The organism is Blautia sp. Marseille-P3201T, assembly GCF_900120295.1.
GTDB lineage: Bacteria > Bacillota > Clostridia > Lachnospirales > Lachnospiraceae > Blautia.
The window spans coordinates 1153432-1196008 of sequence record NZ_LT635470.1 but is presented as its reverse complement, the minus strand read 5'-3'; the positions used below and the strand labels follow the sequence as shown (position 1 = coordinate 1196008).

The 42577-nt window shown below is 37.7% G+C and carries 44 protein-coding genes, 7 tRNA genes and 1 rRNA gene (1 of these 52 cut by a window edge); 41 read left to right on the top strand and 11 right to left on the bottom strand.

Annotated features, from left to right (window positions below; all coding sequences use genetic code 11):
* From BQ7352_RS14220 to BQ7352_RS14180, 9 genes are all read left to right on the top strand, one after another.
* Window positions 1-125: ribosomal RNA gene (locus tag BQ7352_RS14220) — 23S ribosomal RNA — on the top strand; the annotation flags it as partial.
* 103 nt (window positions 126-228) lie between these two features.
* Window positions 229-302 (top strand) — tRNA-Asp (locus tag BQ7352_RS14215).
* Between the two features lie 33 nt (window positions 303-335).
* Window positions 336-408: transfer RNA gene (locus tag BQ7352_RS14210), tRNA-Val, on the top strand.
* A 20-nt stretch (window positions 409-428) separates the two neighbouring features.
* Window positions 429-510, top strand: a tRNA-Tyr gene (locus tag BQ7352_RS14205).
* A gap of 6 nt (window positions 511-516) precedes the next feature.
* Window positions 517-589 (top strand) — tRNA-Thr (locus BQ7352_RS14200).
* 44 nt (window positions 590-633) lie between these two features.
* Window positions 634-707 (top strand) — tRNA-Met (locus BQ7352_RS14195).
* Window positions 708-712: 5 nt separating this feature from the next.
* Window positions 713-785, top strand: a tRNA-Phe gene (locus tag BQ7352_RS14190).
* Window positions 786-793: 8 nt separating this feature from the next.
* Window positions 794-866, top strand: a tRNA-Lys gene (locus BQ7352_RS14185).
* 106 nt (window positions 867-972) lie between these two features.
* On the top strand, window positions 973-2016 hold the full coding sequence (locus tag BQ7352_RS14180; RefSeq protein WP_072449811.1) for a CAP domain-containing protein: 1044 nt from the start codon (window positions 973-975) through the stop codon (window positions 2014-2016).
* Window positions 2017-2607: 591 nt separating this feature from the next.
* On the opposite strand, the gene BQ7352_RS14175 is transcribed toward BQ7352_RS14180, so the two are convergent.
* Window positions 2608-3381: a DUF6062 family protein gene (locus BQ7352_RS14175; protein ID WP_072449810.1), complete on the bottom strand. Its 774-nt coding sequence runs from the start codon at window positions 3379-3381 to the stop codon at window positions 2608-2610.
* 204 nt (window positions 3382-3585) lie between these two features.
* Here BQ7352_RS14175 and BQ7352_RS14170 point away from each other — a divergent pair, with 204 nt between their 5' ends.
* The 8 genes from BQ7352_RS14170 (at window position 3586) to BQ7352_RS14135 (ending at window position 9745) form a co-directional block, all read left to right on the top strand.
* Entirely contained in the window at window positions 3586-4953 is a 1368-nt protein-coding gene (locus BQ7352_RS14170) for an MATE family efflux transporter (protein WP_072449809.1), read from the top strand.
* Window positions 4950-5261: a hypothetical protein gene (locus BQ7352_RS14165; RefSeq protein ID WP_072449808.1), complete on the top strand. Its 312-nt coding sequence runs from the start codon at window positions 4950-4952 to the stop codon at window positions 5259-5261. Before BQ7352_RS14170 ends, BQ7352_RS14165 begins: the two co-directional genes overlap by 4 nt.
* A gap of 13 nt (window positions 5262-5274) precedes the next feature.
* Window positions 5275-5637, top strand: a complete 363-nt coding sequence (locus BQ7352_RS14160; protein WP_072449807.1) for a fluoride efflux transporter FluC — start codon at window positions 5275-5277, stop codon at window positions 5635-5637.
* Window positions 5638-5664: 27 nt separating this feature from the next.
* Entirely contained in the window at window positions 5665-6954 is a 1290-nt protein-coding gene (locus BQ7352_RS14155; RefSeq protein WP_072449806.1) for an O-acetylhomoserine aminocarboxypropyltransferase/cysteine synthase family protein, read from the top strand.
* 2 nt (window positions 6955-6956) lie between these two features.
* Window positions 6957-7523 carry a tRNA 5-(aminomethyl)-2-thiouridylate-methyltransferase MnmM gene (locus BQ7352_RS14150; protein WP_072449805.1) on the top strand — a complete coding sequence of 189 codons (567 nt, stop codon included), beginning with the start codon at window positions 6957-6959 and terminating at the stop codon, window positions 7521-7523.
* Between the two features lie 53 nt (window positions 7524-7576).
* Entirely contained in the window at window positions 7577-8443 is an 867-nt protein-coding gene (locus tag BQ7352_RS14145; RefSeq protein ID WP_072449804.1) for a SpoIID/LytB domain-containing protein, read from the top strand.
* Window positions 8444-8530: 87 nt separating this feature from the next.
* Window positions 8531-9313: a M23 family metallopeptidase gene (locus tag BQ7352_RS14140; protein ID WP_072449877.1), complete on the top strand. Its 783-nt coding sequence runs from the start codon at window positions 8531-8533 to the stop codon at window positions 9311-9313.
* A gap of 186 nt (window positions 9314-9499) precedes the next feature.
* Entirely contained in the window at window positions 9500-9745 is a 246-nt protein-coding gene (locus tag BQ7352_RS14135) for a GIY-YIG nuclease family protein (protein ID WP_072449803.1), read from the top strand.
* Between the two features lie 74 nt (window positions 9746-9819).
* On the opposite strand, the gene BQ7352_RS14130 is transcribed toward BQ7352_RS14135, so the two are convergent.
* From BQ7352_RS14130 to BQ7352_RS14115, 4 genes are all read right to left on the bottom strand, one after another.
* On the bottom strand, window positions 9820-11538 hold the full coding sequence (locus tag BQ7352_RS14130; protein WP_072449802.1) for a vWA domain-containing protein: 1719 nt from the start codon (window positions 11536-11538) through the stop codon (window positions 9820-9822).
* Window positions 11538-12425, bottom strand: a complete 888-nt coding sequence (locus BQ7352_RS14125) for an AAA family ATPase (RefSeq protein WP_072449801.1) — start codon at window positions 12423-12425, stop codon at window positions 11538-11540. Before BQ7352_RS14125 ends, BQ7352_RS14130 begins: the two co-directional genes overlap by 1 nt.
* Before the next feature lie 21 nt (window positions 12426-12446).
* Window positions 12447-13550: an N-acetylglucosamine-6-phosphate deacetylase gene (gene nagA, locus BQ7352_RS14120; RefSeq protein ID WP_072449800.1), complete on the bottom strand. Its 1104-nt coding sequence runs from the start codon at window positions 13548-13550 to the stop codon at window positions 12447-12449.
* A gap of 76 nt (window positions 13551-13626) precedes the next feature.
* Window positions 13627-14658: a LacI family DNA-binding transcriptional regulator gene (locus BQ7352_RS14115; protein ID WP_072449799.1), complete on the bottom strand. Its 1032-nt coding sequence runs from the start codon at window positions 14656-14658 to the stop codon at window positions 13627-13629.
* Window positions 14659-14945: 287 nt separating this feature from the next.
* Between BQ7352_RS14115 and BQ7352_RS14110 the strand changes: the two genes are divergently transcribed.
* Genes BQ7352_RS14110 through BQ7352_RS14095 form a run of 4 tightly spaced genes read left to right on the top strand, consistent with a single transcriptional unit; the run spans window position 14946 to window position 19395 of the window.
* A complete protein-coding gene (locus BQ7352_RS14110; RefSeq protein ID WP_072449798.1) occupies window positions 14946-16322 on the top strand; it encodes an ABC transporter substrate-binding protein in 1377 nt (458 codons plus the stop codon).
* 17 nt (window positions 16323-16339) lie between these two features.
* Entirely contained in the window at window positions 16340-17212 is an 873-nt protein-coding gene (locus BQ7352_RS14105) for a carbohydrate ABC transporter permease (RefSeq protein WP_072449797.1), read from the top strand.
* On the top strand, window positions 17212-18048 hold the full coding sequence (locus tag BQ7352_RS14100; RefSeq protein ID WP_072449796.1) for a carbohydrate ABC transporter permease: 837 nt from the start codon (window positions 17212-17214) through the stop codon (window positions 18046-18048). Before BQ7352_RS14105 ends, BQ7352_RS14100 begins: the two co-directional genes overlap by 1 nt.
* Before the next feature lie 15 nt (window positions 18049-18063).
* Window positions 18064-19395, top strand: coding sequence for a glycoside hydrolase family 32 protein (locus BQ7352_RS14095; protein ID WP_072449795.1), 1332 nt, complete (start codon window positions 18064-18066; stop codon window positions 19393-19395).
* 104 nt (window positions 19396-19499) lie between these two features.
* Here the strand turns inward: BQ7352_RS14095 and BQ7352_RS14090 are convergent, their stop codons facing one another.
* The 3 genes from BQ7352_RS14090 to BQ7352_RS14080 form a co-directional block, all read right to left on the bottom strand.
* Window positions 19500-20042 (bottom strand): NADH peroxidase, encoded by a 543-nt coding sequence (locus BQ7352_RS14090; RefSeq protein WP_072449794.1) that lies wholly within the window; start codon window positions 20040-20042, stop codon window positions 19500-19502.
* 118 nt (window positions 20043-20160) lie between these two features.
* Window positions 20161-20568: a Fur family transcriptional regulator gene (locus tag BQ7352_RS14085; RefSeq protein ID WP_072449793.1), complete on the bottom strand. Its 408-nt coding sequence runs from the start codon at window positions 20566-20568 to the stop codon at window positions 20161-20163.
* 187 nt (window positions 20569-20755) lie between these two features.
* Window positions 20756-21298, bottom strand: a complete 543-nt coding sequence (locus BQ7352_RS14080) for an NADH peroxidase (protein WP_072449792.1) — start codon at window positions 21296-21298, stop codon at window positions 20756-20758.
* A 328-nt stretch (window positions 21299-21626) separates the two neighbouring features.
* Between BQ7352_RS14080 and trhA the strand changes: the two genes are divergently transcribed.
* The 5 genes from trhA to BQ7352_RS14060 all read left to right on the top strand — a co-directional run bounded on the left by trhA (window position 21627) and on the right by BQ7352_RS14060 (window position 25648).
* Entirely contained in the window at window positions 21627-22289 is a 663-nt protein-coding gene (gene trhA / locus BQ7352_RS14075; protein WP_072449791.1) for a PAQR family membrane homeostasis protein TrhA, read from the top strand.
* Between the two features lie 177 nt (window positions 22290-22466).
* On the top strand, window positions 22467-22622 hold the full coding sequence (locus tag BQ7352_RS14570) for a hypothetical protein (protein WP_159430651.1): 156 nt from the start codon (window positions 22467-22469) through the stop codon (window positions 22620-22622).
* Window positions 22606-23610, top strand: coding sequence for a hypothetical protein (locus tag BQ7352_RS14070; protein ID WP_072449790.1), 1005 nt, complete (start codon window positions 22606-22608; stop codon window positions 23608-23610). The genes BQ7352_RS14570 and BQ7352_RS14070 overlap by 17 nt, the downstream gene beginning before the upstream one ends.
* 20 nt (window positions 23611-23630) lie before the next feature.
* Window positions 23631-25463 carry a hypothetical protein gene (locus BQ7352_RS14065; RefSeq protein WP_072449789.1) on the top strand — a complete coding sequence of 611 codons (1833 nt, stop codon included), beginning with the start codon at window positions 23631-23633 and terminating at the stop codon, window positions 25461-25463.
* On the top strand, window positions 25436-25648 hold the full coding sequence (locus tag BQ7352_RS14060) for a hypothetical protein (RefSeq protein WP_072449788.1): 213 nt from the start codon (window positions 25436-25438) through the stop codon (window positions 25646-25648). The genes BQ7352_RS14065 and BQ7352_RS14060 overlap by 28 nt, the downstream gene beginning before the upstream one ends.
* Window positions 25649-25701: 53 nt before the next feature.
* On the opposite strand, the gene BQ7352_RS14055 is transcribed toward BQ7352_RS14060, so the two are convergent.
* Window positions 25702-26496, bottom strand: coding sequence for a Cof-type HAD-IIB family hydrolase (locus tag BQ7352_RS14055; protein WP_072449787.1), 795 nt, complete (start codon window positions 26494-26496; stop codon window positions 25702-25704).
* Between the two features lie 192 nt (window positions 26497-26688).
* Between BQ7352_RS14055 and spoVT the strand changes: the two genes are divergently transcribed.
* Complete coding sequence (gene spoVT, locus BQ7352_RS14050) at window positions 26689-27234, top strand: stage V sporulation protein T (protein WP_072449786.1); 546 nt, start codon at window positions 26689-26691, stop codon at window positions 27232-27234.
* Between the two features lie 135 nt (window positions 27235-27369).
* Here the strand turns inward: spoVT and BQ7352_RS14045 are convergent, their stop codons facing one another.
* Window positions 27370-28833 carry a nicotinate phosphoribosyltransferase gene (locus BQ7352_RS14045; protein WP_072449785.1) on the bottom strand — a complete coding sequence of 488 codons (1464 nt, stop codon included), beginning with the start codon at window positions 28831-28833 and terminating at the stop codon, window positions 27370-27372.
* 55 nt (window positions 28834-28888) lie between these two features.
* Entirely contained in the window at window positions 28889-29455 is a 567-nt protein-coding gene (locus tag BQ7352_RS14040) for a M15 family metallopeptidase (RefSeq protein ID WP_072449784.1), read from the bottom strand.
* 307 nt (window positions 29456-29762) lie between these two features.
* Here BQ7352_RS14040 and BQ7352_RS14035 point away from each other — a divergent pair, with 307 nt between their 5' ends.
* From BQ7352_RS14035 to rfbA, 14 genes are all read left to right on the top strand, one after another.
* The gene (locus BQ7352_RS14035) at window positions 29763-29912 is read left to right on the top strand and encodes a glutamyl-tRNA amidotransferase (RefSeq protein ID WP_072449783.1); all 150 of its coding nucleotides are present in this window, start codon (window positions 29763-29765) and stop codon (window positions 29910-29912) included.
* A 399-nt stretch (window positions 29913-30311) separates the two neighbouring features.
* On the top strand, window positions 30312-30662 hold the full coding sequence (locus BQ7352_RS14030; protein WP_072449782.1) for a hypothetical protein: 351 nt from the start codon (window positions 30312-30314) through the stop codon (window positions 30660-30662).
* 140 nt (window positions 30663-30802) lie between these two features.
* Complete coding sequence (locus BQ7352_RS14025; RefSeq protein ID WP_072449781.1) at window positions 30803-31954, top strand: ABC transporter ATP-binding protein; 1152 nt, start codon at window positions 30803-30805, stop codon at window positions 31952-31954.
* The gene (locus BQ7352_RS14020) at window positions 31947-32810 is read left to right on the top strand and encodes a carbohydrate ABC transporter permease (RefSeq protein ID WP_072449780.1); all 864 of its coding nucleotides are present in this window, start codon (window positions 31947-31949) and stop codon (window positions 32808-32810) included. Before BQ7352_RS14025 ends, BQ7352_RS14020 begins: the two co-directional genes overlap by 8 nt.
* Entirely contained in the window at window positions 32807-33649 is an 843-nt protein-coding gene (locus tag BQ7352_RS14015; protein WP_072449779.1) for a carbohydrate ABC transporter permease, read from the top strand. Before BQ7352_RS14020 ends, BQ7352_RS14015 begins: the two co-directional genes overlap by 4 nt.
* Before the next feature lie 18 nt (window positions 33650-33667).
* Complete coding sequence (locus BQ7352_RS14010) at window positions 33668-35074, top strand: ABC transporter substrate-binding protein (RefSeq protein ID WP_072449778.1); 1407 nt, start codon at window positions 33668-33670, stop codon at window positions 35072-35074.
* 15 nt (window positions 35075-35089) lie between these two features.
* Window positions 35090-35815 carry a glycerophosphodiester phosphodiesterase gene (locus BQ7352_RS14005; protein WP_072449777.1) on the top strand — a complete coding sequence of 242 codons (726 nt, stop codon included), beginning with the start codon at window positions 35090-35092 and terminating at the stop codon, window positions 35813-35815.
* Window positions 35816-36113: 298 nt separating this feature from the next.
* The gene (locus tag BQ7352_RS14000; protein ID WP_072449776.1) at window positions 36114-37166 is read left to right on the top strand and encodes a PTS sugar transporter subunit IIC; all 1053 of its coding nucleotides are present in this window, start codon (window positions 36114-36116) and stop codon (window positions 37164-37166) included.
* A gap of 442 nt (window positions 37167-37608) precedes the next feature.
* Window positions 37609-38331, top strand: a complete 723-nt coding sequence (locus BQ7352_RS13995) for a CpsB/CapC family capsule biosynthesis tyrosine phosphatase (RefSeq protein ID WP_072449775.1) — start codon at window positions 37609-37611, stop codon at window positions 38329-38331.
* A gap of 14 nt (window positions 38332-38345) precedes the next feature.
* A complete protein-coding gene (locus BQ7352_RS13990; RefSeq protein WP_072449774.1) occupies window positions 38346-39083 on the top strand; it encodes a YveK family protein in 738 nt (245 codons plus the stop codon).
* Window positions 39083-39775 carry a CpsD/CapB family tyrosine-protein kinase gene (locus BQ7352_RS13985; RefSeq protein WP_200791388.1) on the top strand — a complete coding sequence of 231 codons (693 nt, stop codon included), beginning with the start codon at window positions 39083-39085 and terminating at the stop codon, window positions 39773-39775. Before BQ7352_RS13990 ends, BQ7352_RS13985 begins: the two co-directional genes overlap by 1 nt.
* Window positions 39776-39793: 18 nt before the next feature.
* On the top strand, window positions 39794-40657 hold the full coding sequence (locus tag BQ7352_RS13980) for a hypothetical protein (protein ID WP_072449772.1): 864 nt from the start codon (window positions 39794-39796) through the stop codon (window positions 40655-40657).
* Between the two features lie 166 nt (window positions 40658-40823).
* Window positions 40824-42275 (top strand): sugar transferase, encoded by a 1452-nt coding sequence (locus tag BQ7352_RS13975; RefSeq protein ID WP_072449771.1) that lies wholly within the window; start codon window positions 40824-40826, stop codon window positions 42273-42275.
* 98 nt (window positions 42276-42373) lie between these two features.
* Window positions 42374-42577, top strand: partial view of a glucose-1-phosphate thymidylyltransferase RfbA gene (gene rfbA, locus BQ7352_RS13970; RefSeq protein WP_072449770.1) — the 5' portion only. The gene runs 693 nt beyond the window's last position; the window shows 204 of its 897 coding nt (coding positions 1-204); its start codon is at window positions 42374-42376; its stop codon lies off the right edge, out of view.

The following is a 42577-nucleotide window of genomic DNA, read 5'->3' as shown; positions in this document are numbered from 1 at the left end:
TCAAGATGAGATATCCCATTCGAAAGAAGTAAGACCCCTTGAAGACGACGAGGTAGATAGGGCAGAGGTGGAAGTGCAGCAATGTATGGAGCTGACTGCTACTAATCGGTCGAGGGCTTGACCTAATAGTGGAGAAAGCGGATTATAGAAGTATCCAAAACTTCACTGAACGGCAGTTGGAAAGTTTCGTTTTATATATGTAGTTTTGAAGGTATATATCTTCAGTATGGCCCAGTGGCTCAGTTGGTTAGAGCGCCGCCCTGTCACGGCGGAGGTCGAGAGTTCGAGTCTCTTCTGGGTCGTTTACTTTCGATTGAAAGTAAATGAAAATTTATGGGATCTTAGCTCAGCTGGGAGAGCATCTGCCTTACAAGCAGAGGGTCACAGGTTCGAGCCCTGTAGGTCCCATTTATTTTAAAAGTTCATATGGGCGATTTCCCGAGTGGCCAAAGGGGACAGACTGTAAATCTGCTGGCAACGCCTTCGGTGGTTCGAATCCACCATCGCCCATTATATGCCGATGTGGCTCAATTGGCAGAGCAGCTGATTTGTAATCAGCAGGTTATCGGTTCGAGTCCGATCATCGGCTTAACGATAAGATTTAGTAATAAGTTTTATTGTATAATATTATATCGCGGGGTGGAGCAGTCTGGAAGCTCGTCGGGCTCATAACCCGAAGGTCATAGGTTCAAATCCTGTCCCCGCTACTCATGCCCAGATAGCTCAGTTGGTAGAGCAGAGGACTGAAAATCCTCGTGTCGCTGGTTCGATTCCGGCTCTGGGCATTTAATATGGAGCATTAGCTCAGTCGGTAGAGCACTTGACTTTTAATCAAGTTGTCCGGGGTTCGAATCCCCGATGCTTCACTATTGAAAAAAGGTTTAAATTCTTATTTTAAGAATTTAAACCTTTTTTGTTGTTTATTTTAAAAAAATTTAGTAGAATTAACTTAAAAAGTAGGAGGTAAATGCTATGAGAAACAAAAGTGTAAGGGGATTTGCAGCAGCCTTTTTTCTGATAACTAGTGTTGTTGTAAGTAATATGGAAGTACAGGCAGCTCAATGGAATGTAAATAATTCTGGTTGGTGGTATCAAGAGGATGATGGAAGTTATCCAGCTAATACATGGAAATCAATTGGTGGAAAATGGTATTATTTTGATGGAAATGGCTATATGTTGACTGGGTGGAGAGAAATTGATGGAAAATGGTATTATCTTAATTCGGATGGAGCAATGGCAAGTAATACCTGGGTAGGAAATTATTATTTGACTGGAAACGGAGCAATGGCCACGAACACCTGGATTGGAGATTATTATGTAGGGGCAGATGGTCAATGGAGAACAGCTCAGTGGATGAAGACAAAACAAGGATGGTGGTATTGCCATGAAGATGGAAGTTATACAACAAATAACTGGGAGTATATAAAAGGAAAATGGTATTATTTTGATAAAAATGGCTATATGTTGACTGGGTGGAGAGAAATTGGTGGAAAATGGTATTATCTTAATTCGGACGGAGCGATGGCAAGTAATACCTGGGTAGGTGATTATTATTTAACTGGAAGCGGAGCAATGGCCACGAACACCTGGATCGGTAATTATTACGTAGGTCCGGATGGAAAATGGGTGAAAGACATTTCTATAGTTTATGAGATGGAAGTTGCTAATATTGTAAATAAGGAGCGTGCTGCCAATGGTTTAGAGCCATTAGAATATGATTATGAGCTTGCTGAGGCAGCCGGTGTTCGTGCAAAAGAGTTAGAGCAGAATTTGTCACATACACGTCCGGATGGAACATCATGCTTTACTGTTTTACAGGAGTTTGGTATTGAATATTGGATGTGTGGGGAAAATATTGCTGCGGGACAAAAATCACCTGAGCAGGTTATGACTGGATGGATGAACAGTCCGGGTCATCGTCAGAATATTATGGGTCCATATACACATATAGGTGTAGGATATTATGTAGATAAGAATGGAAGAACAAATTGGGTACAGTTGTTTATCGGAAAATAATATAAGCTGTAAGAATTGTTTTGCTATTAGAAATAAAAAAGAACCAGAATCAATGAGGGGGGAAGGTTGATTCTGGTTTCTTTTTTAATATTTTTAAATATTAAAAAGAAGGAGAGCCGGTTTTCTATTCCGGCAATATGAAAAAGAAAAAGATTTTTGAAAAAGTCTTATCGGCTTTTACAAGTTATACTATAAAGGGTAAATGTGATGAATTTGTGATGAAATGATAAAAGAAATGTGAAGAAAAGAAAAAAACGGAAAATAGGATTTTATTACTTTACAGGGAATGAATTTCATGCAAGCGGAGCGTTTTCATTGTATAGGACGCAAGTTCTTGTACAATAAAAAAGCAAGAGCAGAAATCTGAGGGGGGATAGATTTCTGCTCTTGTTCATTTCATAAAAAAGAAGGAGTTACTGGCAATAGCTTTGCCAGTAATATGAAAAGAAAAAGATTTTGAAAAAAGTCTTATTGGCTTTTACAAGATATACTATACTATGTAAATAAGGATAATTTATGACGAAATACTAAAAGAAAAATGAAAAAGAGGAAATTTCATTTATTCTTTTTTTATAAATACTTTTGAATTTCTTATCTTTCTGATTTATAGAAAGGATCGGCAGGATATCCTCCAGCGGATTTCTGCATTCCTCTTTGTATAGCATCTTTGGAGTTTTTCCAGTCAGCATCTTTATTTTTATAATCGAATTTATCACAGAACCACTCTAAATCATCAGTAACGCGTTGTAGGTTTTCTGTCATTAAAGAAAATAATTGCTGATAAAATTCTGATTTTTCTTTATGGGATAGGAGTTCTTCGGCTGTTTCTACTAAATCACCAAAGTGAGGGAGGCAGAACCCTTTACTGTTTTTGAAAAGTTCCTGAAATTCTTTGTTTTTACGATAAAGTTCAAAAAAGGTATCTAAATATCTGGCATAAGTGTTTTTGGAATAATCACAGACATAGCAGGAGTTATTCTGTTCTTTTATCCATGTACCCAGAGAGGTTTGAGGATTGTCAGGATTTAGTTTGGCTTTTTTGAAATGTCCCAGCATGGATGCTTTTTTTGGAGAGAACATTTTTATCTGTTGTTTTAATTCTTCATTTTTCTTTTTAAAGTGAGTTGTGAGGATAAGTCCGGTGCCAAGACGATTTCCGTAGTGAAACATTTTTTTATAATGGTCCCGGCAAAATCCCATTTTATCTGTTTCTGCCCTTATATCATCTTCCATGTAGGAAGCACCTTGTCCTAGAACAAAGTCCAGGGCATGTTGTTCCAGGTTTCTCTCGATAAAGCAGAATGGGCATTCATCATTTGCATGAAATGCGTCCATTAATGGAATGGTGTATATTTTTTCTTTCATAATGCGTCCTCTATTCTTTAAGATGTCAGGGCAAAAAGATGCCTGCTGGATTGTTTCGTGCTTTTATTCCCACAATCCTACAAAAAGAGTATCACAGTTGGAAGCACTTGAAAAGGGAATTTTACAGAGAAAAATTAGTATTTGCAGGTTCTTTCAGAGTTTGGTAAGATAGTAAAGTAATGACAGAATTTGAGGGAAAAAGACATGAAAAAAAAGATTGATTTATTAGAAGGACCAATTGCAGGAACGCTTGCTCGCCTGGCTTTTCCTATCATGGGAACTTCCTTTATTCAGATGGGATATAATCTGGTTGACATGATATGGATTGGAAGACTGGGAAGCAACGCAGTGGCAGCGGTTGGAGCAGCCGGTATGTTCATGTGGCTGGCAAACGGATTTACAATGATACCCAGAATTGGCGGACAGGTAAGTGTAGGGCAGCGTTTGGGGGCAGGAAATCCCGAAGAAGGAGCAGAGTTCGCCAGAGGAGCTTTGCGTATGGGAGCATTTTTAGGTGTTCTGTATGGAATTATTAGTTTGCTGTTAAACAGGCAGTTAATTGGATTTTTTAATTTGAACAGTCCGGATGTTATATGGGATGCCAGAGTTTATTTGATGATTACTTGCGGACTGATTGTATTTTCCTTTTTAGATCAGGTTATCGGAGGAATTCTGGCAGCTATGGGGAATACAGTGACCACCTTTCGTGTTACTACGGTAGGGTTGGTGATTAACTTAATTTTAGACCCACTTTTGATTTTTGGTATCGGACCATTAAAAGGAATGGGAGTTGCAGGAGCAGCTTTTGCAACAGTATTTGCACAGATTATAGTATTTGTCCTTTATTTAAAGGCAGTATGGAAAGAACCAATTATTTTTGGACGAATTCATCTGTTTGTAAGGACACCGAAGGAGCATATAAGGGAAATTGTGAAAATAGGTCTTCCTTCTGCTATGCAGGATGCATTGATGTCCATGATTTCTATGGTAATTGCACGTTTTATTGCAGGCTGGGGAGATGCAGCAGTAGCAGTTCAGAAAGTAGGAAGTCAGATAGAGTCTATTTCCTGGATGATGGCAGGCGGTTTTTCCACAGCAGTGAATGCTTTTATTGCACAGAATTACGGAGCCGGCAAAAAGAAGCGTATTAAGAAGGGATATCGAAAAGCCATTGAAATTATGGCGGTGTGGGGTGTAATTACTACATTGCTTCTGTGGGTATTTCCGGAATTCTTCTTCAAAATATTTATTAAAGAACCGGATGTTATTCCTATGGGTGTAGATTATTTAAGAATTATAGGGATTTCAGAGATTTTTATGTGTCTGGAGGGAGCTGCCACCGGAGCTTTCCAGGGAATGGGAAAGACTGTACAGCCATCTGTTACAGGGATTTTATTCAATGCGCTTAGAATTCCGGCTGCCATGTTTTTATCTGCTACGGGATTGGGATTAAACGGTGTCTGGTGGGCATTAAGCTTATCCTGTATATTCAAAGGAACCATATTGCCATTATGGTTTAAGTTGGTATTAAATAAATATGAGAAACAGGAAATAAGGGAGGAATTGAAATGACACAGCAACATATTGTATTGATTGTTTTGGCAGCAGTCATTATTTTAGCAGGAATTTTTCTTGCTGTGAAAGGGAAGCCATCTATGATAAGGGAACGTTTTTCCAGTGGAGTTTCACCTGAAAATGAAAGAAAGTTTATGATGACAATTGGCGGAGCAGTCTGTGCTATTGGTCTGGATTTGCTGGTTTTACAGCTTTTATCCTTGCGTATAGTACTGAGTTCCGAGCAGACACTTTTAGTGCTTGGAGCAGGACTTGTGGTGTTTGTGGCAATTATCCTTATTGGACAGAAATATTACAGAAGATAAGGAGATCAGAGCTATGTTAAACTGTTTTTGTGTTGGCATGGGAGGCTTTATAGGGGCGTCAGCACGATATTTGCTGAGTCTTATCCCCATACAGGGGAAATCAGGGTTTCCATGGACTACCCTTTTCATCAATGCGGCGGGAGCTTTTCTCATTGGTTGTATCTCTGCATTTGCGGCAAAAAGAGGAATAGGAAGCAGCTCTCTGATTTTATTTTTAAAGACGGGAGTATGTGGGGGATTTACTACTTTTTCCACATTTGCGTTGGAAAGCTATGTGTTAATAGAAAATGGGAAAGGCGTTCTTTCAGCAGTTTATATGGCTGCAAGTGTGTTGATATGTCTAGGGGCAGTGATGCTGGCACAGAAAATAATTTAAAATATTTTTATAAAGGAGAGGATAGAGATGAGCAGAGAATATCATATTGAGACAAAATGTATCCAGTCCGGTTGGAAACCGAAGAAGGGTGAACCGAGGATGATGCCTATTTATCAGAGTACAACTTTTAAGTATGACACAACAGAAGAAATGGGCAGATTGTTTGATTTAAAGGACAACGGATATTTTTATACAAGATGCCAAAATCCTACCAATGATTTAGTTGCAGCTAAAATTGCAGATTTGGAAGGCGGAGTTGCTGCAGTGCTCACTTCCTCAGGTCAGTCCGCAATTTTTTATTCTATTTTTAATATTTGTGAAGCAGGAGATCATGTAATCTGTGCTTCTGCTATTTATGGCGGAACCTTAAATGTGTTAGGTGTAACAGCAAAAAAAATGGGAATTGAATGTACTTTTGTAGATGTAGATGCGCCGGCAGAGGAATTGGAAAAAGCATTTAAACCAAATACAAAGGCAGTCATTGCAGAAACTATTGCAAATCCATCTTTAGTTGTATTAGACATTGAGAAAATGGCAAATCTGGCACACAGCCATGGTGTTCCTCTCGTAGTGGATAATACTTTTGCTACACCGGTAAACTGCCAGCCGTTTAAATGGGGTGCTGATATTGTAGTGCATTCCACAACAAAGTATATGGATGGACATGCAGCGCAGGTAGGCGGCGCTATTGTAGACAGCGGAAATTTTGATTGGGAAGCTCACGCTGATAAATTCCCGGGACTGACAACTCCTGACGAGTCTTATCATGGAGTGGTTTATACAAAACAGTTTGGAAAAGCTGCTTATATTACAAAAATCAATGCACAGCTTATGCGCGATTTAGGTTCTGTACCTTCTCCTATGAACTCCTTCATCTTAAATTTAGGATTGGAGTCATTAGTTTTAAGAGTGGAAAGACACTGCTACAATGCACAGAAAGTTGCAGAGTATTTAGATGCACATCCACTGGTTGGAAAGGTAAATTATCCGGGACTTACACAGGACAAATATCATGATTTGGCACAGAAATATATGCCAAATGGAACTTGCGGAGTTATTTCCTTTGAATTAAAGAAGGGCAGAGAAGCGGCTGTGAAATTTATGGATAGCTTGAAGCTGGCTTCTATTGTTACTCATGTGGCAGATGCTAAGACAAGTGTATTGCATCCTGCAAGTCATACACACAGACAGTTAAATGATGAACAGCTGGTTGCAGCAGGAGTTTCACCTGGCATGATTCGTTTTTCAGTAGGAATTGAGCATATTGACGATATTATCGCAGACCTTTCACAGGCATTGGAGGCTAGTGAAAAATAAGTATGAAATCTTATCAGATTACAGAGTGGAGTCATGAGCTGTTTAAGCTGCAGGTAAATCCAGAGGGATTGTACATTGATGCAACTATGGGGAATGGACATGACACGTTATTTTTATGTGAATTGGCAGGAGAAAGTGGAAAAGTTCTGGCTTTCGATGTGCAGGAAAAGGCGATTATGTGTACAACAAAGCTTTTAAAAGAGCATAATGTGGAAAACAGGGCAAAACTTTATCTGGACAGCCACGAAAACATGGATGAATACGCAGAGGCAGGAACCGTAGACGGGATTTATTTTAATTTCGGATATTTGCCGGGAGGCGACCACAATCTGGCAACAAAGGCGGATACCAGCGTAAAAGCCATTGAAAAAGGTCTTGAACTACTGAAAAAAGGCGGTGTTATGGCACTTTGCATTTACAGCGGAGGAGATACGGGATTTGAGGAGAAAAATCGAATTTTAGAGTATTTAAAGAAGTTGAACAGTCGAAAGTATGTTGTGATTGTCAATAGCTATTATAACAGGGAAAATAATCCTCCCATTCCTGCTTTTATTGTGAAAAAGGGATAGAATAGCAGAGAGTAACATATACTACAAGTAAGAAATGTCGGTTTTATATTTTTATGAAAAAAGAAAAAGGCTCAGGCGTGTTACTTGCAGTGTTGTTTTTGATACTACCCTATCTTTTGACAGTAATTATTTCAGGAAGAAAGGCATGTCCTTTAAGCAGGCAGCCGGATTTAGAAGAATATATACCGATTTTGGCAGCAGCTCATATTGACTGGGAATGTGAGAAAGAAGCAATTAAAGCGCAGACGGTGATTGAGAGAACCAATTTATCTTTAAAAAATAAATCAGAAGAAGCCATAAAGGATATTCAGGAAGCGGCTGATTATTTAAAGAAAAAAAACATGAGTGGGGAAGAATTGAAACAATTTCGTATGTTTCAGGAAGCATCTGCCTGTACAAAGGGAGAAGTTCTTGTGTTTCAAAATGAAAAAAGAGAATTGCCCTATCATCCTCTCAGTCAGGGAAAAACCAGAAGCGGAGAAGAAATTTTGGGCGAAAAGTTTGCTTACATACCCTCAGTGGAAACACCAAAAGATATAGACAGTCCTCTGTATATAGAGGGCTGTTATTTTTCTTTAAAGGAATTAGAGGAGAAAATTAAAAAGAGTTATCCTGCCTTTTCTATAACAGCAGAGACAGAAATCGAAATAACAAGAACAGACAGCGCTGGGTATGTCATGGAAATTCAGATTGGAAATCAGGTGTTTCAGGGAGAGAGAATAAAAGAACTGCTTAATTTACCTTCCTCTTGCTTTAGTGTACAAAGCAGTCAGGGTGAAGTACGGTTTTTATGTAAAGGTATTGGTCATGGAATGGGAATGAGTCAGTATACTGCTCACAATCTGGCATTGGAAGGAAAAAGTTATGAGCAGATATTGGGATATTTCTTTCCTGATATGGAAATACAGAAAGAAAAATGAAAGATGTATAACTTCTGCTTTTCTGGTAATCCTATATTTGAAAACAAGAAAGGGGCGGATGAGCCCACTAAGGCAGAGGTGAAAAATATGAGTAAAAAAGGAAAAATTCGTGTAGCACTGGGAAGCTTACTGGCACTTACTCTGGTAGTTACCTGTGTGGCTGTTTACCAGTCCGGGAGTAAGAGCAGAGCAAATGAGAAAGAATTTGTTAAGGAGAACGAGGAAGATATTGTTGACCAGGCAATAAAAACAGAGGAGCGAGAAGAGACAGAAGAAGAAACACAGGATGTAAATACTACAGAAGTAGAGGGTACAAGAGAAGTGGAAGACAGTACACAGGAGAGCACAGAAGAGCCTGCTCCTGAAACGGCGGCACCGGAAACAACACAGGAACAGGCGCCCGCACCGGAGACAGAAAATACATCTGCACAGGCAGCAGCAGCACCGGAAATTAACTTTACAGAGAGTTCCTTAATGGAATGGCCGGTAAATGGACAGGTTATTTTGGACTATAATATGGATAATACAATCTATTTTCCAACTTTAAATGTGTATAAACTCAATCCTGCAATCGCTATTTCTTCAGAAGTAGGTTCTCCTGTGGCAGCAGTTGCCAACGGAAAAATTGTGTCTGTGGTAAATAACGAAGAAACAGGACAGACTGTTACGGTAGATATGGGAAATGGCTATCAGGCAGTTTACGGACAGTTAAAAGATGTACCATTTCAGGCTGAGGAATATGTTTCTGCCGGAAGTGTGTTAGGTTATATCAGTGAACCTACAAAATATTACACAAAGGAAGGGGCAAATCTGTACTTTGCTTTATCAAAGGACGGAGTTCCATTAGATCCGATGCAGTATCTTCCTTAAAAGAAGAGCATTCACAAATTCTGGCTGGGAGAGTATAATAAACTATGCGGAAAGAAAATCCGCAGCCGATTTTATCTTACAGTCAGTATCTTGTTTGGGTGAAATACTTTTTAATCGGCGGCTTGATATATAGAACGTCATGTCTTTGGGCAAGACGTTCCTTACATAGATTTACAGGAGAAAAAGATGAATTATACGTATATGGTAAAGTGCAGCGACGGCAGTTTGTATACTGGATGGACAAACAATCTGGAAAAGAGGATTGCCAGTCATAATGCTGGGAAAGGTGCAAAATATACAAAGAGCAGATGTCCGGTAGAGCTGGTTTATTTTGAAGAGTTTGAGACGAAGACGGAAGCTATGCGCAGGGAGTATGAGATTAAACAGTTGAAAAGAGAAGGAAAATTAGAGCTGGTTAAAAAATTTTTGTGATATCATAACTTTGAACCGCCACATGACAGGGCTAATTGTCCGGTATCGATGTGGCGGAAATTTTTTTCGTTGTACTAGTCTGTGATTTGTTTTTTTAGATAATGTCCTACAATGTTTGCAAAGTTGGAAATATCGTGAATGTAGGCAAAATCCTTTCCGAAGATTTTCTTTTCTGCCTGAAGGTCTTCTTCCTCACCGGCAAATACACCTAAAACAGAGATTTTACGATTTCGCAGCCTGCGGACTTCGGTGGCAGTATCTTTTACTGCAAAGTCCAGACAGTAGGGCTGTTTTTCTGCTTTTTGACGGGAGTTTGCGGCAATAATATCATTTGGATTTCCATCGCTTAATACGATCAGGATTTTATTTTCCTGCGGCTGTTTATCAAGGCTGTCGGCAGCAGCTCTGATGGCAAGTCCATCTCGATTGTTGGCTGAACCGTAAAATTCGAAGATATTTTCATCAGCATCAGAATTATCAAGGTAATCCCGATATTCATTTAAGATAGTGTAAGAACCAAAAGTGCAAAATCCCGTTACACGATGGGGAATTTCTGCAAGACTTAGAGCACGGCTTATAATAAATCCCTGAAGCGCTACAAGACTTTGGCGTCTTTGCTGTGAGCCGCTGGCATCAATGAGAACTTCTACGGCAAAATCGGAATTATCCTGTAAAAGCTCCCGTTTGAATAGCATGGAATTGTCTGTTCGACCTAAATTCCAGAGCTTTTCCGGACAGATTGTGCCGTATTCACTGGTACACAGTTCCCGTTCCGTTCTGGTGAGTAAAGCTCTTTTTAACAGATTGGAAAGGGATAGAATATTTTGTCGTGTGAGAAGAAAATTCTTTTTATAAATGTGAAGGTTTTCTTCCTTTATTCTCTTTACATAATCTGTTTTGGCATTGTTTTCTGTCTGATTGTGAAGAACACCTTTTGTGATATGAAGCCTGCAGTCTTCGTGTATGCCCGTACACATCTGTTTTTGTAAACGTGATTTTTCATTAGGTGGAAGAATACTTTTGCCATAATTTAATTCAATATACTTTTCCAGATGTTCGGAGGACTGCTTATCAAGAGAAAGAAGTCTGGCAGTTGATTTATCCTGTTTTCCGTTATCCTGAGCATCTACATGACCGCTGAATATGTTGACAGTATCTTCTTCAGAGATAAGGTTATCCTGTTCCTTGGTTTCTTCAGAGTCTTCAGTGCCGGATTGCAGACCATTGGTGTCTCTGCTAATCCCTTTGAAATATTCTGCAAATCCTTTTTCGTAAGCTGTATGATAGACTTCATCAATACATTTACACACATCTTTTATAGAGTTTGTATGAGAAAGTGCGGCAATTTTTAAAAGCAGAGGCTGTAGCCTGGGGTTTCTTATTTTTTGGTAAAGCTGAAATTCTAAATAGCAATATTCCAGATAATCCCAGTCCGTATGAGAAAAACGAAAGGCATCTTTTTTTAGAGTTTCACGAAAAGCTTTCCTCCGGATGTTTTCAATTCCCTTTCGCTCTGCACAGACCTTTTGGCAGACTGCGCTGTCTATACAGAGTTTGGAAATCAGGAAAAGAACGGAAGGTTCTGCTCCATATTGTATTTTCTTTTGCATGTAGGTTTCAAAAACCTCTGCGTCAAAATATTTTTGAAAAGCTCCCTGTAAAATCATATTGTAAAAAGCAATTTCAGGAGATTTCTGAAGGTCTGCGGGATTGATTTTTACATCACAGTTGTAATCTTCACTGACTGTCCACAGGAGATTTTGCAGTCTGTTTTCCATCATGTTTTCTTTCATTAAAACACATCACCGCTTTTCCATGTATCAGGGATACGAGTCATAACAATGTCGCTGATAAGTTCACGTTCAAAAATATCAAAAGATTTATTTATGATACCCATTTCTATAGCTTCTATGGGTGTTAAACCACCGTGAATAAGGCGAATTGCGCCGATAAGTCCGCGCATATCCACAGCCTTTGTAGAAATTTCTCCGTTTTTTGCTTTTAGCTGTAAGTCCAGAAACAGTCCGCAGAATTGTTCCAAAGCATCTGCTTTGATATGAGGAAAAACATTACTCAGAATTTGCTCCAGACGTTCCATAGTAAGAGGGGGCATATTGATTACCATAAAACGGGAGACAAGGGCTTCATTTAATTCTTTTGTTCCCGCATAGCCGTAATTCATAGTACCGATAAAACGTGTGGCAGGATGAAGGGCAATTTTTTCATAACCAGGTACGTCCATAATCCTGCGGTAATCCAAAACAGCGTGGAGAACAGCTACCGCATCATTTTTGGCCATATTGATTTCATCCAGAATACCAAAACCACCGGAAACAGCACATTGATAAATAGGTCCCTGTCTTAAAGTAACTTCATTATTTTTAAAAGTATCTGTCCCGATGAGGCTGCTGCTGTCTGTATTTACATGAAAAGAGATGTTATAAGTGGGGCGGCCGAAAATCCATGCCAGATTTTCAGCCAATATATTTTTTCCTGTTGCTTTATCTCCGCACAGGAGCAGATTTTCCCCTTCTAACAGGGCAGTAACTGCCTGTGTAAGTATTTTTGTTCCATAAAAAGGCATGGATGGTTCGGTAAGTCTTGCCTTTAGTGAGTCGGGCAGTGGATATTGGCTTTTGAAAGTGTCAATACGTGACTGCAAAGCTTCGTTGAAATCCATAAAAACCCCTTTCTGCAGATATTAGATTACCTGCTGAATTTCATAGTTATCGTTTACAATGACAATATCTGCATATTTACCTGGGGTAAGAGAACCTACTTTGTCGTATACACCAATACTCTTAGCTGGGTTTCTGGTTGCTGCAAAAATAGCAATAGCTTCAGGAATACCAAATTCCATAGCTTTTTTCATACAGTCGAAAAGATTAGTAGCAGAACCTGCAATTGTACCGTCAGAAAGAGCTGCAAAGCAGTCTGTCATAGTAACTTCCTGTCCGCCCAGTTCGTATTTACCATTTGGCATACCAGTTGCCATCATGGAGTCGCTGATAAGGACAACACGTTCATCACCGAACATCTTAAATGTGGTGCGGATTGTGGCAGGATGAATGTGGAAACCATCGCAAATCAGTTCTACCATACAGTCCGGAGTATCACAGGCTGCGCCTACAACGCCCGGGTCTCTGTGAGCAAATGGAGGCATAGCATTGTATAAATGAGTTACGTGCCTTGCACCCATATCCATGGCTTTCTTTGCACAGTCATAATTTGCAGTAGTATGACCAATGGAAATAACAACCTCATCTTTCACTTCCTGAATAAAGTCAAATGCTTTGTCCACATTTGGAGCTAATGTTACCAGTTTAATCTGATTTCCGGAAGCTTCGTTACATTTTCTGAAGAAGGATGCATCAGGAACGGAAATGTATTCTCCTGCCTGTGCGCCTTTCTTTTTAATATCAATCAATGGACCTTCCATATTGACACCGATAATGTGAGCAAGCTCTTTTGATGGTTTTACTTTTGTTGCAGTAGCGAAAATATTCATAAGCTGTTCTTTGGCAAGTGTCATGGAAGTGGGGCAGTAGGAAGTAATGCCGTGTTCTTTTTCATATTGTAAGATAACCTTTAAGCCTTCAGGATCTGCATCACAGAAATCATGACCTTTTGCGCCGTGGCTGTGAACATCTACAAGTCCCGGAATGACTTTTAATCCAGAAGCATCGATGACAGTTTTGTCTGTTACTTCTGTTTCGGAAGCTGCAATTCTGTCGTTTTCTACATATAAATCCTGCTGCAGGAAGGTGCCGTCTTCCTGAAATACAAAACCATTTTTAATAATCATAGTGAATTCTCCCTTTTGTTTATTATATTTTCATTATAAGGAGATGTAAGGGTGAAATCAACCTTTATCAAAAGGATTATTTTTCTGTTGTTTCCCTTCGTATCAGGCAAGGTGTAACAATTTTGTGAATTGGTTCTTCTAATGGAACTGGTTTTCTTTTCTTCCGTTCATTCATCTGCTCTACCAGAAGGCTTACCGCTTCCAGTGCAATTTTTTCAATATGCTGTCCTACGGTACTGATAGGGATTGCGGCTTCTGTGGAGATAGGAGAATTATCAAACCCTACAAGATAGTAGTCTTCAGGTAATTTTCCATATCTTTGTATCAGAAGATTTAAAAATACATTGGCATGGGTATCACTGGAAATAAAAATTCCTTTCTTTTCATTAGGGTAATCTTTTTCTATTTTATCTAAGACTTCACTTAAACTTTCTTTCATCATCTGATAGCTGTTTCCCAGATTTTTATAAATGATTTCATGTTTCAGATTTTTCTCCCTGCAAATATCTAAAAATCCTTGAATACGGCCGTAAGCAGGAATATCCGGAGCGGTGGGGGAATTAATATGTATGAAGATATCGCAATTATGGCTGGCAAGAAGGCAGGTAGCCTGTACACCACCCATGTAATTGTCTGTGTTTACGCTGCATACATATTTATCCTCGCGCTCAATGGTAACAATCGGAATATGTAAATCTGCAAGCTCTTTGGACGGAATGGTAAAGCTCATAATAATTAGACCTTCAATTTTATATGCAAGAAGCTCCTGAATATATTGACGTTCTGTTTCAGCATGTTCATTTCCGATAAAGACAAGGAATTTATAACCGAATTGCTCGTAGGTGAGCAAAATCTGGTTTAGCATTTCAGAATAATAGTGATTGTGCAAATTTGGTATAACGATACCAATAAATTCTGTTTTACCATTTGCCAGAATGCGGGCAACTTTGTTTTCTTTATAATTTAGTTCTACCAGTGCTTTTGAAATGATTTCCTGATTTTCTAAGGTCAGGGAGTCAGGATCATTAAAATATCTGGAAATCGTTGTTTTTGAAAAATTAGTATATTTTGCAATGTCGTTAAATGTTACATTTTTTTTCTTTGTCATAATAGCCTCTTTTATTAAAAAAATTATTCACCTGTTTTATTATGTAGTAGTATATCAAAAGTTTTTTTTAGGAACAAGGAATAATCGGTTAAGTAACCGGTTTTGTGAAATGTTTCTAAAAGCAAAACAGTAAAATCGTATAGTTTTTACAAAGTTTACCTAACAGTGCTGAAAATAAAGGTTTTTCGTTGACGGAATGCTGGTTGTGTGCTAGTATGAAATCATAAAGTAACCGGTTACTTTACTGGTTATACAATGGGCGAAGAAAGAAGCAGGAGGAAAAATCCATGAAAAAGAAATTTATGATAAAGTGTATCGCATCGACACTTGCAGGGGTACTTTTGACAGGAACACTTACAGGATGTACTTTTGGGTTTGCCAGTGATCCGGATGATCCCAATGAAACGGAAAAAGAAGTTCCTATTGATACTTCTACAGACAGTTTTTCTTATAATTCGGATTTAAAGGGAACAGAAATTACACTGTTAAATTCGAAAGCAGAAATTCAGACAGCGTTGGAAAAAATGGCAAAAATATATGAGGAAAAATCAGGTGTACATATTGAGGTTATGCCGGTTACAGACGGGGACTCACCGTATACGAAAGTGGTAAGCATGTACAATTCCGGTACACCGCCAACAATGGCTATTTTGGATACAACAGATGTTATTGCACTGGCAGAAGAGAAAGCACTGGATTTATCAAATGAAGCGTGGATTAGTGAAGCTGAGGAATATGTGACCAAAATTAACGATAAAGTTTATAGTTTTCCGTTATGTATTGAAGGAAGAGGGCTTATTTATAATCAGAAAGTGATTGAAGAAGCTTTAGAAGAGGAGTTCAATCCTGATGAAATTACTACTTTGGAGGAATTTACAGAGCTTTTAGATGCACTGGTAGAAGCTGGGATTGAACGTCCTGTTTCTCTGGCAAAGGAGGACTGGTCTTTAGGCGCACATCAACTTCAATATATTTATGAAACAAATGATGGAACATCACCGGGAGCACAGGAAGTCATTGAAGAGATAAAAGCAGGACAGTTAGAGTTAGAAAATTATTCTCGTTTAGATGAATTTCTGGATATGTTTGATGTTTTAAAGAAATATAACGTTGCCAAGGGTGATCCACTGGGAGCTGACTATGATGAAATGGCGATTGATTTGGCAGATGGCAAGACAGCATTTTGGTTTAACGGAAACTGGGCATGGCCAAATCTTGCAGAAGCAGGAGCAGAAGAAGATGATGAATATGGTTTTCTTCCATTTTTCATGAATAATGATACAGAGGATTTTGTAAATACAAAAATTCAGGCATCACCATCAAAACAGGTTATGATTGACGGACAGATTGCTGATGAAAAACAGCAGACAGCAGCAAAGGAATTTTTGAATTGGATTGTATATAGTGAAATTGGGCAGCAGATGATTGTGAAAACATGCAGTCTTATTCCTCCTTTTGGAAATAATCCTTATGAACCAATGGATCCGCTGAGCAGAGATATTTATAAGAAAATGCATGAAGATAAAGCATTTAATGCTTCTGCGATTGTTCCAAACGATCACTGGGCAGTATTGGGAGCTGCTATGCAGAAATATCTTGCAGGCAGAAGTGACAGGGAGGAACTGACACAATCTATTGAAACTTATTGGTCTGAACAAAAATAAGAAAGAAGGCTGAATAAATGAAAGCAAATAATAAAAGAAAAGATTTTTGCATATTTGCATTACCGGGCATGTTTTGCTTTGTTGCAGTGGTAATTCTTCCATTTCTTTATGGTGTGTATTTAACACTTACAGACTGGAATGGTGTATCTGATGTAAAGAATTTTATTGGATTGGCAAACTTTGCAGGAGTTATGAAGGATACACAGTTCTGGAGTTCTCTGTTTCTCACCTTTAAATATGTAATTGCCGTAGTTATTCTTGTAAACGTGTTAGCTTTTGGTATTGCATATTTGCTTACAAGGGGGATTAAGGGGCAGAATTTTTTCCGCGCAGGATTTTTTACACCAAACCTTATTGGGGGAATTGTACTGGGATATATTTGGCAGTTTGTATTTTCCAGAGTTTTTGTAAATATCGGAGAGGTTACCGGATGGTCCTTTTTTGAAGTTTCCTGGCTGTCAGAGCCGAATAAAGCCTTTTTGGCACTGGTATTGGTATCTGTATGGCAGCTTTCCGGTTATATGATTTTGATTTATGTGGCAGGATTTATGGGATTAAGCGAAGATGTTATGGAAGCAGCCAGCATTGATGGGGCATCCGGCTGGGTGAAAATGAGAAAAATTATTATGCCATTAATGATGTCATCTGTGACAATCTGTCTGTTCTTAACATTATCAAGGGCATTTATGGTTTATGATGTAAACTTGTCTCTTACTGCAGGAGCGCCTTATGGAACAACAGAGATGGCAGCTATGCATGTATATGAAAAAGCATTTACATCAAGACAGTTTGGCGTTGGTCAGGCAGAAGCATTTATTCTATTTGTAATTGTGGCATGCATCAGTGGTTTGCAGGTATATATGACGAAGAAGAGGGAGGTTGAAGCATAATGAAAAAGAAGAAAAGCAATATTTTTTCTACAATAATTTTAATTGTGTTATTTGCAGCGTATATGTTTCCTTTTATCATGGTAGTTATCAATTCCCTGAAACAAAAGAGAGATATTATAAAAAGTCCGTTTTCATGGCTGTTTACCATAAAGGGATTGTCTTTTGATAACTTTGTAAAAGCTTTTACGCAGATGGACTTCCTCAATGCATTTAAAAATTCCCTGTTGGTAACAGCAAGCGCTACAGTGCTTGTAATTTTATTAGCAGCAATGCTGGCTTATTATATTGTGCGTCACAATAATAAAATTTCAAAGATTACATTTGCTTTAATGGTAGCATCTATGATTATTCCATTTCAGGCAATTATGATTCCTTTAGTCAGCATTTATGGTGGAACTTTAAATGTTTTAAATCACAGATTGACATTGATTTTCATGCATACCGGATTTTCCATGGCAATGTCTGTATTTATGTTCCATGGATTTATCAGAGGAAATATGCCGATGGCGTTGGAAGAAGCAGCATATATAGACGGATGTACTCATACGCAGACCTTTTTTAAGATTGTATTTCCGTTATTAAAACCTATTATTTCTACAATGGCAATTTTAAACGCACTGGCATTTTGGAATGACTTCCTACTGCCATCACTGGTGCTGACTGATAAAAAACTTTTGACACTTCCGCTTTCTACTTATAGTTTTTATGGTACTTATTCTGCAGATTACGGAACGATTATGGCAGGGCTTCTTCTTTGTGTTATTCCGATTTTAATTTTGTACGTAGTGCTTCAGAAACAGATTATCAGCGGTGTTGTAGCCGGAGCAGTGAAATAAGAAGGGAAATTGATTATGATTAAAGATACATTACATTTAAAATCGCCGGGAAACTGGATTAATGATCCAAATGGATTTATCTACTATAAAGGAAAATATCATTTATTTTATCAATATTTTCCATATTTGCCTGAATGGGGAACGATGCACTGGGGGCATGCAGTCAGTGAGGATCTTGTGCATTGGGAACATTTAGGGGTGGCGCTGTTTCCTACAAAGGAATACGATAAAAACGGAATATTTTCGGGGAGCGCCATAGAAAAAGACGGAAAATTGTATTTATATTATTCCGCTGTTAAATATCTGGAAACAGATGAGGAGGACATTCTTCGGGCAAAAGATGAGAAATTTGAAACAAGTCAGGCAATGATTATTTCTAAAGACGGATATTCCTTTGACAATATGAATAATAAGAAAAAAATTATACCTGTAATTCATGATGAGAATATTGCAGATGCCACGCATACAAGAGATCCTAAAGTATGGAAGTATAAAGACGGTTATTATATGATTTTGGGAAGTACCATTTCCAGAGAAAAGGGACGCATTCTTTTTTATAAAAGTCAGGATGCTGTGAATTGGGAATATGTATGCCAATATGAAAATGAGGATTTTGGAAGTGTATTAGAATGCCCTGATTTATTTGAAATAGACGGACAGTATATTCTGCAGGCTTCTCCTATGGATATTATGAAAGACGGCATGGAATACGCACATCAGTCCATTTGTGCGCCTGTATCCTTTACAGAGGAAGAATGCAGGATTTCTATGGATAAGGGGTATCAGTTCGTAGATTACGGCCTTGATTTATATGCTCCTCAGACAAATCTAGATAAAGAGGGAAATCGTGTTATGATTGCCTGGGCAAGAATGCCAAAACCAGTTAAGGAAAAGTCAGAGAGAAGTATTTGGAATGGGATGATGTGTATTCCGAGAATGATGGAGATAAAAGATGGGCATATTTACTTCAAAGTTCATCCTGAAATAAATGCTTATATGTCAAAAAAGGTAAACTCTATAGAAAATATAGACTTTACAAAGCCTTTCCGGTTAAAAACGCAGTTAAAAGAAGGAGAAATTTTAAATATTGGCGGTTATAAAATCTTTATAGAAGATGGATGTGTAAAGGCGGACAGAAGTCAGGTATTTAAAGGGATTGAAAATATCAGAAACATAAACAGTACACCGAAATTAGATGGTCCGTGTAAATTGGATATTTTCGTAGAACCTAATTTAATCGAAGTCTTTGTGAACGATGGAATATATGTATTAAGCAATGTTGTATATGATTTGCAGAAAAAGATAGAAGGTTCTATTGAGGAGCTATTTATAGAGGCAGAGGTTTAAAAAAGGGCTGTCGTTTTAAGTCATATCTCGAATATTTATATATTCTGAGATAATGTTTAAAGCGACAGCCTCTTTTGCTATGCGGAGGAGTTTACTTTTATAGATTAACCAAAGTATCTCTTTAAGAGACCTTCAAATGCTTTACCATGTCTAGCTTCATCTCTAGCCATTTCATGAACTGTGTCATGGATAGCGTCAAGGTTAGCAGCTTTTGCACGTTTCGCTAAATCAAATTTACCAGCTGTAGCGCCGTTTTCAGCTTCAACACGCATTTCCAGGTTTTTCTTTGTGCTGTCAGTAACAACTTCACCTAATAATTCAGCGAATTTAGCAGCATGTTCAGCTTCTTCCCAAGCAGCTTTTTCCCAGTATAAACCGATTTCAGGATATCCTTCTCTGTGAGCAACTCTAGCCATAGCTAAGTACATACCAACTTCAGAACATTCACCTTCGAAGTTTGCTCTTAAATCAGCTAAGATATCTTCGCTAACGCCTTTTGCAACACCTACAACGTGTTCAGCTGCCCAGCTTCTTTCTTCAGACTGTTCGATGAATTTTTCTGGTCCTACACCACAAACTGGACATTTTTCCGGAGCTGCATCGCCTTCATGAACATAACCACATACACTACATACAAATTTTTTCATAATAATAATCTCCTTTTCATTTAAAATAATTTTGCTATGAAATCTGGCTTCGCCAGGTTTTTTTAAAGTAATAACAGTAATGATTACTATTTTAATTTAACATACTTGACTATATTTGTCAACTACTTTTTGATAATTCTTTTTCGTTTAAGCAGTCATTGCACAACCCATAAAAAGTAGTTGTTTGATCTGTTATTTTTCCGTCAATATTAGCAGCAACTTTTTCTACCATACAGTCGAACTCGTTGTTTTCTATATCTTGTATACAATGACAATGTGTACAGATAAAATGACTGTGCGGTCGGGTATTGCAATCAAAGCGATCAGGACTGTTTCCGGTAGAAATCTTTGCAATTTCTCCAAGTTCTACTAAAAGTGACAGGTTACGGTACACAGTTCCCAGACTGATATTGGGAAATTCCCGTTTAATTTCAGCATATATCTGATCTGCGGTAGGGTGTTCTTTAGATTTTTGAACGTATTCCCGAATACATTCTCTTTGCCGGCTGTATTTCAAAGTAGCCATATATTCTCCTTTCTGCCAGAAAAACAACTGACGAATTAAATAATAGTAATTGTTATTGATATTATACTATCATACTTGATTGAAATAGTCAAGTATGATAGTATAAATGTTGGATTAAACAGTAATCATATTTATGACATGTTTAATCCAACATTTATTTGCTATGAGGAGGATTTATTTTTATAGATTAACCAAAGTATCTCTTTAAGAGACCTTCAAATGCTTTACCATGTCTAGCTTCATCTCTAGCCATTTCATGAACTGTGTCATGGATAGCGTCAAGGTTAGCAGCTTTTGCACGTTTCGCTAAATCAAATTTACCAGCTGTAGCGCCGTTTTCAGCTTCAACACGCATTTCCAGGTTTTTCTTTGTGCTGTCAGTAACAACTTCACCTAATAATTCAGCGAATTTAGCAGCATGTTCAGCTTCTTCCCAAGCAGCTTTTTCCCAGTATAAACCAATTTCAGGATATCCTTCTCTGTGAGCAACTCTAGCCATAGCTAAGTACATACCAACTTCAGAACATTCACCTTCGAAGTTTGCTCTTAAATCAGCTGCGATGTCTTCGCTGACGCCTTTTGCAACACCTACAACGTGTTCAGCTGCCCAGCTTTTTTCTTCAGACTGTTCGATGAATTTTTCTGGTCCTACACCACAAACCGGACATTTTTCCGGAGCTGCATCGCCTTCATGAACATAACCACATACACTACATACAAATTTTTTCATAATAATAATCTCCTTTTCATTTAAAATAATTTTCAGTTATCAAATCTGGCAGATACCAGTGTTAAAACAATAATAATAATGATTACTGTTTTAATATAATATACTTAACTAAAAATGTCAAGTATTTTTTGAAAATTATTTTTAAATAGTATTTGCAGAAATAAAAAACTTAAACTTACTCTTGATTTTTTTAAAATAAAGGTGTAGTATGTTAAATATCAATAAGTAGTAATTAAAACTACATATAAAAATAAACAATACTACAATATAGGAATTTAATATATAAAATATCATATAATATACTTATAGAAATGAAGGAGTGATTGGTATGAAACTGAAAATTAAAGACCCCGGAAGTGCAATAACTCATTTTATTGGTTGTATTATGGCTATTTTGGCAGCACTGCCATTGTTGCTGAAAGCTGCAAGAGAACCGGATTATATTCATATCATAGCTATGAGTATTTTCATATTGAGTATGATTTTATTGTATGCGGCAAGTACGATTTACCATACCGTAGACTCAACAGAGAAAGTAAACAGAAGACTTCGTAAATTGGATCACATGATGATCTTTATTTTAATTGCAGGCAGTTATACACCGGTTTGCTTAATTGTCCTTAAAGGAAAAACAGGATTATTGCTGTGTGCCGCTGTATGGATTACTGCAATTATCGGAATTATTGTAAAAGCATGTTGGATTACATGTCCGAAGTGGTTTTCTTCTGTAATATATATTGGAATGGGATGGCTGTGTGTATTTGCTTTTGTTCCTATTGTACATTCCCTTTCACCGGCCGGATTTGGCTGGCTTTTAGCTGGAGGAATTATTTATACAGTAGGTGGAATTATTTACGCACTTAAATTGCCGATTTTTAATGCACATCATAAAAATTTTGGCTCTCATGAAATTTTTCACCTTTTTGTCATGGGTGGAAGTATTTGTCATTTTATTGTAATGTATTTCTTTGTAATGCCTATTCCGGCATAAGATGTGTAAAAAGATAAGAAAATGTGGATAAAGCAGATTTGCAAGAGGTTCTTTGTGGATTTCAGCAAATCTGCTTTTATTTTATTTATATTGTACATGAAGAGTTTAAAAAAATACCATGTACAATGTTTCTTTTTTACAATAGAGTAAAAGAAAAAAGAATAGTTGGAGGGAAAAATGAGAAGAAAACAATTTATGGGTGTATTGATGGCTGTTCCTGTAGCAATTGCTTCAATGGGAACACCGGTATTGGCACGAGAAAATCAGAAGGGCGATGTTGTGCTTAAAGTAATTACAGGAGAACAGATTACGTGCAATGCGAATACCGGATAATGTAACTTTGGTATATTGGGATTATTATCATCATGAGCAGAAGGTTTATGATAAGAATATTCGCCTTCATAGAAAGTTGACTGACAAATTGTTGTTTGCAGGTGGGGGCTGGACTTGGAATGGCATTGCACCAAATTATAGAAAAGCCAGAGCAACGTTGAATGCAGGAATGTCGTCTTGTAAGAGCCAAGGAATAGATAAGGCAATTTGTACTTTTTGGTTCGATAACGGAACAGAAACACCGGTAAAAACAGCAGTCTATTCAATTATTTATTTTGCTTATCTTTGTTATCATCAGAACGTAAATTTAGAATTATTGGACAGATGGTTAGTTCAATTAACGGGATATGGTACAGCAGCTTACCAGCTTTTAGATGCATTTGATAGTCCCCAAGGTATTCTTGAGGAAAATAGGAATGCAGATAATCCATCAAAGTATATTTTGTATCAAGATGTGATGGGAGGACTATTTGATGGACAGATATCACAGTTGCAGTTAGGAGAGTATTATAAAGATTTACATAGACAATTAAGAGAATTACACAAAAAAGGCACCAAATATGATGAGGTGTTTTTATATTACGAAATTTTGGCAGATATACTTGCAAAAAAGGTTATGTTGGGTATTGATATGCGAAAAGCATATAAGGAAAAAGATAGAAAAAATATGGAGCTTTTAAAGGAAAAAATTGAAATTTGTGCATCAGAAATTCCTAAATTGAAGGAACAAAGAAGAAAGATTTGGTTTAATGAATGTAAGGTGTTTGGATTTGAAGTCCTTGATATTCGTATTGGAGGAGTTTGGGTTCGATTAAACAGTGCCGTGCAGAGAATAGAATTTTATCTGAATGGAGAAGTAGAAAGGTTGGAAGAATTGGAAGAGCCTATGCTTATTTATAATGAAGATAAAATAGATAAAAATCATAAATTATGTATGGAGAATTTTTGGCAAAATATAGTAAGTGCAGGGAATATTGCCGGCATATAGCAAACAGGAAAGGAAAAGAAATGGGAAAATTAATATTAAATGTAATTCACCGTCCGGAAATGGTGCCGGAATATGCGGAAAAGGTAACAGGACATGGGAAAGAGGAGGATATTTCAAGAAGTTCCCTGCTTACAGAAAGTCTGGACATTTTCAAGACGCAGCAGGAAATTGCCCATAAAAACGGACTTAAGACGACGATCCAGATGACCTATGCAAGTTTATTTAATGAGGAAGCAGTGGAAATTGCAAAGGAACACCATGAAAAATACGGAGATGAGATTGCCTTATCCTTGTTGGGACTGCCCTGTGAGGAATTCCGAAAGAAGTATAAAACAAAGGATTTCTGTATCTGGATGTTTTCTATGGAGGATAAAAAGGCGATTGTAAGAGATGTATTTGAAAAGTTTTATGAAAAATTTGGTTTTTATCCTCAGTCTACAGGCAGTTATTACATTGATGCAGAACTGATGAACTTTATCAAACAGGAATACCCTTCCATTAAATGTGCAGTAGCCACCTGCTGGGAAGAAGGTCCAAAGGCTTATCATACCTGTAACAATTCGTGGTATACCCTTTTTGACGGAGGCCCATGGAACCCATGGATACCATCTAAACAGAATATCCATGCACCGGCAGCTAATGAAGAGGAAGACTGTGGCGTTGTGGCAATTCCCCACTTGTCCAGAGACCTGTTGGCATGTTTTGATGGGAATGGTTCTAATTTTGGGACGCATCCACAAAATGTTCTGAGGGGGATGATTTATCAGGATGGGGAATACCCTTATTTATATAATCTGATTGACCAGTATCGCAGTCTGGAAAAATACAATCGGGGATATGCGTATAACATGATGTTTGTGGGACCGGGCTGGATGAATAAAATGGGAAGATGGGAAGCACCTTATGAGCTGCTTTTAAAGAGCTATGAAGATGGAATGGCCTATTATGGGAAATTGAAAAAAGAAGGGCTTCTGGAAGAGCAGACCATGAGTGAATTTGCAGATTATTACCGTTCCACACATACATATCAACAGCCAGAATGTGCCCTTTGGAAAGACATTTTATATGGTTCGGATAAGCAGTATTTCTGGTATGCAGATCCCTATATGCGTACCTGCCTGGACATGAACCAGGGAGGAGCCATGATAGACCTGCGCCCTTATGCAGCCAAGCTGGAATGGCCTGTAGGGATTGGAACAAAGCATGTGCAGGATGCCAGTTATCCGTTTTTAATCCAGGCGAATTACAGGGCCGGGTATTTTACCCATTATGCGGGAGAAGGAACTATTAAGAGTTTAAAGGTTTCTTATCAGGGAGAAGAAGTGGATTTATGCCTGTGCAGGACAAAGGCACATTATCAGGAAGAAGGTATCAGGCACCAGCTGATATTGGATCCGGTTAGCATTGAGTTCTCAGATCTGACGGTGGAAATCACCTCTACTTTTGTGTTTGAGGAGGGAAGTTCCAAGATTGAAATTATTCGTGAAATTACAGACAGCAGCAATCCAGATGTGTGTGTGGAACTGAATGAATATATGACAGCCTGTTATGGAACTACGGAATATCCGGAAGATATGAGTAAGATTGTACTTACAGTAAAGAATGAAGAAAAAACAGAAAAACTGAACTATGCTTATCTGTGCAGAGAAGCGGAGATTATAGATGCAAAGGAAGCATCTGCAGTTATACCGGAAATTCAGACAAGGGTAGGAGTGAGCTGTGAGGAAGAGGGCGTGAGAGGATATTATAGAGAAGGATATGCGTTTAGTCCAATGTTTACATTAGGTATGAAGAAAGAATTAAAGAAAGGGGAGAGATTAAGAACATGGCTCAGTCTGGAAAAGGAAAATTAAACTACCGTTGTCCTTCCTGTTTTATGAGGGATTTGGATATTGATATGTTTTATGACAAAGAGAAGGAAGAATATTACTGTCTGAGATGCTGTTATACAGGGACAGAGGAGGATGTAAAAGAGAAAAACCAGATGGCAAGATTTCGCTATCGAAATATGCTAAAGAGATATACAACATTTGAATAAAAAATAGTTAAATCAGAGCTGGGAGATAACAGCTCTGATTTAATATTCTGAAGTTAAATAAGACTGAAATGCTCCATTGCTTTGTAAATACCATCTTCTTCAACAGAAGCAGTAACGTAGGAACAGATTTCTTTAATAGATGGTGTTGCATTGCCCATAGCAATACTATTTGGAACAGCTTCAAGCATTGCTCTGTCGTTTTCACTGTCACCAAAAACGTAACAATCCTCTTTGGATTTACCCAGATATTCACAGAGAAAGTCAATTCCGCTTGCTTTTGAAAAACCTTTTTGAATGATTTCATACATATTATTAGAACGGTCAATACACTGGAAGTATTGAGATAAATAAGATTTTAATTCTTCATTTTCCGGTGTGGGTGGAAGTATTGCAAGGATTTTATCATAAGTAAGGGTATCACTGTGTAAAACATCTTCAATATTTTCACCTTTAATTTGGAAAATTTTTTCAGCAGCACGAATCCATTGCTCAGCGTTTGGAAGGGTATAATCAAAATAAACAGCATGGGATGCTTCATAAAGCACAGATACTTTATATTCTCGAAGTTTGTAAACAAGATTTTTGCAGAAGTCATTTGTAAGTTTACGAGAAAATAATTCTTTGTTATGAAGGAAAATATTTATTCCACAGCCACACACATAACCATCAAAATTCAAATCGGTTATTTTTTTAGGGAGGCTGCTTTTGGTTCTGCCTGTATTGATAAAGAGAAGATGTCCGTTGCTTCGGGCTCTTTCCAATGCGAGCTTTACACTGTCAGGCATAACGCCGGGACCTTCTGTGATGAGTGTGCCGTCTATATCAAAAAATAAAAGTTTTGATGTCATAGATCAAATATCCTTTCTGGTAGTAGAGTTAAAATTCTGTATTCTATGAGGTATTTTAGGACAGAATGGAAATATTGTAAAGTATTAATCGAGTTAAAAAGATTGATACAATTTAATTAAATGTATAAAAATCCTCCATTTACAGACACTATTTCCAGAAATGGAAATTTTAACAGATGGAGGAATTTTTTAATGAAAGCGACAGGAATTGTAAGAAGGATTGATGATCTAGGCAGAGTAGTAATTCCAAAAGAAATCAGAAGAACGTTAAGAATAAGAGAGAGTGACCCAATGGAAATTTTCACAGACCGGGAGGGGCAGATTATTTTAAAGAAATATTCTCCTATTGGCGAATTAAATACTTTTGCAAAAGAATATACAGAAGCGCTGGCGCAGGCAGCAGGCTGTATTGCCTGTATTGCTGACAAGGATCAGATTATTGCAGCATCAGGAAATGGCTGGAGGGAATATGAGCAGAAGACGATTAATCGAGAACTGGAAGAACTGATTTCAGATAGAAAAAATGTCTGTACTGCAGAAAAAAAAGAATTTATTAGAATTACAGAAGGAGACAAAATGGAATATGCTTCTCAGGTAGTATGGGTAATTACCTGTGCGGGAGATGCTGTTGGTGCGGTGATTATTTTGGAGAAAGAAGGCGGCCGTAAGTTTACAGATACAGAACCTAAGCTGGCACAGACAGCAGCAGGATTTTTGGGGAGACAGATGGAACAATAAAAACTGAAGCTGCCGCTTTAAGTGCATATCCTGAATATTTATACATTTTATGCTCGGTCTGTGCTCACTTTGAGCTTGTAATCTCAAAGTGTATAAATATTTGTGGATAATGTTTAAGGCGACAGCTGTATTTTTTTATTCAATAGAAGCCTGTCCGACTTTTTTCAAAAGATCTGATTTTATTTTATAAAGTTCATCAGATAAATCTACATAGACTTCCTGAGGATTGACAAAACGTCTTGTTTCATCCCATAAAGTATTTAACTCTTTGCGACAGATTTCCTGAATTTCCATTACAGAAGGAGAAGTATAAACACATTCTCCTTTCTGGAATACAGGAACAAGAAGTTCTCTTAAAATATAAGAACCTCCAGGAATTTTAGTTTTCTTCCATGTGGCAATAGGATCAAAGATAATCATATCTTCATCAGCATTAAATACTTCATTTTCCAGGCAAATTAAATCAGCACGTATTTTACCGGTATGTTTATCGTAAATTCGCTGGATTGTTTTATTTCCCGGATTTGTGATTTTTTCAATGTTTTCGGAAAGTTTAATTTTAGGTATAAAATCCTCATCATCTTTATTTTTAATTGCGGCCAGCTTGTAAACACCTCCAAATGCGGGATTATCATTGCAGGTAATCAGATTTGTTCCTACTCCCCAGGAATTAATCTTTGCACCTTGAGCTTTTAAGCTTTCGATTAAATATTCATCAAGGTCACTGGAAGCGGAAATAATTGCATCTTCAAAACCAGCGTCAGCCAGCATTTTATAAGCTTGTTTGGAAAGGTAAGCCAAATCACCACTGTCAATACGAATTCCATATCCTTTTAAATCAATACCTGCTTCTCTCATCTCCTTAAAGACACGAATGGCATTGGGAACACCGGAATTTAAAACATCATAGGTATCAACCAGAAGAATGCAGGCATTTGGATAAAGTTCGGCATATGTTTTAAATGCAGTATATTCATCAGGAAAACTCATAATCCAACTGTGAGCATGAGTACCTTTTACAGGAACCTGAAACATCTGTCCTGTAAGAACATTAGAAGTTCCAATACAGCCACCAATAACAGCTGCTCTTGCACCATAAAGTCCTGCATCAGGTCCCTGAGCACGGCGAAGTCCAAATTCCATAATACCGTCACCTTTTGCTGCGTAAACAACACGGGAAGCTTTTGTAGCAATTAAACTTTGGTGGTTTAACAGATTTAAAACGGCAGTTTCAATTAACTGAGCTTCCATAACAGGCGCAATTACTTTTAAGAGAGGTTCTCTTGGGAAAACAACAGTTCCCTCAGGAATAGCATAAATATCACCTGTGAAATGAAAACCTCTTAAATATTCCAGAAAGTCTGTATCAAAAATTTTCAGACTTTTTAAATAATCAATATCATCAGGGGAAAAATGGAGATCACGAACATATTCAATAATCTGTTCCAGCCCTGCTGCAATGGCATATCCGCCACCACAGGGATTTTTCCTGTAAAAGGCATCAAAAACAACGATTTGGTCTGTGGGATTTTTAAAATATCCCTGCATCATAGTTAATTCGTATAAATCAGTCAATAATGTCAGATTTAAAGCTCTCATATCATAGTGCTCCTTTTGCATTTAGTGCAAACATTATACCACTTTTGTAAAAGAATTAAAAGGTTTGAGTTAGCTTCATTCCATGATATTCTTCCAGTGTAAGTCCTGTAAGAGAAAGATAGAGAGAAAGGGTTTTGCCTACAAATCGTATGTGCCAAGGCTCAAAGGGATAACCTGTAATATGTTCCTTTCGTTTGGGATAACGGAGAATAAACCCGTGGATTGGAGCATGCGTCTTTAACCATTTTCCTTCTGTTGTATCAGAAAAAGACTCTTCCAGTTCAAAATCTAAGGAAGGAGAGGAAACATCAAGAGCAAGCCCGCTTTGGTGTTCGCTGGTTCCAGGGGCAGCTACGGCTGTGCTGTTTCTTTTTAAGGCATTTTCGTATAATTGTTTTTGACTTAAGTAAGAGCGATATCCGGAAACTCCTGTAAGGCAGATATTATCCAGAGAAGCTTGAGCGAAAAGAGCTTCTGCAGCAGAAGCGGCAACACAATCCAGTTGTCTGCGTTCGTAGTTGGCAGAAGGAGAAAAAGGAATTTGTGCAGTTGTAAGACTCTCCGGTACATAATCAAATGCCAGAGGAGAAGAAGGATTAATAAGTTGTGTATAGTAGAACATAGGTAAGCACCTGCCTTTTTATAATAAGTATAAGATATGTGGTTATATAGGAAAATAGAACTAAAATTAAAAAATGCTCTTTAGTATGATAAGATAAAAGAGAAAAAGTGAGAAAGTTGCATAAAAAAAGAGGGATTAAAAAGGCTGAAACAGAAAAAATAATTTTGAGTATATTACTACGTTGAAGTGCGAAAAGTCAAAAGGGAGAAGTGTTATTGGGCATATTGATGAATGAAACAGAAAGTGCTATCATACGCATTGTAAAAGATAAATATATTTTAATTGAAAAGGAAAAGAGGCAATCACTATGGCAGCAAATGCAAACGTAGTAAATAAGAAAAAAAGTTTTAAGGAAAGATTTCATGATTATATGATGGGAATGTCAAAAATTGTACCATTTGGTTTAAATGATAAGGAAGATAAGTATTACCACAGCATTTTTAATTATGATAAATAAGAGATAAAAACAAGGGAAGATAGGGCTGAAAAGTTTCTGTCTTCTTTTTTTGTGCATTAATATGAATAGTAAGAAAAGAGCAATTAAGGTATAATTTTTTGTTGTCGTACCCAATCTGGCAACAGAAAGGGGGTGGCATTTGGATATATATAACTTTTTAGTTACCGCCATTATAGCATATACATTTTTTAGAAGCAATATACTGGCAATATAAAAAGATAATAAAAATACACAAAAATCCATAGAATTCAGCCTGTGCTTTTTTGGGAACAATGTCAATGGATTTTCATGTTTCTCCATGCTAAAATATCTGCAGTGGTAAGCTATTCAATATCATATACCGCATCATTTCAGGCTTATTCCATTACCTATATTACTATAGTTGTTAGGAGGTACAGTATGAACGATACGAAGATTGATGCAATGTTTGAAATATTGCAAACCATTACAAAAGATATCACTGATATGAAAAAAGACATGACTGACATGAAGAAAGATATGATCGACATGAAAAAGGATATCCAAGGATTAAAAGAAGAAACAAAGGATATAAGGCTTCATATCGAAAATGTAACAGACAAAAATATATCTTTACTGGCAGATAGTCATTGCAAGCTATTTCAACGATTGAATGAAAGTAATCAATCATTAAGTAATCAGCTAGCATATCAGATTAAAGTAAATTATTTGATTTCTGACATGGAAAAAATGAAGCAAGAAGTGGCAGAAATTAAAAAACATATTTTATAATTCAAAGAAGGTGTAAAGTCATTAGATATTCTAATGGTTTTACACCTTTTTTACGTTTATTTCTCAAAACCATGATAGTTCGTATCTTTTCTTTCCGTTAAACTAAAGCACAGATTGCTGAAACAGGAAGGAGAAACAGGATGTCAGAAATCACATTGAAAAATGTTTCAAAAATATATGAAAACGAGCAGTATGCAGTCAGGAATGTTAATCTGGAAATTCAAGATAAAGAATTTGTAATCTTAGTAGGTCCATCCGGGTGCGGGAAGTCAACGACTCTTCGCATGATAGCGGGACTTGAGGAAATTTCAGATGGAGAGCTTTATATAGACGGAGAATTTAGTAATTATTGTGAACCGAAAGACAGGGATATGTCCATGGTTTTCCAGAATTATGCTCTGTATCCCAATATGACGGTTTACGGAAATCTGGCTTATGCGTTGAAAATCAGAAAAATACCCAAAGATGAAATTAAAAAAAGAGTTCATGAAGTAGCAAAAATCCTGGAAATCGAGCATTTATTGGACAGAAAACCCAGCGCACTCTCAGGAGGACAGAAACAGAGAGTTGCTATGGGAAGTGCAATCATCCGAAAACCCAAGGTTTTTCTAATGGATGAACCTCTGTCTAATCTGGATGCCAAGCTTCGCACACAGATGCGAATTGAGCTGGCAAAGCTACATAGAAATCTGGAAACTACCATTATTTATGTTACACATGATCAGACAGAGGCAATGACATTGGGAACAAAAATAGTGGTAATGAAGGATGGCTTTGTACAGCAGGTTGCTCCTCCAGCAGAGATTTATAATAATCCGGCGAATTTATTTGTAGCCGGTTTCATCGGAGCGCCGTCCATGAATTTTTTTGATGCATGGGTATCTGTTGAAGATGGAAGAACACTTCTTTATCTGGGTGGAAATGAGCTTGGAAAGAAAATCTATCTGGATGGAGAAAAGGGAGAAATTCTGCAACGAGAAAAAAATGGCGAAAAGGTAATTCTGGGAATTCGTCCGGAAGATATTTATGAGTATGAAGAAGCGAAACAAAGAGGTTTTGAGAAAAACAGTGTGGGTTTAGAAGAAACAGTAATTGCCAGAGAGCTTTTAGGCGCGGAAGTTGTTTTATATTTTCAGGCACAGGGAAGAAATCAGGCAGTGCGTTTAAAACCGGAGAATGAAACAAAACGAGGAGAAAGTATCAGCTTCTATTTTGACACAGAAAAGCTTTATGCCTTTGACATAGACACACAGCAAAATTTATTTTATAAGGAGGGTTTTATTCATGCATAAAAAGAAAAAAGGCAGTTTGGCTCCTTATGGATATTTGCTGCCGTGTATGTTGGTTTTTGCAGTATTTTTGTTTTATCCCTTTTTTAAAACAATCTATTTGAGTTTTTACAAAACTGACAAGATGGGGCAGGCAAAGCTCTTTGTGGGAGTGGATAATTATACAGAATTGTTAAGTTCTCCATCTTTTCTGAACAGCTTGAAAGTAACCTTGATTTTTGTAGGGATTGTTGTGGTAGGAAGTATGCTTTTAGGCTTAATCACCGCAGTGTTGTGTAATAAAGCATTTCCGGGAATTCGTTTTTTCAGTACGGCTTATGCGTTGCCAATGGCGATTGCATCAAGTTCCGCAGCTCTTATCTTTAAGCTGATGCTTCATCCTTCCGTGGGAATTGTAAATAAGCTTCTGGGGCTTGATATTAACTGGTTAAGTAATCCGGAAACAGCGCTGTACTGTGTGGCAATCCTCACAGCATGGTTAAACAGCGGAATAAACTTTCTATACTTTTCCGCAGGACTTGGGAATATTGACAATACCATTTATGAAAGAGCTTCTGTAGACGGAGCAAGCGGTGTACAGCAATTTTTTCATCTTACATTGCCGGGGCTGTCTCCAATTATGTTTTATACATTAGTAGTAAATATTATTCAGGCATTCCAGTCTTTTGGGCAGATTAAAATCCTCACTGAAGGAGGACCAAATGAAACCACAAATGTAATTGTATATTCCATTTATCGGGATGCTTTCTTTAATTATCGTTTCGGAAGTGCAGCAGCACAGTCCGTAGTCTTATTCTTTATTGTAATGCTCATTACACTGGTAATGTTCCGCATAGAAAAGAAAGGGGGAAAACCATGATAAATACAAAGGCTTTGCGAAAAAGAAGAATAAATACAGGAATACGGGTTTTGATTAATGTGATTACCGCCATTATCGTGTTAATTCCCCTTTTGTATGCGGTTAGCATTGCATTTATGCCATCCGGGGAACTCTTTACTATGGATTTGAATTTATTTCCGAAAAATCCGACTATTGAAAATTTTAAACAGGCATTTGCAAGCGTGCCCTTGCTTCGTTTTATTGTGAATTCGTTTATCATGGCAGCCTGTATTACCCTGGGACAGATTATTACCTGCTCCCTGGCTGCCTTTGCCTTCTCCTTTTTAGAATTTAAAGGAAAAGGTGTGTTATTTATGGTTGTTATGGCTACGATGATGGTCCCGGGAGAAGCAACAATTATTTCCAACTATCTTACAGTAAGCCAGCTGGGTATGTTAGACACATATTCTGTATTAATTGTACCTTACTTGACATCGGCAATGGGAATTTTCCTGTTCCGGCAGTTTTATAGCACATTTCCTATCTCTTTGTATGAGTCTGCAAAGCTGGATGGGTGCAGCAACTTGAAGTTTATTGTGAGAATTTTGATACCTCTTACAAAATCAGCAATCGGAGCAATGGGTGTTTATACCTTTATTAATGCATGGAATATGTATATGTGGCCGCTGCTGGTAACAGGTTCTGATGAAATGAGAACCGTACAAATCGGTATCAGTATGCTGGACAGTGTAGACTCTCAGTCAATTACACTTATGATTGCAGGTGTGGTAATGGTAATTATTCCTTCAATATCTATATTTATTGTGGGACAGAAACAGCTTATTCGAGGAATGTTTGCAGGAGCAGTAAAAGGCTGACAAAGAAAGGAAAAAAGAATGAAGAAAAAATTAATTTCAGTGATTTTAGCAGGAACAATGATCATGGGGACTCTGGCAGGATGCGGAGGAAACAAAACTACAGAAACAGGAAATAAAACAGAAGATAAGACAGAAGATACCAAACAAACAGAAGATACAGAAGAATTTTCTATGGCAGATGCTTCTGAGATAGATGGCACAGAAATTTCTTTCTGGCATTCTATGGGAGGGGTTAATGGACAGGCCATTGATACATTGGTACAGAAATTTAACGATGAAAACGAATATGGAATTACAGTAAAGGCTCAGTATCAGGGAGAATATGACGACTCTTTGAATAAACTCAAAAGCGCTCAGATTGGAAATATGGGAGCAGATTTAGTACAGGTATATGAAATCGGAAGCAGATTTATGATTGAATCAGGCTGGATTACACCTATGCAGGAAATGATTGATGCGGACAACTATGATGTGTCTCAGATTGAGCCAAATCTGGCAGCATATTATACTATTGATGACCAGCTGTACTCTATGCCTTTCAACTCTTCTACACCGATTATGTACTATAATAAGGAAATGTTTGAAAAGGCAGGCATTACGGAAATTCCAGACAGTCTGGAAGGAATTGAGGCTATTGGCGATAAACTTTTAAATGAAGGCGGCGCAGGACAGGTTATGTCTCTAGGCATTTATGGTTGGTTCTTTGAACAGTTTATCGGAAAACAGGGGCTGGAATATGCCAACAATGGAAACGGAAGAACAGAGGCTGCTACAGCAGTTGCTTTTGATGAAAATGGTGCCGCAGAAAACATTTTGACTGCATGGAAATCCCTCTATGACAAAGGATATGCACCAAATGTAGGAAAAGGCGGAGATGCAGGTCTGGCAGACTTTTCTGCAGGGAAATCAGCTATTACACTGGGTTCTACAGCTTCTTTAAAACAGATTTTGCAGGACGTAAACGGAAAATTTGAAGTAGGTACTGCATACTTCCCTAAAGTAAAATCCACAGATGAAGGAGGAGTTTCTATTGGCGGGGCATCTTTATGGGCATTAAACAACAATGATCCTAAGAAAACAAGAGCAACATGGGAATTTGTAAAATTCCTCATTTCTCCGGAGTCACAGGCATACTGGAATGCACAGACTGGATATTTCCCTGTGACAACAGCAGCTCAGGAAGAACCGGTGTTTAAAGAAAATGTAGAAAAATATCCGCAGTTCCAGACAGCGATTGACCAGCTCCATGACTCTTCACCGGAATATGTAGGTGCATTATTAAGCGTATTCCCGGAAGCGAGAGCAACAGTAGAATCAGAAATTGAAAACCTGCTTAACGGAAATACAGATGTAAAAACAACAGTAAAAAATATGGCAGATGCGATTAATAAATCCATTGAAGAATATAATCTTGTAAATGAATAATTGAGGTGAAAGAGCATGACAGAAATATTTGCTCACAGAGGCGCCAGCGGATATGCCCCGGAAAACACACTGGAGGCTTTCCGACTGGCAATGGAACAAGGGGCAGATGGTATGGAGTTAGATGTACACCTTACCAAAGACGGAGAAGTAGTGGTTATCCATGATGAAACTCTTGACAGAACCAGCAACGGACACGGTAATGTAAGAGACTATACATTGGAGGAACTGAAAAAATTCTCTTTTCACAATCACATGGAAAAATATCAGGGAGTTCAAATACCTACATTAAAAGAAGCTCTGAATTTGGTAAAGAACTCCCGCATAAAGGTAAATATCGAATTAAAAACAGGTATTTACTGGTATGAAGGAATTGAAGAAAAAACCATGGATATTGTAAAAACAATGGGTATGGAGGACAGGGTAATTTACTCGTCCTTCAACCACTATAGCATTCAGAAAGTCTTAGAACAGAATAGCGATGCAGAAACTGCATACTTATTCAGTGATGTTCCGTTGAATATGGAAAAATATGCAAAAGACACAGGTGTAAAAGGACTGCATCCGGCAGTTTACCACCTGAAAATGGCGGATTTTCTGGAAACATATATGAAAAGTGGGTTAAAGGTACGTGTGTGGACTGTAAATAATAAAGAAGATATGAAGATGTTTATAGATGCAGGAGTAGATGCGATAATTACGAATTATCCTAAGGTATCTGTGGAATTGAGAGAAAATTTTTGAAGTTCAGCGTATAACTTTTGATTTTCTCCTTATTAAGATAAAAGGGTATGGAATTAACCATACCCTGCTCTGGATATCCAGAGAAACCTTGTCGGTCAAATTATTTTTTTCTACTGGTCTTGTCGACCAAAAATATTATGAAATATCTTATCTATAGTATACATGAATTGAAAAGAAAGTCTATTGGGAAATTTGTACAAATTTTGGAGAGAAGTTAGTTGACGAACCCTTACAAACTGTGCATAATAGATTTTAACTGACAAGACAGTTGGAATGACAGTTAGAGGGAGAAAAGGATATGAAAGAATTTCTAAAAAGAAAAAACATTATTTTTTCAGCGAAAAGATATGGTATCGATGCTTTAAGTGCTATGGCACAGGGGCTATTTGCTTCTTTGCTGATTGGTACGATTATCAGTACGCTGGGAGAGCAGCTTGGCATTGATATTCTGGTAACGGTGGGAACTTATGCAAAAGGAGCTACAGGTGCAGCCATGGCAATTTCCATCGGTTATGCTCTGCAGTGTCCGCCATTGGTACTGTTTTCATTGGCAGCAGTAGGAATGGCAGCCAATGAGCTGGGAGGGGCAGGCGGTCCTCTGGCAGTGTTGGTGGTAACAATCTTTGCGGCAGAGTTTGGGAAATTAGTATCTAAAGAAACGAAAATTGATATTATTGTCACACCATTTACAACAATTGCTGTAGGTGTACTTTTATCCTTGTGGTGGGCGCCGGCAATTGGCTATGCTGCAAGCAGTGTAGGAAATGCTATTATGTGGGCAACAGAGCTTCAGCCATTCTTTATGGGAATTTTAGTATCAGTAATCGTAGGAATTGCCCTGACACTTCCAATCAGCAGTGCGGCAATCTGTGCGGCTCTTTCCCTTACTGGTCTGGCAGGTGGCGCGGCAGTGGCCGGATGTTGTGCACAGATGGTAGGATTTGCAGTGATGAGTTTCCGTGAAAATAAGTGGGGCGGACTTTTTGCTCAGGGAATTGGAACATCTATGCTGCAGATGGGGAATATTGTGAAAAATCCAAAAATCTGGCTTCCGCCGACTCTGGCATCTGCAATTACAGGACCATTGGCAACTTGTCTGTTTCACATGGAGATGAATGGAGCAGCAGTGGCATCCGGTATGGGAACCTGCGGTTTTGTAGGCCAGATTGGCGTGTATACAGGATGGGTAAATGATATTGCAAGCGGTGCAAAAGCAGCCATTACACCTATGGACTGGATTGGAATGGTACTGATTTGCTTTATTCTTCCGGCAGTGCTTACATGGCTCATTGCAATTCCATTTAGAAAACATGGATGGATTAAAGAAAATGATTTGAAACTGGATTTATAAAAAATGAAGATGGTATTATGACAAAAAAATTACGTCATAATATCATCTTTTTTCATATTTGTAAAAAATAACTAAAAAACACAAAAAAATGTATAAAATTTAGAAACAAAAAAAGGGGGATTTTGTTGAAAAGAAGGGAAAATGATGCTACAATATTATAAGTATAGTAGAATTATTAACTATATAGGTCACCAAGACAAAATACTAACGAAATAATAGGCCTCAAGGTTGTCGGTGTCCGATTTGCAGGAATACCGGCTTTTTTATTTCAGAGGAAATTACGTCCTAAGAAATAAAAAATGCTCCACAAGGACTATTCTGCGGATGACAGGCAGATGTTGAGGCTAGAAATAATTACCCCCCTCCCTTAAAAGTCATAGTTGTTAGTACGCTATACCCAATTTTTAGGGGGGGGGGTAGTTGCGCAATGAGGTAGAGAGATATGAAAAGAATTGACTTACACTGCCACGTACTTCCGGGGGTGGACGATGGAGCAGCAGATATGGAAGAAAGTCTGCGTATGCTGAAATCTGCCGCCAAGCAAGGGGTATATGCGGTTGTTGCCACTTCTCATTATTCCAGACAGTTTCGCAATGAAGACCCGGAACGTTTCAGAATATTGAGAGAAGAATTGCAAAGAAAAGCCCGAACAGAAATAGGAGAAGATTTTACTATTTATGCAGGGCAGGAAGTTTTCTACACAGAAGACGTAGTAGAAAAACTGAATGAAAAGAAACTTCTTACATTAAATGGAAGCTCCTATGTATTGACTGAGTTTCATCCTTCTATGCCATATTCTATGTTCATTAACGGTGTGCGGGAACTGACTATGGCACAGTACACTCCGATTATTGCTCATTTCGAGAGGTACTCGGCGCTGAGAGAAAAAGGACGTGTAGAGGAACTGATCCAGGCAGGCGCTCTGATGCAGATGAACTATAAGCCCATTGGAGGCAAATGGTACGAGGAAACAACCAGATGGTGCAGAAAGATGCTGAAGGAAGGAAATGTTCATTTTCTCGGAAGTGACATGCACAACATGAGAACGAGAAAGCCGGAACTTATGGAAGCTTCACGCTGGATGGAAAAACATCTGGATAATGAATATATGAAGGATATCTCCTATGCAAATGCAGAGAGAATTCTGGCGAATAAAATTTTATAAAGAAAAGGATTGAGATGATGGAAAATACGCGCGAAGATGAATTAGAAATTGATTTAAAACAGATTTTTTATGTCTTAAAAGAAAAAATATTAGTGATTATAGCCATGGGCTTATTGGTTGCATGCCTTAGCTGCGTTGTGACAAAACTTTTTATTACTCCCACGTATACATCAACTTCCAGTATGCTTTTGCTGATGGAAAACGGACTTGAAACAGCGTCTGACGTACAGATGGGAACACAGCTGACAAAAGACTACAGCGTACTGATTACAAGCCGTCCGGTTTTAGATGAAACAGTGAAAAATTTAGACCTGGACATGACTTATGAAGAATTAAAAGAAAAAATTTCTGTGGAAAATCCGGAAGGAACACGTATTTTAAATATTACAGTAGAAGATTCAGAGCCTAAGATGGCACAGAAGATTGTAAATGAAGTTGCAAATATAGCTTCTCAGTTTATTGGGGACAAGATGGAAGTAAAGGCGCCAAAGATTATTGATGAAGGTCAGCTTCCAATTCATAAATCCAGTCCAAATATGAAGAAGAACGCAGCACTAGGGTTACTCTTAGGGCTGTTTGTCAGCGCCGGTGCATTTGTAGTAATCGCTATTATGGATGACACTATTAAAACAGAGGAAGATGTAGAGAAGTATCTTGGACTTTCAACATTGACTAGTGTGCCGGATAGAAAAGACTATATTAATGAAAAGAAACATGGAAAAAAGAAAAAAAGTAAGAAGGGGAGAAAATAATGGAACAGAAAGTCGTAATGACAGATATCAGAAAAAAGGATTATTTTTACGAAGAAGCAATTAAAACCCTTCGTACCAATATTCAGTTTACAGGTAAAAATGTAAAAACAATTATGTTTACCAGTTGCTTCCCAAATGAGGGAAAAAGTGATGTGACATTCCAATTATGTCAGGAAATCGGAAACATGGGCAAGAGAGTACTTCTCATTGATGCGGATATTCGTAGATCTGCTTATGTGAGCAGATATCGTATTAAACAGAAAGTCAATGGTTTGTCTCAATATTTAAGCGGACAGCTGGCAAAGGAATTTCTGATTTATCAGACAAACTTTCTCAACGTAGATATTATCTTTGCAGGGCCGATGGCGCCTAATCCTTCTGAACTTTTAGAAGAATCGGCATTCCATGAGTTACTTACAGAGATCAGAGAATATTATGACTATATTATTATTGATACACCGCCGGTAGGAAGTGTTATTGATGCGGCTATTATCGCAAAGGAAAGTGATGGAGCTGTACTGGTAATTGAAAGCGAGCGTGTCAGCTATAAGGTGGCGCAGAAAGTGAAAGAACAGATGGAAAAGACGGGCTGTAAGCTTTTAGGTGTGGTGTTAAATAAAGTAAATATTGAGAAAAACAAATATTACGGTAAATACGATTATTATTACAGCAGTGATAGTAAAAAAAGATAAAAAGGCAGAGAGAGAAAAATGAGAAGAAAGAAAAAAACCTCATGGGCGTGGAACTTTTTGCTGGTCCTGATATGCGGAGCTCTGGCAGTGGCTCTGGCAGGCTTTATAGTCTGGGATTCTAAGACAGAAGCGGCGAAAAGTGAAAAGCTGGTGCAGGAAGTAAAAAATGAAAAAGAAAATGTAAAAAAAGAAGATACAGAAGAAAAGAAAGACAAGAAGGAAGAAACACCAGAAGAAGTGAAAGAAGAGAAACCGGAAGAACCTCAGATGCCTGCGGGAATTTCCTTCTGGGGAGATGAGTTTTTTACAGCAGAGAATGAACTGCAGTATTCCTCAAGAGTAAAGCTGGAAGAGAAACTAAAAGCAGAAGGATATACACTGGAGTATGCCAATAAAACACTGGCAGGTGCAGGTACTTTATCTGTGATGAAAATGGCAGGGGTGCCACAGGCTGATTTGGATAAATACATTGAAAAGCACAAAGCAAGTGCGGGAGGCACAACCCCTCCGGTGACAGAAACAGGCATTCGTGATTTAACAGCAGAAGAAATGGATCGTTTTGATAAAGATTATATCCCTGTTATTACTATGGGATATTATGGTGGATGGAACAAAGATCCAAATGAACTGGCAGAACAGCAGCAGAAAGTTCTGGATACTTTCGGAGCGAATAAAGATAAATTCATTGTTGTCGGTGTGAGACCAATGGATGGCAGTGTAGATATACCGGAATATGAAAGAGTAATGAAAGAAACATGGGGAGAACATTACATCAGCACTATTGATATCTGTACTGTGACAACAACAACGGCAGACGGACAGACACAGGTTGCAGATGCACTTTATGATAAGTTGTTAGAATTGGGTTATATTGTAAAATAAAAGAAACTAGAAGAAGCAAGAGGTGGGAGCATGTATAGAAAGAATGCCAACAGTTGGTTAAAACATTGGGACTTTATATTATTAGAAAGATGCTTATGTTATTGCGGGGACAATCATAAGTTGACATATATACTACAAAGAAATGTGAGGGGAAAGAGAGAAATCTATGTATAGAAAAGATTCAGAAGGATGGTTGAAACATGCAGACTTTATAATCTTAGATATGATTTGTTTGCAGTTGGCATATGTTCTGGCATATGCAATTAGCGGATATGGGTTCAATCCATACGAAACTATTATTTATCGTAATATGGCTGTATTTTTTATGCTGGCAGATTTAATTGTGATTTTCGCATATGGCACAATGAAAAGCGTATTAAAGAGGGGCTATTATCGGGAATTTGTAGTGGCATTAAATCATTCGGTTATGGTTGGTGCATTAGCAATTTTATATTTGTTTTTGATTCAGCAAGGACAACAGTTTTCAAGACTAACATTAATTCTTACAGTTGTTATTTATCTTATCGTTACATATTTAGTCAGGGAGTTTTGGAAGAGTGTTCTGCGTAAAAAAATGAAAGACGGAGGAGAACGTAAGTTACTTATTATTACTTCTGAAGATGTGGCTGAACAAGTAGTTGAAAATATGAAAAAAAATAATTACGCAAGATATACTTTAGCGGGTATTGCTGTTATTGATACTGACTGGACTGGGAAAAATATTCATGGAGTTCCAGTAGTCGCTAATGAAGAAACAGCACCTATGTATGTGTGCCAGGAATGGATAGATGAGGTACTAATTGTTATTTCAGAAGTATTACCATATCCAGCAGAGTTAATTGATAAAATAACGGAAACTGGTGTAACAGTACATTTAAATCTTGCAAAGATTACAAATGTGCCAGGTAAAAAACAGTTTGTAGAAAAGGTTGGAAATTATACGGTATTAACTACAAGTATTAATTATGCATCAACTAGACAATTAATGTTGAAGCGTTTGATGGATATAGCGGGCGGCTTGGTTGGATGTATTCTAACAGGGATTATTTGTATTTTTGTCGGTCCAGCAATATATCTTGCTTCACCAGGACCAATTTTCTTTGCCCAGGAACGAGTTGGGAAGAATGGAAAGAAATTCAAGATGTATAAATTCCGAAGTATGTATATGGATGCTGAAGAACGTAAAGCAGAGCTTATGAAAGATAACAAACTTGGGGATGGAAAAATGTTTAAACTTGACTTTGATCCTCGTGTTATCGGAAATAAAATTCTTCCTGATGGAACACATAAAACTGGTATTGGTGATTTTATTAGAAGGACAAGTTTGGATGAGTTCCCGCAGTTCTTTAATGTGTTGAAAGGAGACATGTCGATCATTGGGACTAGACCTCCCCTGATTTCTGAAACTTCTTTGTATGAGCTTCATCACAGAGCACGGCTAGCTATTAAGCCAGGAATTACTGGGATGTGGCAGGTGAGTGGTCGAAGTGATATTACCGATTTTGAAGAAGTAGTAAGGCTTGATAAAGAATATATTGAAAATTGGAATATCGGAATGGATATAAAGATTTTATTAAAAACAGTGCTAGTAGTATTTAAAAAAGATGGCTCAATGTAATCTTAATTTGCAGCTTATTATGCGGGGATAATGAGCTGCAAAAAGATATAAATAGATAAGTTATAAATAAAAAAACAACTGAGGAGGTTTATGAGTTTATGAAAGGAATTATTTTAGCTGGTGGATCAGGAACAAGATTATATCCACTTACTATGGTCACATCAAAACAATTATTACCAATATATGATAAGCCAATGATTTATTATCCTATGTCTGTATTAATGAACGCAGGTATTCGAGATATTTTAATTATTTCAACACCGGCAGATACACCAAGGTTTAAAGATTTATTAGGCGATGGA

Bases quoted from the DNA above. Each gene is read 5' to 3' on its own strand.
- BQ7352_RS14095 (WP_072449795.1), top strand. From the start codon at position 18,064: ATGATTAAAGATACATTACATTTAAAATCGCCGGGAAACTGGATTAAT.
- BQ7352_RS14065 (WP_072449789.1), top strand. From the start codon at position 23,631: ATGGGAAAATTAATATTAAATGTAATTCACCGTCCGGAAATGGTGCCG.
- BQ7352_RS14035 (WP_072449783.1), top strand. From the start codon at position 29,763: ATGGCAGCAAATGCAAACGTAGTAAATAAGAAAAAAAGTTTTAAGGAA.
- BQ7352_RS14155 (WP_072449806.1), top strand. From the start codon at position 5,665: ATGAGCAGAGAATATCATATTGAGACAAAATGTATCCAGTCCGGTTGG.
- BQ7352_RS14125 (WP_072449801.1), bottom strand. From the start codon at position 12,425: ATGGATTTCAACGAAGCTTTGCAGTCACGTATTGACACTTTCAAAAGC.
- BQ7352_RS14165 (WP_072449808.1), top strand. From the start codon at position 4,950: ATGACACAGCAACATATTGTATTGATTGTTTTGGCAGCAGTCATTATT.
- BQ7352_RS14010 (WP_072449778.1), top strand. From the start codon at position 33,668: ATGAAGAAAAAATTAATTTCAGTGATTTTAGCAGGAACAATGATCATG.
- BQ7352_RS14135 (WP_072449803.1), top strand. From the start codon at position 9,500: ATGAATTATACGTATATGGTAAAGTGCAGCGACGGCAGTTTGTATACT.
- BQ7352_RS14020 (WP_072449780.1), top strand. From the start codon at position 31,947: ATGCATAAAAAGAAAAAAGGCAGTTTGGCTCCTTATGGATATTTGCTG.
- BQ7352_RS14025 (WP_072449781.1), top strand. From the start codon at position 30,803: ATGTCAGAAATCACATTGAAAAATGTTTCAAAAATATATGAAAACGAG.
- BQ7352_RS14080 (WP_072449792.1), bottom strand. From the start codon at position 21,298: ATGAAAAAATTTGTATGTAGTGTATGTGGTTATGTTCATGAAGGCGAT.
- BQ7352_RS14130 (WP_072449802.1), bottom strand. From the start codon at position 11,538: ATGAAAGAAAACATGATGGAAAACAGACTGCAAAATCTCCTGTGGACA.
- BQ7352_RS14090 (WP_072449794.1), bottom strand. From the start codon at position 20,042: ATGAAAAAATTTGTATGTAGTGTATGTGGTTATGTTCATGAAGGCGAT.
- nagA (WP_072449800.1), bottom strand. From the start codon at position 13,550: ATGATTATTAAAAATGGTTTTGTATTTCAGGAAGACGGCACCTTCCTG.
- BQ7352_RS13980 (WP_072449772.1), top strand. From the start codon at position 39,794: ATGAGAAGAAAGAAAAAAACCTCATGGGCGTGGAACTTTTTGCTGGTC.
- BQ7352_RS14100 (WP_072449796.1), top strand. From the start codon at position 17,212: ATGAAAAAGAAGAAAAGCAATATTTTTTCTACAATAATTTTAATTGTG.
- BQ7352_RS14150 (WP_072449805.1), top strand. From the start codon at position 6,957: ATGAAATCTTATCAGATTACAGAGTGGAGTCATGAGCTGTTTAAGCTG.
- BQ7352_RS14015 (WP_072449779.1), top strand. From the start codon at position 32,807: ATGATAAATACAAAGGCTTTGCGAAAAAGAAGAATAAATACAGGAATA.
- BQ7352_RS14110 (WP_072449798.1), top strand. From the start codon at position 14,946: ATGAAAAAGAAATTTATGATAAAGTGTATCGCATCGACACTTGCAGGG.
- BQ7352_RS14045 (WP_072449785.1), bottom strand. From the start codon at position 28,833: ATGAGAGCTTTAAATCTGACATTATTGACTGATTTATACGAATTAACT.
- BQ7352_RS14060 (WP_072449788.1), top strand. From the start codon at position 25,436: ATGGCTCAGTCTGGAAAAGGAAAATTAAACTACCGTTGTCCTTCCTGT.
- BQ7352_RS14180 (WP_072449811.1), top strand. From the start codon at position 973: ATGAGAAACAAAAGTGTAAGGGGATTTGCAGCAGCCTTTTTTCTGATA.
- BQ7352_RS14115 (WP_072449799.1), bottom strand. From the start codon at position 14,658: ATGACAAAGAAAAAAAATGTAACATTTAACGACATTGCAAAATATACT.
- BQ7352_RS14175 (WP_072449810.1), bottom strand. From the start codon at position 3,381: ATGAAAGAAAAAATATACACCATTCCATTAATGGACGCATTTCATGCA.
- BQ7352_RS13985 (WP_200791388.1), top strand. From the start codon at position 39,083: ATGGAACAGAAAGTCGTAATGACAGATATCAGAAAAAAGGATTATTTT.
- spoVT (WP_072449786.1), top strand. From the start codon at position 26,689: ATGAAAGCGACAGGAATTGTAAGAAGGATTGATGATCTAGGCAGAGTA.
- BQ7352_RS13990 (WP_072449774.1), top strand. From the start codon at position 38,346: ATGATGGAAAATACGCGCGAAGATGAATTAGAAATTGATTTAAAACAG.
- BQ7352_RS13995 (WP_072449775.1), top strand. From the start codon at position 37,609: ATGAAAAGAATTGACTTACACTGCCACGTACTTCCGGGGGTGGACGAT.
- BQ7352_RS14085 (WP_072449793.1), bottom strand. From the start codon at position 20,568: ATGGCTACTTTGAAATACAGCCGGCAAAGAGAATGTATTCGGGAATAC.
- BQ7352_RS14145 (WP_072449804.1), top strand. From the start codon at position 7,577: ATGAAAAAAGAAAAAGGCTCAGGCGTGTTACTTGCAGTGTTGTTTTTG.
- BQ7352_RS14040 (WP_072449784.1), bottom strand. From the start codon at position 29,455: ATGTTCTACTATACACAACTTATTAATCCTTCTTCTCCTCTGGCATTT.
- BQ7352_RS14140 (WP_072449877.1), top strand. From the start codon at position 8,531: ATGAGTAAAAAAGGAAAAATTCGTGTAGCACTGGGAAGCTTACTGGCA.
- BQ7352_RS14030 (WP_072449782.1), top strand. From the start codon at position 30,312: ATGAACGATACGAAGATTGATGCAATGTTTGAAATATTGCAAACCATT.
- trhA (WP_072449791.1), top strand. From the start codon at position 21,627: ATGAAACTGAAAATTAAAGACCCCGGAAGTGCAATAACTCATTTTATT.
- BQ7352_RS14170 (WP_072449809.1), top strand. From the start codon at position 3,586: ATGAAAAAAAAGATTGATTTATTAGAAGGACCAATTGCAGGAACGCTT.
- BQ7352_RS14160 (WP_072449807.1), top strand. From the start codon at position 5,275: ATGTTAAACTGTTTTTGTGTTGGCATGGGAGGCTTTATAGGGGCGTCA.
- BQ7352_RS14005 (WP_072449777.1), top strand. From the start codon at position 35,090: ATGACAGAAATATTTGCTCACAGAGGCGCCAGCGGATATGCCCCGGAA.
- BQ7352_RS13975 (WP_072449771.1), top strand. From the start codon at position 40,824: ATGTATAGAAAAGATTCAGAAGGATGGTTGAAACATGCAGACTTTATA.
- BQ7352_RS14070 (WP_072449790.1), top strand. From the start codon at position 22,606: ATGCGAATACCGGATAATGTAACTTTGGTATATTGGGATTATTATCAT.
- BQ7352_RS14105 (WP_072449797.1), top strand. From the start codon at position 16,340: ATGAAAGCAAATAATAAAAGAAAAGATTTTTGCATATTTGCATTACCG.
- BQ7352_RS14000 (WP_072449776.1), top strand. From the start codon at position 36,114: ATGAAAGAATTTCTAAAAAGAAAAAACATTATTTTTTCAGCGAAAAGA.
- BQ7352_RS14055 (WP_072449787.1), bottom strand. From the start codon at position 26,496: ATGACATCAAAACTTTTATTTTTTGATATAGACGGCACACTCATCACA.
- BQ7352_RS14570 (WP_159430651.1), top strand. From the start codon at position 22,467: ATGAGAAGAAAACAATTTATGGGTGTATTGATGGCTGTTCCTGTAGCA.